The sequence below is a fragment of the Pseudomonas sp. RIT623 genome (assembly GCF_004519305.1).
Classification (GTDB): domain Bacteria; phylum Pseudomonadota; class Gammaproteobacteria; order Pseudomonadales; family Pseudomonadaceae; genus Aquipseudomonas.
This window is the reverse complement of record NZ_SOZA01000001.1, coordinates 223105-279935: the sequence shown is the minus strand read 5'-3', so window position 1 is coordinate 279935 and position 56831 is coordinate 223105. Positions and strand designations below refer to the sequence as shown.

Sequence of the window (56831 nt, the reverse complement as noted above, 5' to 3'; positions counted from 1 at the left end):
TGCAGAAAGCCCTGGCCAAGCAAGGCATGACCTTCAAGCTCGGCAGCAAGGTGACCCAGGCCACGGCCGCGGCCGACGGCGTCACACTGACCCTGGAACCCGCCGCCGGTGGTACCGCCGAAACCCTGCAGGCCGACTACGTGCTGGTAGCCATCGGCCGCCGCCCCTACACCCAGGGCCTGAACCTGGAAAGCGCCGGGCTGGAAGCCGACAAGCGCGGCATGCTCGCCAACGACCATCACCGCAGCGCGGTGCCGGGCATCTGGGTGATCGGCGACGTCACCTCCGGCCCGATGCTGGCACACAAGGCCGAAGACGAAGCGGTGTCGTGCATCGAGCGCATCGCCGGCAAGGCCCATGAGGTCAACTACAACCTCATCCCGGGCGTCATCTATACCCGCCCGGAACTGGCCAGCGTCGGCAAGACCGAAGAGCAGCTCAAGGCCGAAGGCCGTGCCTACAAGGTCGGCAAGTTCCCCTTCAGCGCCAACAGCCGGGCGAAGATCAACCACGAGACCGAAGGCTTCGCCAAGGTCATCGCCGATGCCACGACCGATGAAGTGCTGGGCGTGCACCTGGTCGGTCCGAGCGTGAGCGAGATGATCGGCGAGTTCTGCGTGGCCATGGAGTTCTCGGCCTCGGCCGAAGACATCGCCCTCACCTGCCACCCGCACCCGACCCGCTCCGAGGCCTTGCGCCAGGCAGCGATGAATGTGGATGGCAAGGCGATGCAGATCTGATCCAAGGTCTCGCACTGCAGTGTAGGAGCCGGCCTTGCCGGCGAACACCGGCGCAGCCGGTGGCCATCTACCGTGGTGCTTGTTTCGCCAGCAAGGCCGGCCCCTACCGGATGGATAGGCGTCGACCTTGCTAGCGGCCCCGTCAGCCGTGAGCTTGCTGTTTACCCACAGCCTCACGGAAGCGCGACGCCAGGAACGGCGTGATATCCAGCGGCAACGCCTCATTGTGGACAACTTTATCGAGCAACACCCCGGTAATTGCCGAGGTGAGGATGCCGGTACGGAAATGTCCACAGGCGTTGAAATACCCTTGAATATTATCCACAGGCCCGAGAATCGGCAGCTCGTCCGGTGACCCAGGCCGCAGACCGGCCCAGGTGCGCTTGAGGTTCACCTGCGCCAGCTGTGGCACGCAGCGGATCGCCCCCTGCACCAACCCGTTGATCTCCGGGAAGGTGTTGGTGACATCGAAGCCCTTCTCCTCGGTGGTACTGCCGATCAGGATCTCACCGTTGTCCTTCTGCGCCATGTAGCAATCGCTGGTGGTGATGCAGCCATCGAGCAGCTTGGGCAAGCGCTCGGTCAGCACGATCTGGCCTTTCACCGGTTTTACCGGGATGCTCTGCCCGGTGGCCCACTCGCTCAGTTCCGCCGCCCAGGCGCCAGCGGCATTGATCAGTGTCTGGCAGTGGAACTCGCCGGCCTCGGCGGTGCGCACGCCTTTGATCCGCGACCCCTCATGCAGCACGCCGGTGATGTTCACGTTGGGATAGAGGTCGACACCGTTCTGCCGCGCCGCCTCCATGTAGGCATCGCCCAGGCGGAACGGGCTGACCTGGTGATCGCAGAGGAACTCCAGCGCGCCATTGGCCTTGAGGGTCACCGCCGGCTCCGACGCGCGCAACGCATCACGGTCGAGCCAGCGCACCTGGTCGGCCAGGTGCGGGATCTGCTTGACGATATGCTCGGCGTACAGCTGGTCCTCTTCGTCCTGGATGATGTACTTGAGGCCGGTGCGCTCGAACTTGAAGTCCATGCCGTGGCGCTCTATCAGCTCCTGGTGCAGCTGTGGATAAATCGCGTTGGACTGCAAGGCGAAGTCGAAGAAGCATTCCGGCAGGATGTGCGGGGTGCTCGAGTCGACCACCACCGCCGCGCCGTTGGCCTCGCGCTTGTTGCGCGAAGACATCATGCGAAAGAAGATCACTCCGCAACCCAGCCCCACCGATTCGCCGATCGCCCACAGCCCGCCGGCCGAGGCTCGGGTGGCATTGCCCGGGCGCTTGCAGTCGATCAGGGCGATCTTCAGGTTGCCGCGCTTGGACAGTTGGTAGGCGCAGGACGCGCCGATCACGCCACCGCCGGCAATGATGATGTCGTAGGTCTTGTTCATGCTCAGGCCTCCGTGCCCAGTTGTTCGAATGCGGAAAACGGAATCGGGTCGACCGGGAAACGCGGACGCAGCCAACCCACATCCTTGCGCCCGGTGCTGCTGCGCAGGCGATCGCTGCAGTAGCCGACGCACATGCGGCCCTGGCAGTCGCCCATGCTCACCCGAGTGCGCATCTTCAGGCTGGCCATGTCCTCGACGCCCTGCTCCAGGGCCAGGTCGATCTGCTCACGGGTGACGTGCTCGCACCGGCAGATCACCGTGTCGGCTTGCGGCAGCTCGACCTGCGCGGCGCCGCGGGCGGTGTAGCGCTCCACCCCGGAGCGGAAGCGCTTGATCGCCGCCAGCTTGCCCAGGTAGCGCTCACGCAATTCGATGGCCTGCTCGGCGTCGAGCTTGCCCATTTGCTGGAGCATCGACACCGCGGCGATTCGCCCGGTGAGCATCGCCGCCTCGCCTCCGCGAATCCCGGCCATGTCGCCAGCCAGGTGGATGTTCGGCCGGCTGCTCTGCTGCCAGACGTTGCACTCGGCGCGCAGGTAGCCGTCTTCGCTGAAGCCATGTTCCAGGCCCAACTGCTGGCTAAGCTGGGTTCGCGGAATGAAACCGTAGCCGACCGCCAGGGTACGCACCTGCTCGCGCTGGACGCGGGACATGTCTGGTTTCCAGTCCTGGGTGTAGGGCGCGACGCTGACCTCTTGCAGTTCATCCTCGCCAGTGGCGCCCACCACGCCCCAGCCGTAGTGCATGGGGATGCCGTTGAGCTTCATGTAGGCAAGCATGCTCAGGCCATCGAGGAACAGCTGCGGCTTGTTCATCAGCGCCAGGCTTTCCTTGGCGATACGGTTGAACGAGCAGGCTTCGTACACCCCCGCGACCTTGGCGCCAGCGGCGTGCAACTGGCAGGCCACCAACGGCAGCAGCGGCCCGGTACCGGCGATCAAGGTGCTGCCCAGCGGCTTGACCACGCCGCTCTTGATCTGCAGCTGCAGGCCACCGAGCAGGATCACCCCAGGCAGGGTCCAGCCGGGGAACGGCACGTTGCGCTCGTGGCAACCGGCGGCCAGCAGCAGGTGCGAGTATTCGATCTCGTGCAGGCGCTCGTCGGCGTCGAGCACCATCAGGCGCTGATCGTCACCACCGACCACCCGGTGGTTCAAACGCAGGTCGACATGCGCGGCACTCGCCGCGAAATCTTCGTGCAGTTTATTCAGTGCCTTGGTGTAGCGTGGCCCGAGGTAGCCCAGGTCGACACCGGCGCGCAGCGGGCCGCGATAGACCACGCCACCGGGACGGGAAGCCTCGTCGAACAGCAGGCAGTCCACACCATGGTCGGCCAACTCGATGGCCGCGCCCATGCCGGCCGAACCACCGCCAACGATCACTGGACGAAGGCTCATGAATGGGCCTCCTCTTGCACGCGGTTCACCTCGGTCTCGATACGCATGCCGGGCCGCACCACGGTCTGGCAGGCGCGCCGCTTGGGGCGGCCATCGATCTGGACCAGGCAGCAATGGCAGACGCCCATGCCACAGTAGGCACCGCTAAGCTGGCCGTGATCATTGCGCGCTACCTGGCGCAGGCCAACGGCGTTGAGCACGCTGAGTACGGTTTCGCCGGCACTGGCGACCGCGGGCAGGCCATTGACCAGGAGGGTCATTTCATTGCCTTCCAATGGCTGGATATCGTGCTTTCGTTGCAGCGTCTGCATTTCCTGTCGTCCTTGATGACTGATGGGTCGGGGGACGTTAGGGCAAACACCGGGGGAAAACATTGATCCATGCCTGATACGGCGTACAGAATTTTCCTAGAACGACGAGCTTGCGATGAACATCACGGTGCTCGTCAGTTCGCGCAGGCTAGCTTGTCAGGCTGCAACTCGACGTGGAACAACTCGCCTCCTTCGTCCCCGACATAGAGATGTTTCTGGCGGAACTTGAACCTGTGCATCGCTTCGAGCATTTTCGGCTCCTTGCAGGCCAGTTGTTCCAGTTGCTGGCCGGCTCGCTTCTGCATCTTCGCACGGCGTTCCCACGGCAGCTTGGCGCTCAGTCCGACCCGATATACATAGAGGAACGTATCCCCCCAAACGAACTCGACCCGCTCAAGCTGGGTAACTGCATCGATCTGCCTGGGCAGCGTGCTGTTCACCTGCAACACCTGTTCTATCCATTGCGACTGCTGCTTGGCTCGTTGTTCCTCGGCCTTGAGCGCGAAATAGCGTCCGACCACCATGATTACCAGCGTCGCGCCTATCGACAGGTAGAATTTGCGCAGGCTACGCGGCCTTTTTGGCGCCAGTTTCATCAACATCTTTATTGCTCATCCTGAGAAAGAAAAACCCCCGGCTGACCGGGGGTTGTGATTTATACGGCACAACCACTGCCGCAGCGTTACTCCACCGTAACCGACTTGGCCAGGTTGCGCGGCTGGTCGACGTCGGTGCCCTTGAGCACGGCAACGTAGTACGACAGCAGCTGCAGCGGGATGGTGTAGAGGATCGGCGCCAGCGCATCGTTGATGTGCGGAACGTTGATCACGTGGGTGCCCTCGCCGTTGCTCATGCCAGCCTGCTCGTCGGCGAATACCACCAGTTCACCACCGCGGGCGCGGACTTCCTGCAGGTTCGACTTGAGCTTTTCCAGCAGCTCGTTGTTCGGCGCCACGGTGACCACCGGCATGTCGCTGTCTACCAGCGCCAGCGGGCCATGCTTGAGCTCACCGGCCGGGTAGGCTTCGGCATGGATATAGGAGATTTCCTTGAGCTTGAGCGCACCTTCCATCGCCACCGGGTATTGCGCGCCGCGGCCGAGGAACAGGGTGTGGTGCTTGTCGGCGAACAGCTCGGCGGTCTTCTCGACCACAGCGTCCATGGCCAGGGCTTCACCCAGGCGAGTCGGCAGGCGGCGCAATTCGTCCACCAGCTCGGCTTCGACGCCGGCGGCCAAGGTGCCGCGCACCTGGCCAAGGGCCAGGGTCAGCAGCATCAGGGAAACCAGCTGGGTGGTGAAGGCCTTGGTCGAGGCCACGCCAATCTCCGGGCCGGCCAGGGTCAGCAGGGTCAGGTCGGATTCTCGCACCAGCGAGCTTATGCCGACGTTGCAGATCGCCAGGCTGCCAAGGAAGCCAAGCTCCTTGGCATTGCGCAGGGCCGCCAGGGTATCGGCGGTTTCGCCCGACTGGGAAATGGAGACGAACAGGGTGTCCGGCTGCACCACCACCTTGCGGTAGCGGAATTCACTGGCCACTTCCACCTGGCACGGGATGCCGGCCAGGCTTTCGAGCCAGTAACGGGCGACCATGCCGGCGTGGTAGCTGGTGCCGCAGGCGACGATCTGCACGTTGCGCACCTTGGCGAACAGCTCGGCGGCATTTGGGCCGAAGGCCTGGACCATCACGTGATCCTTGCCCAAGCGGCCTTCGAGGGTGCGTTGCACCACGCTCGGCTGTTCGTGGATCTCCTTGAGCATGAAATGGCGGTACACACCCTTGTCAGCGGCTTCGGCGCCTTCGTGGTACTGCACGGTCTCGCGCTGTACCGGGCGACCGGCCTGGTCCCAGATGCTGACCTGCTCACGGCGGATCTCGGCGATGTCGCCTTCTTCCAGGTACATGAAGCGGTCGGTGACCTGGCGCAGGGCCAACTGGTCGGAGGCCAGGAAGTTCTCACCCAGGCCCAGGCCGATCACCAACGGGCTGCCGCTACGGGCGGCGACCAGGCGGTCTGGCTGGCTGGCGCTGATCACCGCCAGGCCGTAGGCGCCGTGCAGGCGCTTGACCGCGGCCTTGAGCGCGTCGGCCAGGTCCGGGATGCTCTTGAGCAGGTGATGGATCAGGTGGACGATCACCTCGGTGTCGGTCTGCGAACTGAACACGTAGCCCAGGCCCTTGAGCTCTTCACGCAGCGCTTCGTGGTTCTCGATGATGCCGTTGTGCACCACCGCTACTTCCTGGGCGGAAAAATGCGGGTGGGCATTGCCCTCGGTCGGTGCGCCATGGGTCGCCCAGCGGGTGTGGGCGATGCCCAGTTGCCCAGCCAGTGGCTCGGCGGCCACGGCGGCCTCCAGCTCGCTGACCTTGCCGATGCGGCGACGACGCTCAAGCCCGCCCTGCGCGGTCAGCACGGCCAGGCCGGCGCTGTCATAACCGCGGTATTCCAGGCGCTTGAGGCCTTCGATGAGGATGGCTGTGATATTACGCTCGGCTACGGCACCGACGATTCCACACATAGGTTGTTGCTCCTAGCTGATAGCGGCACAGATAAGGTTGATACCGCGGGCTTGAATCCGCTCGCGTGCCTCGACGGGCAGGCGGTCATCGGTAATCAGGGTATTGACGCTGCCCCAGGGCAGCTCGAGGTTGGGGATCTTGCGGCCGACCTTGTCCGACTCGACCATGACGATCACCTCGCGGGCCACTTCGGCCATGACCCGACTCAACCCCAGCAGTTCGTTGAAGGTGGTGGTGCCACGCTCCAGGTCGATGCCATCGGCACCGATGAACAGTTGATCGAAGTCGTATGAGCGTAGTACCTGCTCGGCGACCTGGCCCTGGAACGACTCCGAGTGCGGGTCCCAGGTGCCGCCGGTCATCAGCAGCACCGGCTCGTGCTCTTGTTCGCTGATGGCCCGGGCCACATTGAGCGAGTTGGTCATCACCACCAGCCCTGGCTGGCGCCCGAGCTGCGGGATCATCGCTGCCGTGGTGCTGCCACTGTCGATGATGATGCGCGCGTGTTCGCGAATGCGCCCCACCGCCGCGCGGGCGATGGCCTGCTTGTACAGGGACACTGGCTGGACGTTGTCGCCGAGCAGCTCCTGGGGCATGGTCACCGCGCCGCCATAGCGGCGCAGCAGCAAGCCGTTGGCTTCCAGCGCTGCGAGGTCCTTGCGAATGGTCACTTCGGAAGTTTCGAAACGCTTGGCCAGGGCATCGACGCTCACCTCGCCCTGCTCGTTGAGCAAGGCCAGGATGTTGTGGCGGCGCTGGGGGGTATTACGTTTCGACATTTCGGCCTTAAGTTTCGATTCGAAAGATAAGTAGTGCAATCAAAGCCTAAGATGAACAATTCGTCAAGTTTCTCTGCACTGACACGGTCCCTGTAGGAGCGGCCTTGTGCCGCGAAAGGGCCGCGTAGCGGCCCCGGCAATTTCTGCCTTGGCGCTAAGATCCTGGGGCCGCTACGCGCCCCCTCGCGACACAAGGCCGCTCCTACAGGGACCGCGATACGGCAGCCAATAAAAAGCCGGCTTATTCACATAAGCCGGCTTTCGATCGAAAGTTCTGTGGATAACTCAGCTCTTCTTGATCTTCTCCGGCCGCTTCCAGCCTTCGATGTTGCGCTGGCGCGCACGGGCCACGCCCAATTGGCCGGCTTCCACCGTCTGGGTGATGGTCGAGCCCGCCGCGGTAGTGGCCCCCGCCTGGATTTCCACAGGTGCCACCAGCGAATTGTTGGAGCCGATGAACACGTCCTCGCCCATCACCGTGCGGAACTTGTTGGCGCCGTCGTAGTTGCAAGTGATGGTGCCAGCACCGATGTTGGTGCGTGCACCGACCTCGGCATCGCCCAGGTAGGTCAGGTGACCGGCCTTGGCGCCCTCGCCCAGATGCGCGTTCTTCAGCTCGACGAAGTTACCCACATGGGCACGGGCCTCCAGCACGCTACCCGGACGCAGGCGCGCGAACGGACCGGCATCGCTGCCCTCGCCCATCACCGCGCCTTCGATATGGCTGTTGGCCTTGATCACCACGCCCTTGCGCAAGGTGCTGTCCTTGATCACGCAGTTGGGGCCGATCTGCACGTCGTCCTCGATGACCACCCGGCCTTCGAGGATCACGTTGATATCGATGAGCACATCGCGGCCCACGATCACTTCGCCGCGCACATCGAAGCGCGCCGGATCACGCAGGGTCACGCCCTGGGCCATGAGACGGCGGCCTTCGCGCAGCTGGTAATGGCGCTCAAGCTCGGCCAACTGGCGACGGTCATTGGCGCCTTGCACTTCCATCGGGTCGTGGGGCTGTTCGGTGGCGACCACCAGGCCGTCGGCCACGGCCATGGCGATCACATCGGTCAGGTAGTACTCGCCCTGGGTATTGTTGTTGGACAAGCGTCCCATCCAGTCGGCCAGGCGCGCCGCTGGCATGGCGAGGATGCCGGTGTTGCCTTCCTTGATCGCCTTCTGCGCCTCGCTGGCGTCCTTGTGCTCGACGATCGCCGTGACCTGGCCCTGCGCATCTCGAACGATCCGGCCATAACCGCTGGGGTCAGCCAGGTTAACGGTCAACAGGCCCAACTGGCTGGCGCTGACCTTGGCCAGCAGGCGCTGCAGGGTTTGCACCTCGATCAACGGCACATCGCCGTACAGCACCAGCACGGTGTCGGCGGTAATGGCAGGCAGCGCCTGGGCCACGGCATGGCCGGTGCCCAGCTGCTTGTCCTGCATGACGAAATTCAGGTCGTCCGCAGCCAGGCGCTCGCGCACCAGCTCGGCGCCATGGCCAATGACCACGTGAATGCCCTTGGGCTGCAGTTGGCGCGCGCTGTGGATAACATGGCCGAGCATGGAGTTGCCGGCTATCGGGTGCAGCACCTTGGGCAGCGCCGAACGCATGCGGGTGCCTTGACCGGCGGCGAGGATGACGATATCGAGGGACATTGACTGGCTACCAATCCTGGGCGGTCAGGGACCTGACCAAAAAGGAAATTTTTAGAAAAAGAAAAAGGGTAGCCGAGGCTACCCTTTAACTCAATCGCGGCGAAAGTAAGCGGCCAGGGCCGAATTACTTGCCTTTGCGCAATTGCTGGACAGTACGCAGCTGAGCTGCAGCCTCGGCCAGACGCGCGGCAGCAGCACCGTAGTCGAAGTCCGAGCTTTTCGCATTCAGAGCATTCTCAGCAGCCTTGAGGGCTTCCTGAGCCTGAGCTTCGTCCAGGTCGGCAGCGCGCTGCACGGTGTCGGCAAGAACCTTGACCATGTTCGGCTGCACTTCGAGGAAACCACCGGAGATGTAGAACACCTCACGATCGCCACCTTGCTTGGTCAGCGTGATCGGACCAGGCTTGAGATTGGTGATCAGCGGCGCGTGGCCTGGAGCGATACCAAGATCGCCCAGGTTGCCGTGCGCTACTACCATCTCGACCAGGCCGGAAAAGATCTCTCCTTCCGCGCTGACGATATCGCAATGGACTGTCATAGCCATCTGCTTGCCTCAACCTGATTAGCGCCCCTTGCGGGGCGCCGGGATTACAGTTTCTTGGCTTTCTCGATCGCTTCGTCGATGCTGCCGACCATGTAGAACGCTTGTTCTGGCAGGTGGTCGTAGTCACCTTTGAGGATGCCGCTGAAGCCAGCGATGGTGTCCTTGAGCGAAACGTACTTGCCTGGCGAGCCGGTGAAGACTTCGGCCACGAAGAACGGCTGCGACAGGAAGCGCTGGATCTTACGAGCGCGGGCAACCAGTTGCTTGTCGGCTTCGGACAGTTCGTCCATACCCAGGATCGCGATGATGTCCTTCAGCTCTTTGTAGCGCTGCAGAACATACTGAACGCCACGAGCGGTCTCGTAGTGCTCGGTGCCGATCACGTTCGGGTCCAGCTGGCGCGAAGTCGAGTCCAGTGGGTCGACCGCTGGGTAGATACCCAGGGAAGCGATATCACGGGACAGAACGACGGTGGCGTCCAAGTGGGCGAAGGTGGTCGCTGGCGACGGGTCGGTCAGGTCGTCCGCAGGTACGTATACGGCCTGGACGGAGGTGATCGAACCTTCCTTGGTCGAAGTGATGCGCTCTTGCAGAACACCCATCTCTTCGGCCAGGGTCGGCTGGTAACCTACTGCCGAAGGCATACGGCCCAGCAGTGCGGATACTTCGGTACCGGCCAGGGTGTAACGATAGATGTTGTCGACGAACAGCAGAACGTCGTTACCTTCGTCACGGAACTTCTCAGCCATGGTCAGGCCGGTCAGCGCTACGCGCAGACGGTTTCCTGGTGGCTCGTTCATCTGACCGTAGACCAGCGCTACCTTGTCGAGAACGTTGGAGTCCTTCATCTCGTGGTAGAAGTCGTTACCCTCACGAGTACGCTCACCCACACCAGCGAACACGGAATAACCGCTGTGTTCCATGGCGATGTTACGGATCAGTTCCATCATGTTGACGGTCTTGCCGACGCCGGCACCACCGAACAGACCAACCTTACCACCCTTGGCGAACGGGCAGACCAGGTCGATAACCTTGATGCCGGTTTCCAGCAGGTCGTTGCCGCCTGCCTGGTCCGAGAACGAAGGCGCTGGCTGGTGGATACCGCGACGCTCTTCTTCGCCGATCGGGCCGGCTTCGTCGATCGGGTTGCCCAGGACGTCCATGATACGGCCCAGGGTTGCCTTGCCGACAGGTACCGAGATGGCAGCCTTGGTGTCGACGACATCCAGACCGCGCTTCAGACCTTCGGTCGAGCCCATCGCAATGGTACGAACCACGCCGTCGCCCAGCTGCTGCTGAACTTCCAGGGTGGTTTCCGCGCCTTGTACTTTCAGCGCGTTGTAAACACTCGGCACGGCATCACGTGGGAATTCCACGTCGATGACGGCGCCGATGATTTGAACGATACGTCCGCTACTCATAGCTGGATCCTCTGAATTTTTGAACCGTTAAACCGCGGCAGCGCCGCCGACGATTTCCGAGATCTCCTGGGTGATCGCAGCCTGACGCGCCTTGTTGTAGATCAACTGAAGCTCTTTGATCAAATCACCGGCGTTGTCTGTGGCGTTCTTCATGGCGATCATCCGGGCCGCTTGTTCAGCAGCGTTGTTCTCGACCACCGCCTGGTACACCTGCGACTCCACGTAACGCACCATCAAGCCGTCCAGCAGCTCTTTTGCGTCGGGTTCGTACAGGTAGTCCCAGTGGTGCTTGAGTTCCTGATCCGGGGTTGCCACCAACGGTACCAACTGCTCTACCGTCGGTTTTTGGGTCATGGTGTTGATGAACTTGTTCGAAACCACCGAGAGGCGATCGATGCGGCCGTCCAGGTAGGCGTCCAGCATCACTTTGACGGAGCCGATCAGATCGTTGATCGATGGCTCTTCGCCCAGGTGGCTGATCGCGGCTACGACGTTACCGCCAAAGATGCGGAAGAAAGTCGCACCCTTGCTGCCGATCACGCACAGGTCGATTTCCACGCCCTGTTCGCGGTTTTCGTTCATGTCCTTGACCAGGGCCTTGAACAGGTTGGTATTCAAGCCACCGCACAGACCACGGTCACTGCTCACCACGATATAACCGGCGCGCTTTACAGGGCGCTCGATCATGAACGGGTGGCGGTATTCCGGGTTGGCGTTGGCCAGATGACCGATCACCTGGCGGATACGCTCCGCGTAAGGACGGCTAGCAGCCATGCGCATTTGTGCCTTGCGCATCTTGCTGACCGCCACTTTCTCCATGGCGCTGGTAATTTTTTGCGTGCTTTTGATGCTCGCAATCTTACTGCGAATCTCTTTTGCGCCTGCCATGTATCACCTATCAGGTTAGCAAGCGGGGGCCGGAGCCCCCGCTGCGGCTTACCAGGTCTGGGTGGCCTTGAACTTCTCGATACCGGCTTTCATGCCAGCGTCGATTTCGTCGTTGAAGTCACCCTTCACGTTGATCTTGGCCATCAGTTCGGCGTGATCACGGTTGAAGTAGGCAATCAGCGCTTGCTCGAAGCTGCCAACCTTGGAGACTTCTACGTCGGTCAGGAAACCACGCTCAGCGGCGTACAGCGACAGGGCCATGTCGGCGATCGACATTGGCGCGTACTGCTTCTGTTTCATCAGCTCGGTAACGCGCTGACCATGCTCCAGCTGCTTGCGGGTAGCCTCGTCCAGGTCCGAAGCGAACTGGGCGAAGGCCGCCAGTTCACGGTACTGGGCCAGGGCGGTACGGATACCACCGGACAGCTTCTTGATGATCTTGGTCTGGGCGGCACCACCAACACGGGATACCGACACACCGGCGTTAACGGCAGGACGGATGCCTGCGTTGAACATGGCCGATTCCAGGAAGATCTGACCGTCGGTGATCGAGATCACGTTGGTCGGAACGAACGCGGAAACGTCGCCAGCCTGGGTTTCGATGATCGGCAGAGCGGTCAGCGAGCCAGTCTTGCCGGTTACGGCACCGTTGGTGAACTTCTCGACGTACTCTTCGGAAACGCGCGATGCACGCTCCAGCAGACGGGAGTGGAGATAGAACACGTCGCCTGGGTACGCTTCACGTCCTGGTGGACGGCGCAGCAGCAGGGAGATCTGACGGTAGGCAACGGCCTGCTTGGACAGGTCATCGTAAACGATCAGCGCGTCTTCACCGCGGTCACGGAAGAACTCGCCCATGGTGCAGCCGGCGTAAGGCGCCAGGAACTGCAGTGCGGCGGATTCCGAAGCACTGGCAACGACCACGATGGTGTTGGCCAGGGCGCCGGCTTCTTCCAGCTTGCGAACGATGTTGGCAACGGTGGAACGCTTCTGGCCGACTGCAACATAAACACAGAAAATACCGGAGTCTTTCTGGTTGATGATGGCGTCGATGGCCATGGCGGTCTTGCCGATCTGACGGTCACCGATGATCAGCTCGCGCTGGCCACGGCCGACAGGGATCATGGCGTCGACGGACTTGTAGCCAGTCTGTACAGGCTGGTCTACCGACTTACGCCAGATCACGCCTGGAGCTACTTTCTCGACCGCGTCGGTCTGGGTGTTGCCCAGAGGACCTTTGCCGTCGATCGGGTTACCCAGTGCGTCGACGACGCGACCCAGCAGTTCCTTACCAACCGGAACTTCCAGGATGCGGCCGGTGCACTTGGCGCTCATGCCTTCGGCGAGGGTGTCATAGGCACCCAGGATCACTGCACCTACGGAGTCTTGCTCCAGGTTCAGGGCCATGCCGAATACGCTGCCCGGGAACTCGATCATTTCGCCGTACATGACGTCGGCCAGACCGTGGATCCGCACGATGCCGTCGGAAACCGAAACGACGGTACCTTCGTTACGGGCTTGGGAGCCGACATCGAGGTTGTCGATGCGGCCCTTGATGATTTCACTAATTTCGGAAGGATTGAGTTGCTGCATTGCTCTGCTGCCCCTTCAAACTCAAGATTTCAAGGCTTCGGCCAGTTTCGCGATCTTGCCGCGAACCGAACCGTCGATTACCAGGTCGCCAGCGCGGATGACGACGCCGCCGATCAGGCTGGCATCCTCCGACGCGTGCAGGCGCACTTCCTGGCCTAACCGTGCACTGAGAACCTTGGCGAGTTTGTCTTGCTGTTCTTGGTTCAACGCAAAAGCACTGGTGACTTCCACGTCCACGGACTTCTCTTGCTCGGCCTTGTACAGGTCGAACAGAGTCGAAATCTCCGGCAGAAGCAGGAGACGTTCGTTTTCCGCGGCAACATGAATGAAATTCTGTGCCTTGGCGTCAAACTTGTCACCGCACACTTCAATGAATGCGGCGGCCTTTTCTGCGCTAGTCAGTTGCGGGGCCTTGAGCAGGCGCTGCATGGTGTCGTCTTGCGACACCGCAGCAGCCAGGCCGAGCATGGCTGACCAATTGGCCAGTTGCTGATGGGCCTGGGCATGCTCGAAGGCAGCCTTAGCGTAAGGTCGGGCCAACGTGGTCAGTTCTGCCATGATCGCCCTCGCTTAAATTTCAGCGGCCAGTTTGTTAACCAGCTCCGCATGCGCGTTTTGATCGATTGTGGCGCCAAGGATCTTTTCAGCACCGCCAACGGCCAGGGCACCCACTTGGGCACGCAGGGCGTCTTTGACGCTGTTCAGTTCCTGTTCGATCTCGGCTTGAGCCTGAGCCTTCACACGGTCAGCTTCGACGCGGGCCTGTTCACGGGCTTCCTCGACAAGCTGAGCAGCGCGCTTCTTGCTTTGCTCAATGATTTCGGCTGCCTGTGCCTTCGCTTCACGCAGTTGCTGACCCGCTTTCTCTTGGGCCAGCTCCAGGTCGCGAGCTGCGCGGTTGGCAGCGTCCAAGCCGTCGGCAATCTTCTTTTGGCGCTCTTGCAGAGCAGTGATGACCGGAGGCCATACGTACTTCATGCAGAAGAGTACAAAAATCAGGAAAGCAACGGATTGGCCAATCAGGGTTGCATTAATGTTCACGCCAACACCTCGCTCGGTCTTTGTTCATCACAGCAATCAACTCGTAAAAAACGAGTGATTAGCCGGCGATCTGACCAACGAAGGGGTTTGCGAAGGTGAAGAACAGAGCGATACCAACACCGATCATGGTCACGGCGTCGAGCAGGCCGGCAACGATGAACATTTTGACCTGCAGCATCGGAACCATTTCTGGCTGGCGAGCAGCGCCTTCCAGGAATTTGCCGCCCAGCAGGCCGAAACCAATGGCGGTACCCAGAGCACCCAGGCCGATCAGCAGAGCAACAGCGATAGCGGTCAGACCAACTACAGTTTCCATCTTTCCTCCCGACTTTTACGTCGTATTGGTTAGGTTTTTAGTTTGAAGCGGTAAAACAAATCGTTTGGTACAGCATGCCCTTGCGGACTTTTTAAGCCCTCCCCCCAAACCGGCGGGGAAGGCTATCAGACACGCCAGGCGGTCTTAATGGTTATCTTCGTGGGCCATCGACAGGTAGACGATGGTCAGCATCATGAAGATGAAAGCTTGCAGGGTGATGATCAGGATGTGGAACACTGCCCACGCCCACTGCAGCACGATACCCAGGCCGCTGAGCCACAGGATACCGGCGCCGAACATCACCGCGATCAGGATGAACACCAGCTCGCCGGCGTACATGTTGCCGAACAGACGCAGTGCCAGCGAGATCGGCTTGGCGATCAGGGTGACGAATTCGAGCAGGAAGTTGACCGGAATCAGCAGGATCTGCACGAAGATGTTCTTGCTGCCGAACGGGTGCAGGGTCAGCTCGCCGATGAAGCCGCCCAGGCCCTTGACCTTGATGCTGTAGAAGATGATCAGGGCGAATACGCTGAAGGCCATGGCCAGGGTCGCGTTCGGGTCGGTGGTCGACACGGCGCGGAACGGAATGTGCGGATCACCGGAGATCAGGATGGCCAGCTGCGGAATCCAGTCGACCGGTACCAGGTCGATGGCGTTCATCAGGAACACCCAGACGAAGATGGTCAGCGCCAGTGGGGCGATCACCGGGCTGCGGCCGTGGAAGGAGTCCTTCACGCTGCCGTTGACGAAGTCCACCAGCACTTCCACGAAGTTCTGCAGACCGCTCGGTTGCCCGGAAGTCGCCTTCTTGGCCGCCATGCGGAAGATGAACAGGAAGATCAGACCCAGCGCAACGGACCAGCCCAGGGTGTCCAGGTGGAACGCCCAGAAGCCCATTGCCTTGGCTTCTGCAGCCGAATGGGCGAAGCCCCAGCTGCCGTCTGGTAGTTGACCGTAGGTCAGGTTCTGCAAGTGGTGCTGGATATAACCCGAAGCGGTTTCTTCTGCCATGGTTGCCTCAAACGCCCTAAGGTCTCGAAAGTCTTTTATTCATCAGCAGGGGCGCGAACCAGCTGACCAAAAGGGTCAGCACGAAGACGCCGAATACTGCCAACGGCGCCAATGGCTTCACTCCTGCGAAGGTCAGTGCAAACAGCACTGCCGTCAAAATCATCTTGCCTGCCTCGCCTGCGTAGAACGACTTGACGATGGCCTGCGCCGCCCGGGCTCCGCTGAAGCGAAATGCCTTCCAGGCGAAATACACATTGGGCAGCCAGGCAATCAAACCTCCGCAAAGGCCTGAATATCCACTGACCGCCCCTTTCCACTGCCACAACACCAAGGTTGCCAGCAGCAGCACAACAAATTGAGCCAGCAGAACCGGGAAAACCGCCCAGCGATGGAAAGGCAGGCGGTTTGGCGTGCGGATTTCCATCACAACTGCTCCTCGAAAGTCGACCGCCTCGTCAGCAATGACTTGGCATAATTTGTGCCGACAAAATGCGCGCAGAGTATAGGGGTGGATTAACCCCTATTCAACTCTTCGGTAGTGATTTCCGACTGCGCGCTACAACGGGAATTGTTTCAGCGGATGTGAGCAAGCACGCCTTGCAACTCGTCGAGCGAGTTATAGCGGATAACCAACTGGCCCTTGCCCTTGTTGCCATGGCGGATTTGCACCGCGGAGCCCAGCCGCTCTGCCAGACGCTGCTCGAGGCGCGCGATGTCCGGATCAGGTTTGCTCGATTCGACCGGCTCAGGTTTACCGTTGAGCCACTGGCGCACCAGTGCCTCGGTCTGGCGCACGGTAAGGCCGCGTGCGACAACATGACGCGCCCCTTCTTCCTGGCGATCTTCGCCGAGGCCGAGCAAGGCGCGGGCGTGGCCCATCTCCAGGTCGCCGTGGGCGAGCATGGTCTTGATCGCCTCGGGCAGCGAAATCAGGCGCAGCAAGTTGGCCACGGTCACCCGCGACTTGCCGACGGCATCGGCCACTTGCTGCTGGGTCAACTCGAACTCTTGCTGCAGGCGCTGCAAGGCCAGGGCTTCTTCCAGCGGGTTGAGGTCCTCGCGCTGGATGTTCTCGATCAGCGCCATGGCGATGGCGGCTTCGTCGGGCACTTCGCGGACCATGGCCGGCACGGTGTCCAGGCCGGCCTGCTGGGTGGCGCGCCAGCGCCGTTCACCGGCGATGATCTCGTAGCGGTTGTCGCCGATCGGGCGGACCACGATTGGTTGCATGACGCCATGCAGACGGATCGAATGCGCCAGTTCCTCGAGCGCCTCGGGGTCCATGTCGCGACGCGGCTGGTACTTGCCGCGCTGGATCAGCTCGACTGGCAGTTGTTGCAGTTCCTTCTGGTCGATCTTGACAGCCTGCGCTTCCAGCGCGCTGACGGAAGGACCACTGAGCAGTGCATCCAACCCACGTCCGAGACCGCGTTTCTTGATGGCCATGCGGATTCCTTAAGTTGTTTGTGCAGTGCGTGATGGACGGCGCTGACGACGTACCAGTTCCCCGGCCAGGGCCAGGTAGGCCAGGGCGCCGCGGGACTGCTTGTCGTAGGCCAGTGCCGGCATGCCGAAGCTCGGCGCCTCGGCCAGGCGGATGTTGCGCGGTATCACCGTGTCGTACAGCTGGTCGCCGAAGTGCTCCTTGAGCTGTGCCGAAACATCGTTGTTCAGGCTCAGGCGCGGGTCGTACATGGTCCGCAGCAGGCCCTCGATCTTCAGCTCCGGGTTCAGCCGGGCGGCGATGCGCTTGATGTTATCCACAAGGTCGCTCAAGCCTTCCAGTGCGTAGTACTCGCACTGCATGGGGATGATCACGCCATCGGAGGCGACCAGGGCATTGAGCGTCAGCATCGACAGCGACGGCGGGCAGTCGATGAGGATGTAGTCGTAATTCTCGCGGATCGGCGCCAGCGCGTTGCGCAGGCGGCTCTCCTTCATCTGCATCTCGAGCAGCACTACCTCGGCGGCGGTAAGGTCGCGGTTGGCCGGCAGCAGTTGGAAGCCGCCATGCTCGGAATAGTGCATGGCCTGGGCCAGGTCGCATTCCCCGATCAGCAGGTCGTACACCGAATGCTCGAGCTCGTGTTTATCCACACCGCTGCCCATGGTGGCGTTGCCCTGTGGATCGAGGTCGATCAGCAGCACGCGACGCTTGGTCGCGGCCAGCGATGCGGCGAGATTGATGCAGGTGGTGGTCTTGCCCACACCACCCTTCTGGTTCGCGATTGCGAATACCTTAGCCATTGTTGCGTGTGTTCCCAGTCATGCCTTGCGGCGCAGTATCAGCAGATGGCGCTGGCCCTGGCAACCTGGAACGGTCAGGGCCTGCTCGCTTTCCACTGTGAAGTCTGCGGGCAATGCTACCAGTTCATCGGCAGGATGCAGCCCCTTCATTGCAAGCCATTGCGTGCGGGCGTCACCCAGGTGGCGGGTCCAGTTGGTGAAATTCTCCATGCTGCTGAAGGCCCGGGAGATGATCCCGCAGAACGGCTGCTCGGGTTGGACCTCTTCCACCCGGCTGTGGATAACCGTCAGGTTGTCCAGTTTCAGCTCCATCTTCACCTGGGTGAGGAAGCGCGTCTTCTTGCCGTTGCTGTCGAGCACCGTCACCTGCTTGTGCGGGTGCAGGATGGCCAGCGGGATGCCCGGCATGCCGCCGCCACTACCGACATCCAGCCAGCGCAGGGTGTCGTTGTGGATAAACGGCATGACGCTGAGGCTGTCGAGCAGATGGCGCGAAACCATCTCGTTCGGGTCGCGCACCGCGGTCAGGTTGTAGGCCTTGTTCCATTTGATCAACAGGGCCAGGTAGCCCAACAGCAACTGATGCTGCTGCGCGCTCAGCTCGACACCAAGCTGGCGCGCACCTGTGGACAACTCTTCGGCATGTTGCGGGGTGACCAGGGAACTCAAGCGCTTTGCTCCAATTCGCGGCCTGCGCCGCGTTTTTTCAAGTGAATCAGCAACAGGGAAATCGCCGCCGGGGTAACGCCCGGGATACGCGACGCCTGGCCCAGGGTCTCGGGACGGGTCTGCTCGAGTTTGCCCTGGATCTCCTTGGACAGGCCGGAAATCGTGGTGTAGTCGATATCCACAGGCAGGCGGGTGTCCTCGCTGGCCCGCAGACGGGCGATCTCTTCCTGCTGACGGTCGATGTAGCCGGCGTACTTGGTCTTGATCTCGACCTGCTCGGCGACCTGTGGATCGATTACCTCGCCACCAGTCGCTTCGATCAGCCCAGCGTAGTCGACCTCCGGACGGGCCAACAGGTTCAGCAGGCTGTACTCATGGGCCAACGGCGTGCCGAACTTATCCACAATGGCCTGGCCCTGCGGGGTGCCTGGACGCACCCAGGTGCTCTTCAGGCGTTGTTCTTCCCGCTCGATGCCTTCGCGCTTGGCGCAGAACGCCGCCCAGCGGGCGTCGTCGATCAGGCCCAGCTCGCGGCCCTTTTCGGTCAGGCGCAGGTCGGCGTTGTCCTCGCGCAGGATCAACCGGTACTCGGCGCGCGAGGTGAACATGCGGTACGGCTCCTGGGTACCCAGGGTGATCAGGTCGTCGACCAGTACCCCGATGTACGCCTCGTCGCGGCGTGGACACCAGCTTTCGCGGCCCTGCGCGCGCAACGCCGCGTTGGTCCCGGCCAGCAGGCCCTGGGCGCCGGCTTCTTCGTAGCCGGTGGTGCCGTTGATCTGGCCGGCGAAGAACAAGCCGCCGATGACCTTGGTCTCGAGGCTGTACTTGAGGTCGCGCGGGTCGAAGTAGTCGTACTCGATGGCATAGCCCGGGCGCACGATGTGGGCGTTTTCCATGCCGCGGATCGAGCGGACGATCTCCAACTGCACGTCGAACGGCAGCGAAGTCGAAATGCCGTTGGGGTACAGCTCGTGGGTGGTCAGGCCTTCCGGCTCGATGAACACCTGGTGGCTTTCCTTGTCGGCGAAGCGGTGGATCTTGTCCTCGATCGACGGGCAGTAGCGTGGGCCGATGCCTTCGATCACCCCGGAGTACATCGGCGAACGGTCGAGGTTCGACGCGATGATCTCGTGGGTGCGGGCATTGGTGTGGGTGATCCAGCAGCTCACCTGGCGTGGGTGCATCTGCGCGTCGCCCATGAACGACATCACCGGGATAGGGGTATCGCCGGGTTGCTCGGTCATCACCGAGAAGTCCACCGAACGGCCATCGATACGCGGCGGTGTGCCGGTTTTCAGGCGGCCGACGCGCAGCGGCAATTCACGCATGCGGCTGGCCAGGGCGTTGGCGGGTGGATCGCCGGCGCGACCACCGGAGTAGTTCTGCAAACCGATGTGGATAAGCCCGCCGAGGAAGGTGCCACTGGTCAACACCACGGAGTCGGCGAAGAAGCGCAGACCCATTTGCGTGACCACGCCCTTGACCTGGTCCTGCTCGACGATCAGGTCATCGCAGGACTGCTGGAATATCCACAGGTTCGGCTGGTTTTCCAGGATTTCCCGTACCACCGCCTTGTAGATGGCGCGGTCGGCCTGCGCGCGAGTAGCGCGCACCGCCGGGCCCTTGCGGTTGTTCAGGATGCGGAACTGGATGCCGCTCTTGTCGGTGGCCAGGGCCATGGCGCCGCCGAGCGCATCGATTTCCTTGACCAGGTGGCTCTTGCCGATGCCACCGATGGCCGGGTTGCAACTCATGTGACCGAGGGTTTCCACGTTGTGGGTCAGCAGCAGGGTTTTCACACCCATGCGTGCGGACGCAAGCGCAGCCTCGGTACCGGCATGGCCGCCGCCGATGACGATCACTTCAAAACGGGAAGGGAAATCCACCACGCACCTCGTGCCTGTTTTTGCAAATAGAGAAGGGAAGCGGACCAGTATAGGGGCTTAGTCCCCTTCGATAAACCTTCTGAGCAAAATTTGACCAGGCTGTGGATGAGTGGCAGGTAAAAGAAAACAAAGAGGAAAAATTTAAAAAAGCTTTGTTTTTATGTTTATTCTTAGAGGCCTATCCACATGTGGATAAGTAGCTATAGCCCAGGAATAGCAAAGCTTTCATGATTTCATAACCCTGTGTCGGAAGGGGCCTGAGGGGTATGGATAACCGCGTGTAAGCTGTGGATGAAAGTGATGGTTACCCACAGGTGGGTTTGTCCTCAGAAAAAAAGCCTGGTTATCAACCGAGCTGAAGATGAGTTTTCCACAAAGCTTATGCGCTTGCCATTGCACCTGTTGATGGCGTTCGCTGCTGTAAAAAGGGTCGCGCTCTGCAGCAAGGCCCGAGTGGCAGGCAAAAAAAAGCCGCGCCCGAATGGGCGCGGCCTTGTCCACTGAGCTGTGGATTACTTGCCGATGCAGAAACTCGAGAAGATCCGCCCCAGCAGGTCATCCGAGCTGAACGCCCCGGTAATTTCCCCCAACGCCTGCTGTGCCTGGCGCAGATCTTCCGCCAACAGCTCACCCGCACCGGCCAGGGTCAACTGTGCCCGGCCATGCTCAAGGTGGTCGCTGGCCTGGCGCAGTGCCTCCAAGTGGCGCCGACGGGCGCTGAAGCTGCTCTCGGCGGTCTGTTCATAGCCCATGCATGCCTTGAGGTGGTCGCGCAGCAGCTCCAGGCCCATGTCGCTATCTCGGGCACTCAGGGTAATGGTCACATGACCGTCGTCGCTCTGCTCCATTCCCACCAGCTCGCCGCTGAGGTCAGCCTTGTTACGGATCAGCGTGACCTTGGCCACGTCCGGCCGCTGGTCAAGGAACTCCGGCCACAAGGCGAACGGATCACTGGCCTCTGGGGCTGTGGAGTCCACCACCAACAGCACGCGATCGGCTTCGCCGATGGCTTTGAGCGCCCGCTCCACGCCAATCTTTTCCACATGGTCGTCGGTGTCGCGCAAACCTGCAGTGTCGACCACGTGCAGTGGCATGCCGTCGATGTGGATATGTTCGCGCAAGATATCCCGGGTAGTGCCGGCGATATCGGTGACGATTGCCGCCTCTCGCCCGGCCAGCTGGTTGAGCAGGCTCGATTTGCCGGCATTCGGCCGACCGGCGATGACCACGGTCATGCCGTCGCGCAGCAAGGCGCCCTGTCCGGCTTCACGCTGCACACTGGACAGTTCGTTGCGTACCTCATCGAGCATGCGCAGTACATGGCCATCGGCGAGAAAGTCGATTTCTTCCTCGGGGAAGTCGATAGCCGCCTCGACGTAGATACGCAGGGCGATCAGTGCCTCAGTCAGGCTGTGTACACGCTTGGAGAACGCGCCTTGCAACGAGCGCAGGGCATTGCGCGCGGCCTGGGTCGAGCTGGCTTCGATCAGGTCGGCGATGGCCTCGGCCTGAGCCAGGTCGAGCTTGTCGTTGAGGAATGCACGCTCGCTGAACTCGCCCGGGCGCGCCAACCGGCAACCCAGCTGCAGGCAGCGCTGCAACAGCATGTCCATGACCACCGGGCCGCCGTGTCCCTGTAGCTCGAGCACGTCCTCACCGGTGAACGAGTTCGGCCCAGGGAAGAACAGCGCGATGCCTTCGTCCAGCACCAGGCCGTCGGTATCGCGAAACGGGCCATAGTGGGCATGCCGCGGGGTCAAGGTGCGGCCGGTGAGGGCCAGCCCGGCCTGGCTGGCCAAGGGCCCGGACAAGCGGACGATGCCGACCCCGCCACGGCCCTGGGCGGTGGCGATGGCGGCAATGGTTTCACGCACAGTGTTCATGCTCGAAAGCCTCTACAACGAATTCGTCAGATAGCAAAAACGCCCCACTAGGGGGCGTTTTTATTCACAGGCAAACCGGGTTGCCCGTCAAGCGGCAGCTTTCTTGGTTGCCGCTTCGATGCTACGGGTGATGTACCACTGCTGCGCGATCGACAGGCAGTTGTTCACAACCCAGTACAGCACCAGGCCAGCCGGGAACCACAGGAAGAAGAAGGTGAAGATGATCGGCATCATTTTCATCACCTTCGCCTGCATCGGATCCGGCGGCGTTGGGTTCAGGCGCTGCTGGATGAACATGGTGGCGCCCATGATGATCGGCAGGATGAAGAACGGATCCTTGATCGACAGGTCGGTGATCCACAGCATCCATGGGGCCTGGCGCATCTCTACGCTTTCCAGCAGCACCCAGTACAGGGCCAGGAATACCGGCATCTGCACCAGGATCGGCAGGCAGCCGCCCAGCGGGTTGATCTTCTCTTTCTTGTACAGCTCCATCATCGCCTGGGACATCTTCTGGCGATCGTCACCGAAGCGTTCCTTGAGCTGGGCCAGCTTCGGCGCCACGGCACGCATGCGCGCCATCGAGCGGTAGCTGGCGGCCGAGAGCGGGAAGAACAGGCCCTTGATCAGCATGGTCAGGACGATGATCGACCAGCCCCAGTTACCCAACAGGCTGTGGATATGTTGCAGCAGCCAGAAGATCGGCTGGGCGATGAACCACAGGAAGCCGTAGTCGACGGTCAGTTCCAGGCCTGGGGACAACTCCTTGAGCTTGGACTGGATCTTCGGGCCGGCGTACAGCATGGCGCTGGTTTCGACCTTGCCGCCGGCCGGCACGTTCAGGGCCGGGCCGGTGTAGCCGATGATGTAGTTGCCCTGGCTATCCTTGCGGGTCTGGACTGCGTTGTTATCAGACTTGCTCGGGATCCAGGCGGTGACGAAGTAGTGCTGCAGCCAGGCGACCCAGCCGCCGGACACATTTTCTTGCAAACCGCCCTTGTCCATGTCCTTCATCGACACTTTCTTGTACGGCTCGGAAGCTGTCCACAGGGCCGCGCCCAGGTAAGTGGCGGTGCCGGTAGCGGTGCTCGACGACGGATCAGAGCTGGCGTCACGCTTGAGCTGGGCAAACATGTTGCCGCTCCAGGCCTGGGCGCTCTGGTTGTCGATCAGGTAGCTGACGGTCAGGTCGTACTCGCCGCGCTTGAGGCTGAAGCGCTTGATGTAGTTGATGCCGTTTTCGCTGAACTTCAGGTCGACCACCAGTTGGTTCTGACCGTCGGCCAGCTGGTAGCTCTTCTGTTCGGTGGCATACAGCGGACGGCCGCTGGCGCGGTCCGGGCCGTTGTTGCCGATCAGGCCGCTCTGGGCCAGGTAGACACGCTCGCCGCCGTTGTCGAACAACTGGAACGGAATTTCAGGATGGTCCTGACGGCGTGGGTACTGGGGCAGGGTCAGCTGGACGATATCGCCGCCAACCGGGTCGATAGCCAGGTTCAGGACATCGGTCTTGACCTGGATCAGGTCCTTGCTGACCGCAACGGGCGCTGGCGCCACGCCAGTGTTGCCGGCTTGGGCATCGACGCTCGGCAAATCGGCGTTGGCGCCGTTGTTGCTGGCGGGCACGCTGTCCGGCAGGGACGCATTGGCATTGCTGGCGGCAGCATGCTGAGTCGGCAATGCAGCCTGGCCGTAGTCCTGGTTCCACTTGAGGACCATGACATAGGACACGATTGCCAGGGCGACGATCAGGATCGTGCGTTTAATATCCATGATTACTCGGCTATCGAAGAAGTTCGGGAGGAAGGAGCTGGTGGAACGGGATCGAAACCGCCGTCGTTCCACGGATGACAACGCCCCAGGCGACGAACGGCCAGCCACCCACCACGCAAGAGGCCATGGTTTTCGATGGCTTCATAGGCGTAACAGGAACAGCTGGGATAGAAACGACAGTGACTGGCCATCAGTGGACTGATGGCGTAACGATAAAACTGGATCGGAACGAGTGCCAGTTTACGCATCGTGACTGTCTACCCCTGCGGTATCGGCATTGACCGCTGGAGAGGGCCGACTGCGAACCAGTCGCTTCCAGAGCTTGCCAAAGTGTTGGTGCAATTCTGGGTTTTCCACTTCGCCCAACCCCTTGCGCGCGACGATCACGATATCCAGACCAGCCAACAACTGCTGGTTCAGGCGGAACGAATCGCGCATCAGGCGTTTCAGGCGATTGCGTTGAACGGCGAGCTTGACGCTCTTCTTGCCGATCACCAGGCCGAGGCGTGGGTGATCGAGGCCGTTCTCGCGGGCAAGGATAAGCAGGTTTTTCCCTGGAACCTTGCCGGTTGGGGAGTCGAAGACCGCTTTGAAATGCCGGGGTGTAAGCAGTCGCTTTTCCCGACTGAAGTCCTGACTCACCACCTGTGCCGGAAAATCAAATGGCCAGACGCTTACGGCCTTTGGCACGACGACGCGACAGTACGGCGCGGCCGTTCTTGGTAGCCATACGGGCACGGAAACCGTGGGTGCGGGCGCGCTTGATGGTGCTTGGTTGGAAAGTACGTTTCATGGCGTGTTACCTGGGTTGGTCGACAACGGGCCGGAAGGGCCCCCTTTTTAAGAGATCGGCGATTCTAGAGAAAGCAAGGCAATAGGTCAATTTCCAACCAGCCTTTCCTTATGGAAGGTCGAATGGACCAACTCCGTGCAATGGGCACCGGGTCATCGGAACACGCAGGTTATTGAAAAAAACAAAGAGGCATATAAAAAGCTTTTCTGAAGATCTTAAAGAGTTTAGCTGCACAACCTTCTGTGGATAACCTAGTACAGCCCAATATCCATGGTATGTACAGAGTTTCACAACCTTGTCGGTAACGGGTGCTCTGGCTGTGCTGGGCATGGGTACAACCTGTGCAGCAAAAGCCTGTTTATCCACAGCTGCTTTATCCACAGGGTTGGGCTCAGGGTTGTGCATAGCCCTCAGGTGCGTTTATCCACAGGGCTTATTCACATGGCGGAGCCGGTATTCCCGTCAGATTTTGGCGTCTTTACCCTGCCTGTGGAGGTCGCTACGTGTGGATAAGTTACCCTGTGCCCGGTACAATGGCGGTTTGTTTTTGCCTCATCCGGCTTTCAACTCAGGGGATATCCGTGTCAGTGGAACTTTGGCAGCAGTGCGTGGAGCTTCTGCGCGATGAACTGCCTGCCCAGCAATTCAACACCTGGATCCGTCCGCTACAGGTCGAAGCCGAAGGCGACGAGTTGCGCGTCTATGCGCCCAACCGCTTCGTTCTCGATTGGGTCAATGAAAAGTACCTTGGCCGTTTGCTTGAGCTGCTTGGCGAAAAAGGCAGCGGTATTGCGCCTGCCCTTTCCTTATTAATAGGCAGCCGCCGCAGCTCGGCGGCACGTGCCGCCCCCAATGCTCCGGTCAGCGCCGCGGTTGCCGCGCAACAGGCACAGCAGAGCGCCCAGGTCGCGCGCCCGGTCGAGCCGGTCAGCGCGCCTGTGGCCGAGCCGGCACAGGTAGCCGAAACCATCGAGGAACCGACTTCTCGCGACAGTTTCGATAGCATGGCCGAAACTGCGCCAACGCCGGTCACCGGCGGGCGTAGCGAGCAGCGCACGGTGCAGGTCGAGGGCGCGCTCAAGCACACCAGCTACCTGAACCGCACCTTCACCTTCGAAACCTTCGTCGAGGGTAAGTCCAACCAGCTGGCTCGCGCCGCAGCCTGGCAGGTGGCCGACAACCCCAAGCACGGCTACAACCCGCTGTTCCTTTATGGCGGTGTCGGCCTGGGTAAGACCCACTTGATGCACGCTGTGGGTAACCATCTGCTGAAGAAGAACCCGAACGCCAAGGTGGTGTACCTGCATTCGGAGCGCTTCGTCGCCGACATGGTCAAGGCCTTGCAGCTCAACGCCATCAATGAATTCAAGCGCTTCTACCGTTCGGTCGATGCGCTGCTGATCGACGATATCCAGTTCTTCGCCCGCAAAGAGCGTTCCCAGGAAGAGTTTTTCCACACCTTCAACGCCCTGCTCGAAGGCGGCCAACAGGTGATCCTCACCAGTGACCGCTATCCGAAGGAAATCGAAGGCCTGGAAGAACGCCTGAAGTCGCGCTTCGGTTGGGGGCTGACCGTGGCGGTCGAGCCGCCCGAGCTGGAAACTCGCGTGGCGATCCTGATGAAGAAGGCCGACCAGGCCAAGGTCGAACTGCCGCATGATGCCGCGTTCTTCATCGCCCAGCGCATCCGCTCCAACGTGCGTGAGCTGGAAGGCGCCCTGAAGCGGGTGATCGCCCATTCGCACTTCATGGGTCGTGACATCACCATCGAGCTGATCCGCGAGTCGCTCAAGGACTTGCTGGCGCTGCAAGACAAACTGGTCAGTGTGGATAACATCCAGCGCACCGTGGCCGAGTACTACAAGATCAAGATCGCCGATCTGCTGTCCAAGCGCCGTTCGCGTTCGGTGGCGCGCCCGCGCCAGGTGGCCATGGCGTTGTCCAAGGAGCTGACCAACCATAGCTTGCCGGAAATCGGCGACATGTTTGGCGGCCGCGACCATACCACCGTGCTGCACGCCTGCCGCAAGATCAACGAATTGAAGGAATCCGACGCGGACATCCGCGAGGACTACAAGAACCTGCTGCGTACGCTGACGACCTGATGGCCGTCTGCGCAGCTTATTGAAGGCAAGGGACTAGACCATGCATTTCACCATTCAACGCGAAGCCCTGTTGAAACCCCTGCAACTGGTCGCCGGCGTCGTCGAGCGCCGCCAGACCTTGCCGGTACTGTCCAACGTGCTGCTGGTCGTGCAAGGCCAGCAACTGTCGTTGACCGGTACCGACCTGGAAGTCGAACTGGTTGGCCGCGTCCAGCTGGAAGAGCCTGCGGAGCCAGGCGAGATCACCGTCCCAGCGCGCAAGCTGATGGACATCTGCAAGAGCCTGCCCAGCGACGTGCTGATCGACATCAAGGTCGACGAGCAGAAACTGCTGGTCAAGGCCGGTCGCAGCCGTTTCACCCTGTCGACCCTGCCGGCCAACGACTTCCCGACCGTGGAAGAAGGCCCAGGCTCGCTGACCTGCAACCTGGAACAGAGCAAGCTGCGTCGCCTCATCGAGCGCACCAGCTTCGCCATGGCCCAGCAGGACGTGCGTTACTACCTCAACGGCATGCTGCTGGAGGTGTCCACCGACACCCTGCGCGCCGTTGCCACCGACGGTCACCGTCTGGCCCTGTGTGCCATGCAGGCGCCGATTGGCCAGGCTGATCGTCACCAGGTCATCGTGCCACGCAAGGGTATCCTCGAATTGGCGCGTCTGCTCACCGACCCGGAAGGCATGGTCAGCATCGTCTTGGGCCAGCACCACATCCGTGCGACCACCGGTGAATTCACCTTCACCTCCAAGCTGGTCGATGGCAAGTTCCCGGACTACGAGCGCGTCCTGCCCAAGGGCGGTGACAAGCTGGTGATCGGTGATCGCCAGGCCCTGCGCGAAGCGTTCAGCCGTACCGCGATCCTGTCCAACGAGAAGTACCGTGGTATTCGCCTGCAATTGGCCGCCGGCCAGCTGAAAATCCAGGCCAACAACCCGGAGCAGGAAGAAGCGGAAGAAGAGATCAGCGTCGACTACAACGGCAGCTCGCTGGAGATCGGTTTCAACGTCAGCTATCTGCTGGACGTGCTGGGTGTCATGACCACCGAACAGGTTCGCCTGATTCTGTCTGACTCCAACAGCAGTGCCTTGCTGCAGGAAGCGGGCAATGACGACTCGTCCTACGTTGTCATGCCGATGCGTCTGTAACCTAAGCAGGCGACATGTCCCTTCGACGTCTTTCGGTCACCGCGGTGCGCAACCTGCACCCGGTGACCCTCTCACCCTCCCCCCGCATCAATATCCTTTACGGCGCCAACGGCAGTGGCAAGACCAGCGTGCTCGAAGCCGTGCACTTGCTTGGGCTGGCGCGCTCGTTCCGCAGTACCCGGTTGAACCCGGTCATTCAATACGAGCAACCGACCTGCACAGTGTTCGGCCAAGTCGAACTGGCCGAAGGTGGCACCAGCAACCTTGGGGTTTCGCGGGAGCGGCAAGGTGATTTCACCATTCGCATTGATGGACAGAATGCGCGCAGTGCCGCGCAACTGGCCGAAATGCTACCACTGCAACTGATCAACCCGGACAGTTTCAGGTTGCTCGAAGGCGCGCCGAAGGTGCGTCGTCAGTTCCTCGATTGGGGTGTGTTCCACGTGGAACCGCGCTTCATGGCCACCTGGCAGCGCCTGCAGAAGGCCTTGCGGCAGCGGAACTCATGGCTGCGGCATGGTACACTGGACGCCGTTTCGCAAGCCGCCTGGGATCGGGAGCTTTGCCTCGCCAGTGCGGAAATAGATGAATACCGTCGCAACTACATCAAGGCCTTGAAGCCCGTCTTCGAGCAGACCCTGAGCGAGCTGGTCGAACTGGATGGGCTGACCCTGAGCTATTACCGCGGCTGGGACAAGGACCGGGAACTTAACGAAGTCCTCGCCACCTCCCTGTTTCGCGATCAGCAGATGGGCCATACCCAGGCCGGTCCCCAGCGCGCCGATCTACGCTTGCGATTGGGCGCGAACAACGCGGCTGACATTCTCTCGCGGGGCCAGCAAAAGCTGGTTGTGTGTGCCCTGCGAATTGCCCAAGGGCATCTGGTCAGCCAGGTTCGCCGCGGCCAGTGTATTTATCTGGTGGATGACTTGCCGTCCGAACTGGACGAGCAGCATCGCCGTGCCCTGTGCCGCTTGCTTGAAGAATTGAACTGCCAGGTGTTCATCACCTGTGTAGACCACGAATTTCTGAGGGAAGGCTGGCAGACGGAAACGCCAGTCGCCTTGTTCCACGTGGAACAAGGCCGTATCACCCAGACCCACGACCATCGGGAGTGAAGGCATGAGCGAAAATCAAACGTACGACTCCTCCAGCATCAAGGTGCTGAAAGGGCTGGATGCCGTACGCAAACGTCCCGGCATGTACATTGGCGACACCGATGACGGCAGCGGCCTGCACCACATGGTGTTCGAGGTGGTCGACAACTCGATCGACGAAGCCCTGGCCGGGCACTGCGATGACATCACCGTCATCATTCACCCGGACGAATCCATCAGCGTCCGTGACAACGGCCGTGGTATTCCGGTCGACGTGCATAAAGAAGAAGGCGTTTCCGCAGCCGAGGTCATCATGACCGTGCTGCACGCCGGCGGTAAATTCGACGACAACTCCTACAAGGTATCCGGCGGTCTGCACGGTGTAGGTGTGTCGGTGGTGAACGCGCTGTCCGAGAAACTGGTGCTCACCGTTCGCCGTAGCGGCAAGATCTGGGAACAGACCTATGTGCACGGTGTGCCACAAGCGCCAATGGCAGTGGTGGGTGATAGCGAAACCACCGGTACCCACATCCACTTCAAGCCTTCGGCCGAGACCTTCAAGAATATCCACTTCAGCTGGGACATCCTCGCCAAGCGTATTCGCGAACTGTCGTTCCTGAACTCCGGCGTTGGCATCCTGTTGAAGGACGAGCGCTCCGGCAAGGAAGAGTTCTTCCGTTACGAAGGGGGCCTGCGCGCATTCGTCGAGTACCTCAACACCAACAAGACCCCGGTGAACTCCCAAGTCTTCCACTTCAATGTCCAGCGTGACGATGGCGTGGGTGTTGAAGTTGCTCTGCAGTGGAACGACAGCTTCAACGAAAACCTGCTGTGCTTCACCAACAACATTCCGCAGCGCGACGGTGGTACCCACCTGGTAGGCTTCCGTTCCTCGCTGACCCGTAGCCTGAACAGCTACATCGAGCAGGAAGGCCTGGCCAAGAAGAACAAGGTTGCCACCACCGGTGACGACGCCCGTGAAGGTCTGACCGCGATCATTTCGGTCAAGGTGCCGGATCCGAAGTTCAGCTCGCAGACCAAGGACAAACTGGTTTCCTCGGAGGTGAAGACCGCCGTGGAGCAGGAGATGAACAAGTACTTCGCCGACTTCCTGTTGGAGAACCCCAACGAAGCCAAGGCCGTGGTCGGCAAGATGATCGATGCCGCTCGTGCCCGTGAAGCTGCGCGCAAGGCCCGTGAAATGACCCGCCGCAAAGGCGCGCTGGACATCGCCGGCCTGCCGGGTAAGCTGGCCGACTGCCAGGAGAAGGACCCTGCCCTTTCCGAACTTTACCTGGTGGAGGGTGACTCCGCAGGTGGTTCGGCTAAGCAAGGCCGTAACCGTCGTACCCAGGCGATCCTGCCGCTGAAGGGCAAGATCCTCAACGTCGAGAAGGCGCGCTTCGACAAGATGATCTCCTCGCAGGAGGTCGGTACGTTGATCACCGCCCTGGGCTGTGGCATCGGTCGCGAAGAGTACAACATCGACAAGCTGCGTTATCACAACATCATCATCATGACCGATGCTGACGTCGACGGTTCGCACATTCGTACCCTGCTGCTGACCTTCTTCTTCCGTCAGTTGCCAGAGCTGGTCGAGCGTGGCTACATCTATATCGCCCAGCCACCGCTGTACAAGGTGAAGAAAGGCAAGCAGGAGCAGTACATCAAGGACGACGAGGCCATGGAAGAATACATGACCCAGTCGGCCCTCGAAGATGCCAGCCTGCACCTGGACGAGTCGGCGCCAGCGGTATCCGGTGTTCAGCTCGAGGCATTGGTCAACGAGTTCCGCAACGTGATGAAAACGCTCAAGCGCCTGTCGCGCCTGTATCCGCAGGAGCTGACCGAGCACTTCATCTACATGCCGGAAGTCACCCAGGAGCAACTGGCCAACCAGGTAGACATGCAAGCCTGGCTGGACAAGTTCCAGGAGCGTCTGAACAGCAGCCAGAAGTCTGGCCTGAGCTACGTGACCCGCCTGCGCGAAGACAAGGAACGCAATATCTGGCTGCCTGAAGTGGAAATCACCTCCCATGGCTTGGCCAGCTACGTCACCTTCAACCGCGAGTTCTTCGGCAGCAACGATTACCGTTCCGTGGTCGTCCTCGGTGCCAAGCTCGGCACCCTGCTGGGTGAAGGCGCTTACGTGCAGCGTGGTGAACGTCGCAAGGCGGTTACCGAGTTCAAGGAAGGCCTGGACTGGCTGATGAACGAGAGCACCAAGCGTCACACTATCCAGCGATACAAAGGACTGGGTGAGATGAACCCGGACCAGCTGTGGGAAACCACCATGGACCCAACCGTGCGCCGCATGCTCAAGGTGACCATCGAAGATGCCATCGCCGCCGACCAGCTGTTCAACACCCTGATGGGTGATGCGGTTGAGCCACGTCGCGACTTCATTGAAAGCAACGCGCTGTCGGTGTCCAACCTGGACTTCTGATCAGTTGCAGGCGGAACAAAAAAACCAATCCTTTCGGATTGGTTTTTTTTCATCTGCAAGAATGTTCCACGTGGAACTACGATAAACCAAGTGCTTTCAATCGACGGTAAAGCGTGCGTTCGCTGATGCCCAAATGCTCGGCCAGGTCGCTGCGTGAGCCTTTGAAGGTTTCCAGGGCATGGGCCAGGTCGGCCATTTCGCTGATGCCACGGCTGCGTGCGCCGGACGCTTTGGCCACAGAATAGACATCTTCGGGAAGATGCTCGGGTCGGATCAAACCGTCATCGGCGAACAACCGGGCGCGCTCGAGGATGTTGCGCAGCTCACGGATGTTACCTGGGAATTTGTGCAGACCAAGCCGTTCGAGCGCTTCGCTCGACACCTTGGGCGACTGCTTGCCCGCCATGCGCTGTAACAGGCTCTCACAGAGCAACGGCAAATCCTCCACTCGTTCGCGCAATGATGGCAGCCGAATCGGAAACCCGCTGATACGGTAATACAGGTCTTCACGGAAGGTCCCTGCGCTGGCCATCTCTTTCAATGGCTTGTGCGTCGCCGACACCAGACGGAAATCCGAATGAACAGTGCGGGTGCTGCCCACCGGGCGGAAGCTGCCGGACTCGATCAGGCGCAGCAACTTCACCTGCATGGCCAGTGGCACCTCGCCGATTTCGTCGAGGAACAACGTGCCACCGTGAGCGGCCTCGGCCAGGCCTATCTTGCGCTGGGTCGCACCGGTGAAGGCACCCTTCTCGTAGCCGAACAGCTCGCTCTCGAACAACGACTCGGTCAGCCCGGTACAGTCCACCACCACCAGGGGACCGTTGGCTCGGGGGCTACCCAGGTGCAAGGCGCGGGCGAACAGTTCCTTGCCGGTGCCCGACTCACCTTGCAGCAGTACCGGGATCTGCGCCGGAGCGGCTCGCTGCAAACTGGCCACCGCGGTCTTGAACGCGGGAGCCCGCCCGACCAGGCCTTGCTCCTTTGGTTGGGCGGACGCCAGGGTGACGCTGGTCAGGCGTTCGACAAAGGCCACCACCCTGCCCTGGTCATCGAGGATTGGCCGCAGCTCCACGTCCACATGCTCCGGACCACGCGGCGTGTGATGGATGTGCAGTACGCGCTCGGGCAACTTGCTGTCCAGTGACTTGCGCAGCGGGCAGTGTTCGCCTGCCTGGTCGCAAGGTACGGCATAGTGGTGCGAAACCCGATGACATTTCTCGCCGATGGGCGCATGGGCCTCGCTACCGAACTGGCGGCGATAAGCGGCGTTGGCGGCGAGGATGTTGTAGTCGGTATCGAGCACGATGCTGGGCAGCACATCGTGTTCGAGGTAGGACACCAGCGCGAGGATGGCAGGATGGGAAGCGGCTAGCATGACAGCACCAGATGAAGGACCTGGCGAGGGTAGCAAGGACTGCCAAACACTGCCATTGGCTGACAGTCGACTGCCAGCAACTGTCACCCTCGGCTGGCAGACCGGGGGCTGCTGCGCAGCCCAAAGCGGCACAAGGCCGCCCCTACAGGGGGCAGCGGTCATCGGAAAGGCATGGCATGCATCTTGATAAAGCATCCTCCACTGCCTATGCCTTCAAGGAGGCCCGGTGGATAACTGGAGAGTGCAATGATCATCGGCAACAACCTTCACGTCGAAGAGTTCTTCGACAAAGCGACCTCGACCATCAGCTACCTGGTCATGGATGGCGAGACCCGCCAGTGCGCGCTGATCGACAGCGTGCTGGATTACGACCCCAAGTCTGGACGTACCCGCACCGATTCGGCAGACACGCTGATCGCCCGGATCGAGGCGCTGGGTGCCAAGGTGCAATGGATTCTGGATACCCACGTGCACGCCGACCATCTGTCCGCAGCGGCCTATCTCAAGGAAAAACTGGGCGGCAGCATTGGCATCGGCGCGCAGATTACCCAGGTGCAGAAAGTTTTCGGCACCCTGTTCAACGCCGAGCCAGGCTTCGCCCGCGATGGCAGCCAGTTCGATGTGCTGCTGGTTGATGAAGAAGGCTTTCGCATCGGCAACCTGCATGCCCGTGCCCTGCACACCCCTGGGCATACCCCGGCGTGCATGAGTTACATGGTCGAGGACGCGGGCGAGACCGCCGTGTTCGTCGGCGATACTTTGTTCACTCCGGACTATGGCACTGCCCGCTGCGATTTCCCCGGCGCCAGCGCGCGAACCCTATACCGCTCGATCCGTCGTCTGCTGGCCTTCCCCGACCAGACCCGGCTGTTCATGTGCCACGACTACCTGCCCGGTGGCCGCGAACTTCGGTACATGACCACCGTAGCCGAACAGCGCGCCGACAACATTCATATCCATGAAGGCGTCAGCGAAGACAGTTTCGTCGAGATGCGCGAAGCCCGCGACAAGACCCTCGACATGCCCGTGCTGATCCTGCCCTCGGTGCAGATCAACATGCGCAGCGGACAGTTCCCCGAGCCCGAAGCGAACGGCGTGAGCTACCTGAAAATTCCGCTGAACAAGTTGTAAGCCACGCTGCACCCATAACGAGATTCAAAGGAACACTTGTCATGCCTGCCCTGCTGCCCCCTACCGATACCTCCCGTGCCGACCACCATAAGGTGGTGATCGTCGGCGCCGGTGCCGCTGGCATCGCCACCGCCTCCAGCCTGATCGCCCGCGACCCTTCGCTGGACATAGCCCTGGTCGATCCTGCCGAGGTGCACTACTACCAACCCGGCTGGACCATGGTCGGTGCCGGCGTGTTCAAGGCGCCGAGCACCGCCCACACCATGGCTGCCACCCTGCCCCGCGGCGTGCGCTGGATCAAGGCGCGGGTCGAGGGCTTCGACCCGCAAGGGCAATTGGTCATCCTCGACGATGGCCGCGCCGTCAGCTATGAACAACTGGTGGTCTGCCCAGGATTGAAGCTGGATTGGCAGGCTATCGAAGGCCTGAGCGAAACCCTCGGGCGCAATGGCGTCACCTCCAACTATCGCTACGACCTGGCGCCCTATACCTGGCAACTGGTACAGAACCTCAAGCAAGGCCGGGCCCTGTTCACCCAGCCGCCGATGCCGATCAAGTGCGCCGGTGCGCCGCAGAAGGCGTTGTACCTGTCCTGCGACCACTGGTTGCGCCACGGCCATCTCGGCAACGTGGGCGCCAGCTTCTTCAATGCCGGTGCCGTGCTGTTCGGGGTGGCCGACTATGTGCCGGCGCTGATGAGCTACATCGACAAGTACGGCGTGGACCTGAACTACCAGCATCGCCTGACGGCGGTGGATGGTCCGAACAAGCGCGCCACGTTCATCCGTACCCTCCCCGACGGCAGCAGCGAGACCCGCGTCGAAACCTTCGACATGCTGCACGTGGTGCCGCCACAGGTCGCGCCGGACTTCATCCGCCAGAGCCCGCTGGCCGATGCCGGCGGCTGGGTGGACGTCGACCCGCATACCCTGCGCCACCGCCATTTCGGCAATATCCACGCCTTGGGTGACGTGGCCAATACCAGCAATGCCAAGACTGCCGCCGCCGCCCGCAAGCAGGCGCCGGTGGTGGCCAACAATGTGCTGGTGGCGCTCGGCCGTCTGTCGACCTTGGCTCAGTACGATGGCTACGGCTCCTGCCCGTTGACCGTGGAGCGCGGCAAGATCGTCCTGGCCGAGTTCACCTACGGCGGCAAGGTCGCGCCGAGCTTCCCGCGTTGGTTGCTCGATGGCCGCAAGCCCACCCGCCTGGCCTGGTTGCTGAAGGCGCAGATCCTGCCGCCGCTGTACTGGAAAGCCATGCTCAAGGGCCGTGAATGGTTGGCCAAGCCACAGCCGTTGCTAGTCGAGGCGTCGCAGTGATCGAACAGCAACTGCTGGGCGCCGGTCTCGGCGCGATCATTGGCGCGGTGCTGGCGTTGACCGGTGCCGGTGGTGGGATCCTTGCCGTGCCGCTGTTGGTGTTCGGGCTTGGCCTGAGCATGGTCGAGGCGGCGCCGATCGGTTTGCTGGCCGTAGGCCTGGCGGCTGCGGTCGGCGCCGTGCTCGGCCTGCGCCAAGGCTTGGTGCGCTACCGGGCGGCGCTGTTCATTGCGCTGATCGGAATCGCCTGTGCACCGTTTGGGCTGATGTTGGCGCACCAGTTACCCAACACACCATTGGCGCTGGTCTTCGCCGTTGTACTGGTCTATGCCTGCCTGCGCATCTGGCGCAAGGCCGCGCGTGAGTTGCGTGGGCAGCTGCCTTGCGGTGAGCGGCAGATCATGCCCTGCGTGCTCAACCCTGTGCAGGGTCGCCTGCGCTGGACCCTGCCCTGCGCTCGGGCGCTGGCATTCACCGGGATGCTCTCGGGTTTGTTGTCGGGGTTGCTGGGCGTGGGGGGGGGCTTCGTCATCATCCCGGCCTTGAACCGTTATACCAACCTGGACATGAAAAGCATCGTCGCCACCTCGCTGGCGGTGATCGCCCTGGTGTCCACCGGCAGCGTGGTCAGTGCCAGCGTGGCTGGGGTCATGCACTGGTGGGTCGGCGCGCCGTTCGCCGTGGGCGCGGTGCTCGGTCTGTTGCTGGCCAGGCCCTTGGCCAGCAAGCTTGCCGGTCCACGCCTGCAGCAGTTGTTCGCGGTCGCAGGTTGCTGCGCTGCCGTGTTGCTGGCCGGCAAGGCGCTACTGGGCTAGCAGCTGGTCCTGCTCGGTGGCGCACAGCGCCAGCAAATAGTCCCAGACCACCCGCAGGCGTACTGACTTGTGCAGTTCGCGGCGGGTGCAGATCCAGTAGCTGCGCTGGATGGTTTCGCTGGGTAGCACGCGCACCAGCTTCGGGTCGTGCCCGGCCATGTAGTTGGGCAGCACGGCGATGCCCAGCCCGGCCTGGGCGGCATGCTGCTGGGCGATCACACTGGTGCTGCGGAACACCACGTTGGGCGCTCGACAGAAGCTGTTGAGCAACAGCAACTCCTGGCTGAACAGCAGATCGTCGACATAGCCGATCCAGCTGTGCCGGGCCAGATCCTCGCGGCTGTGCAGTGGTGGTGCGCGGTCCAGGTAGTCCTGGCTGGCGTACAGGGCCAGGCGATAGTCGGTGAGCTTGCGGGTGATCAGCATGTCGGCGTTGGGGCGTTCCAGGTGGATGCTGATCTCTGCTTCGCGGTTCAGGATGCTGACGAAACGCGGCACCGCCACCAGTTCCACTTCGAGCCCCGGGTAGCGCTGGAACAAGGCGTTCATGCGCGGGGTGAAGAACATGATGCCGATGCCCTCGGTCACTCCCAGGCGGATTTTGCCCAGCGGGGTGATGGCCTGGGTGATCTCTTCCTGCGCCAGCAGGGCGACGTTTTCCATGGCTTCGGCGTGCTTGAGCAGGGCTTGGCCAGAAGGCGTGAGTTCGTAGCCTTGGGCATGCTGGACGAACAGCGCGGTGCCCAGCTGTTTTTCGATGCTCTCGATATGTCGAGCCACGGTGCTGTGGGTGGTGTTGAGGCGCTTGGCGGCGGTCAGCAGACGGCCGCTGCGCTGCAACTCGAGGAAAAACCGCAGATCGTTCCAGTCGAACATGGGCGTCCTTGGATGTGCTGGCTGTCGAAGCCATCGCGGGGCAAGCCCGCTCCCACAATCGGATAGTCGCTGTGCTAAAACGCACAACGGCTGCGCGAAATCTCGTGTTTCCTCGGCGAAATTAATCAATAAGATGGGTCGGGACAAGAATAATAATCAGGCGCGAGGTTGCACATGCCATCAGCCGATTCTGTCTACGACTATGTGGTCGTGGGTGCCGGTCCCGCCGGTTGCCTGCTGGCCAACCGCTTGTCCGCCGACCCTGCCTGCCGCGTCCTGTTGCTCGAGGCCGGTGGCCGCGACAACTACCCGTGGATTCACGTCCCGGTCGGTTACCTCTACTGCATCGGCAACCCACGCACCGACTGGTGCTTCAAGACCGAGGCCCAGCCCGGCCTGAACGGGCGTGCCTTGGGTTATCCACGGGGCAAGGTGCTGGGCGGCTGCTCATCGATCAACGGCATGATCTATATGCGTGGCCAGGCCGCCGATTACGATCGCTGGGCCGAGCAAGGCAACGACGGCTGGGCCTGGAAGGATGTACTACCGCTGTTCAAGGCCAGCGAAAACCACTTTGCCGGCGCCAGCGACAGCCACGGCGCCGATGGCGAGTGGCGGGTCGAGCAGCAGCGCTACAGCTGGCCGATCCTAGATGCTTTCCGCGATGCCGCCGAGCAGAGCGGCATAGCCAAGGTCGCTGACTTCAACACCGGTGACAACGCAGGGTGTGGATACTTTCAGGTCAACCAGCGCAGCGGTGTGCGCTGGAACTCGGCCAAGGCATTTCTCAGGCCCATTCTCAAGCGCCCGAACCTGACCGTGCTGACCGGCGTGCAGGTCGACCAGGTGTTGCTTGGCAACACCCGCGCCCGGGCTGTTAGGGCGCTATGGCAAGGTGCATGGCATGAGTTCGCGGCACGCCGCGAGATTATTCTTTGCGCAGGTTCGGTCGGTTCGCCCGGCATCCTGCAGCGCTCGGGGATCGGCCCACGCAATCTGCTCGCAGGGCTGGGCATCGCCGTGCGCCACGACATGCCTGGTGTCGGCGGCAACCTGCAGGACCATCTGCAGCTGCGGTTGATCTACCAGATCCAGAACACGCGTACCCTCAACCAGATGGCCAACAGCCTGTGGGGCAAGCTGGGCATGGGCCTGCGCTATGCCTACGACCGCAGTGGACCACTGGCCATGGCGCCAAGTCAGTTGGGCGCCTTCGCCCATTCGAGCCCAGAGCAAGAAACCGCCAATCTTCAGTATCACGTCCAGCCCTTGTCGCTGGAGCGCTTCGGCGAGCCGCTGCACCGGTTCCCGGCCTTCACCGCGTCGGTATGCAACCTGCGCCCGGCTAGCCGTGGACGGATCGATATCCGCTCGGCGGACATGAACGCCGCGCCGCTGATCGACCCCAACTACCTCAGCGCCCCCGAGGACCTGCGCGTGGCCGCCGACGCCATCCGCCTTACCCGGCGCATCGTCCAGACCCCTGCCCTGGCCGCTTTCGAACCCCGCGAGTACCTGCCAGGCCCTGCCCTGCAGAGCGAACAAGACCTGCACCAGGCCGCCGGCCTGATCGGCACCACCATCTTCCACCCGGTAGGTACCTGCCGCATGGGCAGTGGCACGCTCGATGTTGTGGATAACCAGCTGCGCGTGCACGGCATTCCGGGCCTGCGCGTGGCGGATGCCTCGATCATGCCGCAGATCGTCTCCGGCAATACCTGTTCACCCACGTTGATGATTGCCGAAAAGGCGGCACAACTGATCCTCAAGGAGGCCAACACCCAGACCAACCTCAGCGACAGCAACGCGATACCGACGCCCTGACCCGGGTGTGTGCAACACCGGCGACCCGCGGTCAGAGGTCGCCGACAGTGGAACAACAAGAATAATCACTGTGGCCCACGGGCCGAGGACAGCAACGATGTCGGACTACATCCAGGAGCAAGGCGCGACGGTCACCCGCGACAGCCGCCGTGAGGAACGCAAGATCATTTTCGCGTCATCCCTCGGGACGGTGTTCGAGTGGTATGACTTTTTTCTCTATGGCGCGCTGGCCGCGGTCATCAGCAAGCAGTTCTTCGCTGGGGTCAATGACACCACTGCCTTCATCTTCGCCCTGATGGCCTTCGCTGCCGGCTTCCTGGTGCGCCCATTCGGCGCGCTGGTGTTCGGTCGGCTGGGCGACATGATCGGGCGCAAGTACACCTTCCTGGTGACCATCGTACTGATGGGCTTGTCGACCTTCGCGGTCGGCCTGCTGCCCACCTACGCCAGCATCGGTATCGCCGCGCCGATCATCCTCGTCGTACTGCGCATGCTTCAGGGCCTGGCCCTGGGCGGAGAGTACGGCGGCGCCGCCACCTATGTGGCCGAGCACGCGCCACCTGGCAAGCGCGGTTTCCACACCGGTTTTATCCAGTCCACCGCCACCCTGGGCTTACTGTTGTCGCTGACCGTGGTGCTCGCCAGCCGTTACATCAGTGGCGATCAGTTCGAGACCTGGGGCTGGCGCCTGCCGTTCCTGCTGTCGATCTTCCTGCTGGCGATTTCCACCTGGATCCGCATGAGCATGCACGAGTCGCCGGCCTTCGTGAAAATGAAGGCCCAAGGCAAGGTGAGCAAGTCGCCGATCCGCGAGTCCTTCACCTCCTGGCCGAACCTCAAGGTGGTGCTCACGGCGTTGTTCAGCATCAACGCCGGGCAGGCAGTGACCTTCTACACCGCGCAGTTCTACGTGCTGTTCTTCATGACCCAGATGCTCAAGATGGATCCGGCCCAGGCCAATACCCTGCTGATCATCAGCGTGGTGATCGGCGCGCCGTTCTTCGTGTTCTTCGGCTGGCTGTCGGATCGCATCGGGCGCAAGCCGATCCTGATGGTCGGCCTGTTGCTGGCGACGGTGTGCTACTTCCCGATGTTCAAGGCCCTGAGCCACTACGCCAACCCGCAGATCGACGCGGCCAGCCGCCAGGCACCGATCGTGGTCAGCGCCGACCCGCAAGGCTGTACCTTCCAGTTCGACCCGGTAGGCAAGGCGCGTTTCGACAGCCCCTGCGACAAGGTCAAGACGTTCCTGGTCAAGCAGGGCCTGCCCTACAGTTCGGTGGATGCCACTGGCAGTGGGGTCAGCGTGAGCATTGGCGACAAGACCATCAGTGGCTTCGACGAGGCGGCCATGCGCAGTGCCATCGATGCTGCCGGCTACCCGGCCAAGGCGGACCCGGCCCACGTCAATCAGGTAATGGTGGTGGTGCTGATCGTCGCCATGATCCTGATTGCCACCATGACCTACGGGCCACTGGCGGCGGTGATGGTCGAACTGTTCCCCACGCGCATTCGCTACACCTCGATGTCCCTGCCCTACCATATCGGCAATGGCTGGTTCGGTGGCTTCTTGCCGACGGTGTCGTTCGCGCTGGTGGTGTACACCGGGGATATCTTCTACGGCCTTTGGTACCCGGTACTGATCACCGGGGTGAGCCTGGTGGTGGGGATCTTCTGCCTGAAAGAAACCAAGGATGTGGATATCGATAAGGTCTGAACCAACGGGTAGTAGCTTGCACGATCCCCGTAGGAGCCGGCTTGCCGGCGAACACCGGCGTAGCCGGTGCCAGGTACCGGGCTGTCTGGTTCACCGGCAAGCCGGCTCCTACGAAAAATCGTGCGAGGCCTTTGAGCAAGTGCGCTCCCACAAAAAAACCGGCGTAAAAGCCGGTTTTTTTATCGCGCGAAAAAACTTATGCACGATTTTTGAAAAAACGTCATACAGAGAAATAAGTTTCTATTTCAATCACTTAGCTATCAATCGAGACGTTTAATCCAAAAACTACTAACAACTTATCCACAGAACGTCAGGCGGGCTGCTGTTCTGGTTTTTCCGCCGCTGGCGGCAGCGAGCCCATGGCCCGTTGGGCCGCTTCGTTCCACGCCTGGGCACGGTCGTTCAGCTCGGCGATGGCCCGTGGCCCGGTGCCTTCGGGGTACATCGGCTCGCCAATCACCACCTCGATGGTGCCTGGGCGCTTGCCCCAGCCCTCACGCGGCCAGAACTTGCCGGCGTTGTGGGCGATCGGCAGCACGGGCAGCCCGGCGTTCACTGCCAACGCGGTACCGCCACGGGAGAACTTGCCGATCTGGCCATGGGGTACACGGGTGCCTTCGGGGAAGATCAACACCCAGGTGCCCTGCTTGAGTAACTCATCGCCTTGGCTGGCGACCTGGCGCAAGGCCTCCTTCGGGTTCTTCCGGTCGATAGCGATCGGCCGCAGCATGGCCATGGCCCAGCCAAAGAACGGCACATACAGCAGCTCGCGCTTGAGCACCTGGCTCAGTGGCGAGAAGTAGGCCGAGAGGAAGAACGTCTCCCAGGTGCTCTGGTGGTTCGACAGGATCACGCAAGGCACTTTCGGCACATTCTCAGCGCCAGTGATCTTGTAGTCGATGCCCAGGATCGTGCGCACCAAAAACAACGCGCAGCGGCACCAGTACACGTTGATGAACTTGTAGCGCTTGGGAAACGGCAGGAAAGGCGCGACGAAGAAGCTCAGCGAGCACCACAGCAGCGAACTGGTGCCCAACAGCAGGTAAAAAAGAAAGATTCTGATCGCCTGCAGGATCGACATAGTGGCATGTACCGTTGCGGGGCATGGCCCGCCTAATGAAAAGTGCGCCGGTCAAGGCGCACCCATTTAAATAAGTTCTCTGGCGATGGCTGCCAGATCGTCGAAAATCAGTGTAGTTTCCGCAACGCCCTTTTCCAGGGTCCGCTCGCCCTTGCCGGTTTTTACCAGCACGGGTTGTGCATCGACGGCCAGGGCCGCCTCCAGGTCACCTTTGCTGTCGCCGACGAACCACACGCCGGCCAGGGAAACCTGGTAGTGCTCGGCAATCGCCCGCAGCATGCCGGGCTTGGGCTTGCGGCAATCGCAGCCTTCGTCCGGGCCGTGCGGGCAATACACGATGAAACCGACCTCGCCACCCTGCTCGGCCACCAGCGCGCGCAGGCGCGCGTGCATGGCCTCGAGGGTTGCCAGCGAGTAGTAGCCACGGGCAATGCCGGACTGGTTGGTGGCCACGGCCACCGTCCAGCCCGCCTTGCTCAACTGCGCGATGGCCTCGATCGAGCCGGGAATGGGGATCCACTCCTCCAGCGACTTGATGTAGGCGTCGGAGTCATGGTTGATCACTCCGTCTCGATCAAGAATCAGCAGTTTCAACGGCTTACCCCAGCAGCGAGATATCGGCCACGCCCAGGAACAGACCGCGCAGGCGGCTGAGCAGGGCATAACGGTTGGCGCGTACCTTGGCGTCCTCGGCGTTCACCAGCACCGCCTCGAAGAAGGCGTCGACCGGGTCGCGCAGCGCGGCCAGGCGTGCCAGCGCTTCGTTGTACTGACGCGCGGCGGCCATCGGTTGCACGGCCTGGTCGGCCTGCTGGATGGCCGAGTACAGCGAGAACTCGTTGGCGTTGTCGAAGTACTTCGGTTCGACCTGCTCGGCGATGGCGCCTTCGGCCTTGCCCAGCAGGTTCGACACGCGCTTGTTCGCCGCAGCCAGGGCCTCGGCTTCCGGCAGCTTGCGGAACGCCTGCACGGCCTGCACGCGCTGGTCGAAGTCCAGCGCCGAGCCCGGCTTCAGGGCACGCACCGACAGGTAGGTGGCGACGTCGATACCTTCGTCTTCATAACGCGCACGCAGGCGGTCGAAGATGAACTCCAGCACCTGCTCGGCCAGGCCGGTGGCCTTGACCTTGGCACCGAACTGCTTGACCGCGAACTCGACCGCGGCGGTCAGATCCAGGTCCAGTTGTTTTTCGATCAGGATGCGCAGCACGCCCAGGGCGGCGCGGCGCAGGGCATACGGGTCCTTGCTGCCGGTGGGCAGCATGCCGATGCCGAAGATGCCGACCAGGGTGTCGAGCTTGTCGGCGATGGCCACGGCAGCACCGGTGAGGGTCTGCGGCAGCTCGGCACCGGCGCCACGCGGCATGTACTGCTCGTTCAGCGCCAGGGCGACGTCTTGCGGCTCGCCATCGTTGAGCGCGTAGTAGTAGCCGGCAATACCCTGCATCTCAGGGAATTCGCCGACCATTTCCGAGGCCAGGTCGCACTTGGACAACAGGCCAGCACGGCCGGCGTTGGCGGCGCTGCCGCCGATGTGCGGGGCAATGAACGCGGCCAGCTTGGAGACGCGCTCGGCCTTGTCGAACACGGTGCCCAGTTGCGCCTGGAACACCACGTTCTTCAGACGCTCGTTGAAGCTTTCCAGCGGCTGCTTCTTGTCTTGCTTGAAGAAGAACTCGGCGTCGGTCAGGCGCGGGCGCACGACCTTCTCGTTGCCTTCGACGATCTGTTTCGGATCGCGGCTTTCGACGTTGGCCACGGTGATGAAGCGCGGCAGCAGCTTGCCTTCGCTGTCCAGCAGGCAGAAGTATTTCTGGTTGTCCTGCATGGTGGTGATCAGGGCTTCCTGCGGCACCTCGAGGAAACGCTCCTCGAACGAGCACACCAGCGGCACTGGCCACTCGACCAGGGCGGTTACTTCGTCCAGCAGCGCCGGTGGCACGATGGCCGTGCCTTCCTGCTGCATGGCCAGCTCCGCGGTGCGCTTGCTGATCAGCTCCCGACGCTCGGCGAAGTCGGCCAGCACGTGGGCCTTGCGCAGGTCCTCGACGTAGTTGGCCGGGGTGGTGATGAGTACGTTTTCCGGGTGGTGGAAGCGGTGGCCACGGGATTCACGGCCGGCCTTCTGCGCGAGGATGGTGCAGTCGACCACCTGATCGCCCAGCAGCATCACCAGCCACTGGGTCGGACGCACGAACTCTTCGCGGCTGGCGCCCCAGTGCATGCGCTTGGGGATCGGCAGGTCGTTGAGCGAATCTTCGACGATGGTCGGCAGCAGGCTGCTGGTGGCCTTGCCGGGAATGTGCTGGGAGAAGCGCAGCTTCGGGCCGCTCTGGTCGATGTCCGACAGCTCCACGCCGCACTTCTTGGCGAAGCCCAGGGCCGCTTGGGTCGGTTGGCCTTCGGCGTTGAATGCGGCCTGCAGGGGCGGGCCGTCGATGTTGATGCTGCGATCCGGCTGCTGCACGTCCAGCTGGCGGATCAATACCGCCAGACGGCGCGGCGCGGCATAGACCTGCTTGCCGGTGTAGTTCAGGCCAGCGGCCTGCAGGCCTTTCTCGATGCCGGCGAGGAAGGCGTCGCCCAGCGAAGCGAGTGCCTTCGGCGGCAGCTCTTCGGTGCCCAGTTCAACCAGGAAATCTTGAGCACTCATTGTGCAGCCTCCAGCTTAGCCAACACTTCGTCACGCAGTTCGGGAGAGGCCATCGGGAAGCCCAGGCGTGCGCGGGCTTGCAGATAGCTTTGCGCCACGTCCCGGGCCAGGGTACGCACGCGCAGGATGTAGCGCTGGCGCTCGGTTACCGAGATGGCGCGGCGGGCATCCAGCAGGTTGAAGGTGTGCGAAGCCTTCAGGACCATTTCGTAGGTCGGCAGCGGCAGGTCGAGCTTGATCAGGCGGTTCGCTTCGCTTTCGTAGAAGTCGAACAGTTCGAACAGCTTCTCGACGTTGGCGTGCTCGAAGTTGTAGGTCGACTGCTCCACTTCGTTCTGGTGGAACACATCGCCGTAGGTGACCTTGCCGAACGGGCCGTCGGCCCATACCAGGTCGTAGACCGAGTCCACGCCTTGCAGGTACATGGCCAGGCGTTCCAGGCCATAGGTGATCTCACCGGTGACCGGGTAGCACTCGATGCCGCCGACCTGCTGGAAGTAGGTGAACTGGGTCACCTCCATGCCGTTCAGCCAGATTTCCCAGCCCAGGCCCCAGGCGCCGAGGGTCGGCGATTCCCAGTTGTCTTCGACGAAGCGGATATCGTGAACCAGCGGGTCCAGGCCGATGGCTTTCAGCGAGCCGAGGTACAGCTCCTGGAAGTTGGCCGGGTTCGGCTTGAGCACCACCTGGAACTGGTAGTAGTGCTGCAGGCGGTTTGGGTTTTCGCCATACCGCCCGTCGGCGGGGCGACGGCTGGGCTGCACATAGGCGGCGTTCCAGGTTTCTGGACCCACGGCGCGCAGGAAGGTCGCGGTGTGGAAAGTGCCGGCGCCTACTTCCATATCGTAGGGCTGAAGCACCACACAACCTTGCTCGGCCCAGTAGTTCTGCAGGGCGAGGATCAGGTCTTGGAAGGTACGCACGGCTGGCGTAGGCTGGCTCACGAAATTCACCTGTATCTGGGGATGCGGATGTAAAGAGCGGGAGTATAACCCGATTCGCCTCGCCCTCTACGTTATTGGAGCCTTATGCCACGCTGCTTTTGGTGTTCCGACGATCCGTTGTATCAGGCCTATCACGACCACGAGTGGGGAACGCCGCAGCGCGACCCGGCGTTGCTCTTCGAGATGCTTTTGCTCGAAGGGTTCCAGGCGGGGTTGTCGTGGATCACGGTATTGAAGAAACGCGAGCGCTATCGCCAGGTGCTGGAAGGTTTCGACCCGGTGAAACTGGCGTGTCTGAGCGACGAACGCATCGAAGAGCTGATGCAGGACGTCGGCATAATTCGCAACCGCCTCAAGCTCAAGGCCGTGCGCCGCAACGCCCAGGCCTGGCTGGCTGTGGATAACCCCGCCGAGTGGCTATGGTCGTTCGTCGGCGGCGCGCCGAAGATCAACCATTTCCAGGGGCGTGGCGACGTGCCAGCGGTCACCGACGAGGCCAAGGCGATGAGCAAGGCCTTGCAGAAGGCTGGCTTCACTTTCGTCGGGCCGACCATCTGCTACGCCTTCATGCAGGCCACCGGCATGGTCATGGACCACACCACCGACTGCGATCGCTATGCCGCGCTGGTGCGCTGACGGGGTACAATGCGCGCCTTGCTGAAATAAGGAATTCGCCTGTGGAAAAGTTCAAGGGCGCCCTGATGGTCGGGGTGCTGCGCCTGTTTGCCAAGCTGCCCTGGGGCGCCGTGCAGCGCGTCGGCGCCGGTATCGGCTGGCTGATGTGGAAAATCCCCAACGGCTCGCGCAATGTCGTGCGCATCAACCTGGCCAAATGCTTCCCGGAGATGGACCCGGCCGAGCGCGAGCAACTGGTCGGTCGCGCGCTCAAGGACATCGGCAAGTCGTTCGTCGAAAGCGCCTGCGCCTGGATCTGGCCGCCGCAGCGCTCGCTCGACCTGGTCAAGGAAGTGCACGGCCTGGAAGTACTGGAGCAGGCCCTGGCCTCGGGCAAGGGCGTGGTCGGCATCACCAGCCACCTGGGCAACTGGGAAGTGCTCAACCACTTCTATTGCAACCAGTGCAAACCGATCATCTTCTACCGCCCGCCCAAGCTGAAGGCTGTGGATGATTTGCTGCGCGAGCAGCGGGTGCAGATGGGCAACCGCGTGGCGCCTTCGACCAAGGAAGGCATCCTCAGCGTGATCAAGGAAGTGCGTCGGGGTGGTCAGGTGGGGATTCCCGCGGATCCGGAGCCGGCCGAGTCGGCAGGCGTGTTCGTGCCGTTCCTCGGCACCCAGGCGCTGACCAGCAAGTTCGTGCCGAACATGCTCGCCGGCGGCAAGGCGGTAGGTGTGTTCCTGCATGCCCTGCGCCTGCCCGATGGTTCGGGCTTCAAGGTATTCCTGGAGGCGGCGCCAGAGGCCATGTACAGCACCGATGTGAATGAGTCGGCGGCGGCCATGAGCAAGGTGGTCGAGCGTTATGTGCGCGAGTACCCGAGCCAGTACATGTGGAGCATGAAGCGCTTCAAGAAGCGCCCGGCAGGTGAGGCGCGCTGGTATTGAGAACCTGGGGGCGCTTCGCGCCCCTTTCGCGGCACAAGGCCGCTCCTACAGGGGATCGCGGTCAACTGTAGGAGCGGCCTTGTGCCGCGAAAGGGCTGCAAAGCAGCCCCGGCAATCTCAGATTTTGTTCAACTTCTTCAAGAACACCGTCATCTCTTTCTCGGCCTGCTTGTCGCCATGGGCCTGTGCCGCGACGATCCCCTCTTCCCAGGCCTTGCGCGCCCCAGCCAGATCGCCGCTGAGCTGATACGCCTTGCCCAGCAGCTTCCACGCCGCCGAGTACTTCGGATCCTGCTGCACACAAGCTGCCAGGTGCACCGCCGCTTCAGCGCCATTGCCCTCGTCCAGCCAGGCTTTGCCCAAGCCAAAGCGCAGCAGCGGGTTATCCACACCCTTGGCCAGCATCTTCTCCAGCGATTCACGCATGCCCTTCCCTCCTAGAAGAAACTCAAGCCCACGTGGAACAGCTTCTCCACGTCCCGAATATGCTTCTTGTCCACCACGAACAGGATCACATGGTCGCCCGACTCGATGACGGTGTCGTCGTGGGCGATCATCACTTCGTCCTCGCGGATGATCGCGCCGATGGTCGTGCCCGGTGGCAGGTTGATGTCCTCGATGGCCTTGCCCACCACCTTGCTCGACTTCGAGTCACCATGGGCCACCGCCTCGATGGCCTCGGCCGCGCCGCGGCGCAGGGAGTGCACGCTGACGATGTCGCCACGGCGCACATGGGCCAGCAGTGTACCGATGGTGGCCAACTGCGGGCTGATGGCGATGTCGATGTCGCCGCCCTGCACCAGGTCGACATAGGCCGGGTTGTTGATGATGGTCATCACCTTGCGCGCGCCCAGGCGCTTGGCCAGCAGCGACGCCATGATGTTGGCCTCGTCGTCGTTGGTCAGGGCCAGGAAGATGTCAGCGTCGGCGATGTTCTCCTCGAGCATCAGGTCCTTGTCCGAGGCGCTGCCCTGCAGCACCACGGTGCTTTCCAGGGTATCGGAGAGCTGGCGACAGCGAGCCGGGTTCATCTCGATGATCTTCACCTGGTAGCGGCTCTCGATGGCCTCGGCCAGGCGCTCACCGATCTGCCCGCCACCGGCGATGACCACGCGCTTGTTGCTCTCGTCGATGCGGCGCAGTTCGCCCATCACCGCGCGGATGTCCTTTTTCGCGGCAATGAAGAACACTTCGTCGTCGGCTTCGATCACCGTGTCACCCTGTGGGGTGATCGGCCGGTCGCGGCGGAAGATAGCCGCCACGCGGGTGTCGACGTTGGGCATGTGGGCGCGGATCTGGCGCAGTTGCTGGCCGACCAGCGGCCCGCCGTAGTAGGCGCGGACCGCCACCAGCTGGGCCTTGCCCTCGGCGAAGTCGATCACCTGCAGGGAGCCGGGGTGTTCGATCAGGCGCTTGATGTAGTTGGTCACCACTTGCTCGGGGCTGATCAGCACATCCACCGGAATATGGTCGTTGTCGAACAGTTCTTCGCGGGTCAGGTAGGCCGATTCGCGTACCCGGGCGATCTTGGTCGGGGTGTGGAACAACGAGTAGGCCACCTGGCAGGCGACCATGTTGGTCTCGTCGCTGTTGGTCACCGCCACCAGCATGTCGGCGTCGTCGGCACCGGCCTGGCGCAGCACCGTCGGTAGCGAGGCGCGGCCCTGCACGGTGCGGATGTCGAGGCGATCGCCGAGGTCGCGCAGGCGTTCGCCATCGGTGTCGACCACGGTGATGTCGTTGGCTTCGCTGGCCAGGTGCTCGGCCAGCGTGCCGCCGACCTGTCCTGCGCCGAGGATGATGATCTTCATCCGCTACTCCCTACCCTTGTTCTTATCCGCGCGAAGCGGCGATCTTGATCAGCTTGGCATAGTAGAAACCGTCATGGCCGCCTTCCTGGGCCAACAGCTGGCGGCCGTGGGGCTGGCGCAGGCCGGCTTCGGTGGCCAGGTCCAGCTCGCGGGCACCTGGGGTGCGGGCGAGGAAGGCGTCGATGACTTCGGTGTTCTCGGTCGGCAGGCTCGAGCAGGTGGCATACAGGAGCATGCCGCCCACCTCCAGCGTTGGCCACAGGGCATCGAGCAACTCGCCTTGCAGCGTGGCCAGGGCCGGGATGTCGTCGGCCTGGCGGGTCAGCTTGATATCCGGGTGGCGGCGGATCACGCCGGTGGCCGAGCACGGGGCGTCGAGCAGGATGCGCTGGAATGGCTTGCCATCCCACCAGCTGGCGGTGTCGCGGGCGTCGCAGGCGATCAGCTCGGCATCGAGCTTGAGGCGCTCGAGGTTCTCGCGCACGCGGGTCAGGCGCTTGGCCTCGAGGTCGATGGCGACCATGTGCGCCAAGCCCGGTTCGGCTTCAAGCAGGTGGCAGGTCTTGCCGCCCGGGGCGCAGCAGGCGTCGAGCACGCGCTGGCCGGGGGCCAGTTCCAGCAGGTCGGCGGACAGCTGCGCGGCTTCATCCTGCACGCTCACCCAGCCGTCGGCGAAGCCCGGCAGGCCGCGCACGTCGCAAGCCTCGGCCAGGACAATGCCGTCACGGCTGTACTGGCAGGCGCTGGCGCCGATACCGGCCTCGGCCAGCAGCGCGAGGTAAGCGTCGCGGCTGTGATGGCGGCGGTTGACCCGTAGGATCATCGGCGGGTGGGCGTTGTTGGCGGCGCAGATGGCCTCCCACTGCTCAGGCCAGAAGGCCTTGAGCGACTTCTGCAGCCAGCGCGGGTGGGCGGTGCGCACCACCGGGTCGCGCTCCATGTCGGCCAACAGTGCCTCCCCTTCACGCTGGGCGCGGCGCAGCACCGCGTTGAGCAGGCCCTTTGCCCAAGGCTTCTTGAGCTTGTCGGCACACCCGACGGTCTCGCCGATGGCTGCGTGGGCCGGCATGCGGCTGTAGAACAGCTGGTACAGGCCGACCAGCAGCAGCGCCTGCACATCGGCGTCGGCGGCCTTGAACGGCTTCTGCAACAGTTGCGCGGCCAGCAGGTCCAGGCGCGGCTGCCAGCGAGCGGTGCCGAAGGCCAGGTCCTGGGTCAGGCCACGGTCGCGCTCCTCGACCTTGTCCAGTTGCGCCGGCAGCGAGCTGTTCAGCGAAGCCTTGCCGCTGAGCACAGCGGCCAAGGCACGGGCGGCAGCCAGGCGTGGGTTCATTGGCCGAGCACCTTGCCACTGGCGAATTTCTCGCGGCGGCTGTTGAACAGGTCGGCGAAGTTGAGGGCCTTGCCACCCGGCAGTTGCAGGCGGGTCAGGCTCAGGGCCTGGTCACCGCAGGCGACCACCAGGCCATCTTTGCTGGCTGACAGGATTTCGCCGGGGGCGCCCTGGGCTGTGGACAAGTTGGCGGCCAGCACCTTCACGCTTTCGCCGTCCAGGGTGCTGTGGCACACCGGCCAGGGGTTGAAGGCGCGGATCAGGCGCTCAAGCTCCACGGCCGGGCGGCTCCAGTCGATGCGCGCTTCGTCCTTGTTCAGCTTGTGGGCGTAGGTGGCCAGGGCATCGTCCTGCACTTCACCTTGCAGGCTGCCATCCGCCAGGCCGGCAATGGCCTGCATCACGGCGCCCGGGCCCATGGCGGCGAGGCGGTCGTGCAGGGTACCGCCGGTGTCCTCGGCGCTGATCGGGGTGACCACCTTGAGCAGCATCGGGCCGGTGTCCAGGCCCGCTTCCATGCGCATCACGGTCACGCCGCTCTCGGCGTCACCGGCTTCAACGGCGCGCTGGATCGGCGCGGCGCCGCGCCAGCGTGGCAGCAAGGATGCGTGGCTGTTGATGCAACCCAGGCGCGGGATATCCAGCACCGCCTGGGGCAGGATCTGGCCGTAGGCGACCACCACCATCAGGTCCGGCTTCAGCGCGGCGAGTTCGGCCTGGGCATCGGCGTTGCGCAGGGTCTGCGGCTGGTACACCGGGATATCGTGGGCCACGGCCAGCGCCTTGACCGCGCTTGGCATCAGCTTCTGGCCACGCCCGGCCGGGCGGTCGGGCTGGGTGTAGACGGCCACGATCTGGTACGGGCTGTCGAGCAAAGCCTTGAGGTGTTCGGCGGCAAACTCTGGGGTGCCTGCGAAGACGATGCGCATGGAGTTCTCGCTTCTTGAAAAAGAAAAAGGCTTGCCGGAGCAAGCCTTCTGGAAGGTGGGGATCAGGCTTGCTGGCGGTGCTGCTTTTCCAGCTTCTTCTTGATCCGGTCACGTTTGAGCTGCGACAGGTAGTCGACGAACAGCTTGCCGTTGAGGTGATCGAACTCGTGCTGCACGCAGACCGCCAGCAGGCCCTCGCATTCCAGCTCGTAGGGCTTGCCATCGCGGTCCTGGGCCTTGACCCGCACGCGCAGGGGGCGGTCGACATTCTCGTAGAAACCCGGTACCGACAGGCAGCCTTCCTGGTACTGGCCCATGTCGTGGGTCAGTTCCTCGACAGTGGGGTTGATGAACACGCGCGGTTCGCTGCGGTCTTCGCTCAGGTCCATCACAACCACTTGCTGGTGCACGTTGACCTGGGTCGCGGCCAGGCCGATGCCAGGGGCTTCGTACATGGTTTCGAACATGTCGTCGATCAGCTGGCGCAGGGCGTCGTCGAACACCGTTACCGGTTTGGCAATGGTACGCAGGCGCGGATCGGGGAATTCGAGGATGTTCAAGATGGCCATAGGGTCAGGCAGTCACTGTGCGGTCGGTTGAAAACTGAGCACACATAATAAAGGGAATCGGGGCGTTCGGCACCTGGGAAAGCTCGACTAGGGTCTCTATGGGCTTGATAGCTGCCATTTCATGGACAGCTTTTCAAAGTATTACCCACAAAGTTATCCACAGGTTGGGCCACGCCCGTGGCCCTGTTCTGGTCAAGGAAGATCCCTATGAGCACAGTCCGTTCGTCGCCTTGTCCGCCAGCCGAACTGGAAGCGCGGTTGCGTCTGCATCGCCTTCCGGATATTGGTCTGCGGCGTTTCCATTGCCTCATCCAGGCGTTTGGCAGCGCTTCGTCGGCCCTGAGCGCGCCGGCCAGTGCCTGGCGTTCGCTGGGGTTGCCGGCAGCCAGTATAGACGCCCGACGCAATGCGCAAGTACGTGAAGGGGCTTTGGCTGCAATGGCTTGGCTAGAGCGTCCTGGCCAGCATTTGCTGATGTGGGACCGGCCTGGCTACCCGGCGTTGCTAGGCGAAATCGATGACCCGCCGCCGCTGTTGTTCGTCGCTGGCGACCCCGCTTTGCTGGAGCGCCCACAACTGGCGATCGTGGGCAGCAGGCGTGCTTCACCGCCGGCGCTGGATACCGCTGGGGCCTTTTCCCGTTGCCTGTCTCAGGCCGGCTTCGTCATCACCAGCGGCCTTGCCGTGGGCATCGACGGTGCCGCTCATCGGGGCGCGCTGAGGGTCGGCGGGCAGACTATCGCGGTGCTCGGCACAGGTTTGCAAAAACTTTATCCACAGCGCCACGGCGAGTTGGCCAGGGCGATTATCGACAGTGGCAGCGCCCTGGTTTCAGAGTACCCACTGGACGCCGGGCCGCTGGCCGGCAACTTCCCCCGCCGCAACCGCATCATCAGCGGCCTGTCGCTGGGCGTGCTGGTGGTCGAGGCCAGTCTTGCCAGCGGTTCGCTGATCACCGCGCGGCTGGCGGCCGAGCAAGGGCGAGAGGTGTATGCGATACCGGGGTCCATCCACCACCCCGGCGCCAAGGGTTGCCACCAGCTGATCCGCGACGGCGCGCTGCTAGTGGAAAGCGTGGAGCAGATCCTCGATAGTTTGCGCGGCTGGCAGAACCTGCCGCCTGCGGCTGTGGATAATCCCCGGCATCCGCTGTTGGCCCTGCTGCAGGCCGCGCCACATACCAGCGAGGGCCTGGCCCACAGCAGCGGCAAGCCGTTGGCCGAGGTGCTGGCCAGCCTCACCGAGCTGGAGCTCGAAGGCCGGGTGAGCAATGCAGGCGGGCGTTGGTTTGCCCGTTCCGGCTAAGTACACTGCGCGCACGGCGTTTATGCGGAGAGACGGAAAATGGTGAGCAGTTGGCGTGTGCAACAAGCCGCGCGCGAGGTGAAGGCGGGTGCGGTGATCGCCTATCCGACGGAAGCGGTCTGGGGCCTGGGCTGCGACCCGTGGAACGAGGACGCGGTGTATCGCCTGCTGGCGCTCAAGTCGCGACCTGTGGATAAAGGGCTGATTTTGGTCGCCGACAACATCCGCCAGTTCGACTTTCTGTTCGAAGACTTCCCCCAGGACTGGATCGACCGCATGGGGGCCACCTGGCCGGGGCCAAATACCTGGCTGGTGCCGCATCAGGACTTGTTGCCCGAGTGGGTGACCGGCCAGCACGACAGCGTGGCGCTGCGGGTCAGCGATCACCCACAGGTGCGTGAGCTGTGCGCGCTGGTGGGGCCGTTGATTTCCACGTCCTGCAACCCGGCCGGGCGACCGGCGGCCAAGAGCCGGTTGCGGGTGGAGCAGTATTTCCATGGGCAGGTTGACCTGGTGCTCGGTGGGGCGTTGGGTGGGCGCAAGAACCCTAGCGTGATTCGCAATCTGGTGACGGGCGAGGTTGTGCGTCCGGGTTGATTTCGCTGGCGAGGGCTTCGCCCTCGTTTCGCGACACAAGGCTGCTCCTACAGGCAATCGCGATCCCCTGTAGGAGCGGCCTTGTGCCGCGAAAGGGCCGCAAAACGGCCCCAGGACCTCAAGGCAACAGAACAGTCGAGCCGACCGTCCGCCGCGCCGACAACTCCGCTTGCGCCTTGGCCGCCTCGCTCAACGGATACCGCTGCTGGATATCCACCACCAACTTGCCACTGGCGATCATCGCGAACAGGTCATCGGCCATGGCCTGGGTGTTCTCGGCGTTGTTGGCGTAGCTCCCCAGCGTAGGTCGAGTCACATACAGAGACCCCTTCTGCGACAAAATTCCCAGGTTCACCCCGGTCACCGCACCGGAGGCATTGCCGAAGCTGACCATCAACCCACGCGGCTTCAGGCAATCCAGCGAAGTCAGCCAGGTATCCGCCCCCACGCCGTCATACACCACCGGGCATTTCTGGCCGCCGGTCAGTTCCAGCACGCGCTGGGCCACGTCTTCACGGCTGTAGTCGATGGTCGCCCAGGCCCCGAGTGCCTTGGCCCGCTCGGCCTTCTCGGCGGAGCTCACGGTACCGATCAACTTAGCCCCCAGTGCCTTGGCCCACTGGCACGCCAGCGATCCCACGCCACCGGCAGCAGCATGGAACAGCACGAAATCACCCGGTTGCACGGCGTAGGTTTGCTTCAACAGATACTGCGTGGTCAGCCCCTTGAGCATCACCGCCGCCGCCTGTTCGTAGCTGATCGCCTCAGGCAGCTTCACCAGGTTGGCCTCGGGCAGTGTGTGCACCTCGCTGTAGGCTCCCAGCGGCCCACCGGCATAGGCCACGCGGTCGCCGACCTTGATGCGCGTGACGCCTTCACCTACCGCCTCGACCACCCCAGCCGCCTCGGTGCCCAGCCCCGAAGGCAGGGATGGCGGCGGATACAGCCCGTTGCGGAAATAGGTATCGATGAAATTCAGCCCGATCGCCTGGTTGCGCACCCGCACCTGCTGCGAGCCGGGCGGTGCCGGCTCGAATTCCACTAATTGCAGGACTTCCGGGCCGCCATGCTGGCTGAACTGGATACGCTTGGCCATCACACACTCCTGTCGTCGCGGGTCGCAAAGGGTCTTCTATCGGACCCCTTTGCTTGATCGCCGTCAACTGCGACGCGGGCTTGGCCGGTGGTATGCTACGCGGCGAATTTTCCCGCTCCTTCCAGGTGACCCGATGACCAGCCGCACCGAGGCCGTAAAAGCCTACTTGCTCGACCTGCAAGACCGCATCTGCACTGCCCTTGAAAACGAAGACGGCGGCGCCCGCTTCGTCGAGGATGCCTGGGTGCGCGATGCCGGTGGTGGCGGGCGCACGCGGGTGATCGGCGAAGGCAAGGTGATCGAGAAGGGCGGGGTCAACTTCTCCCACGTATTCGGCGCCGGCCTGCCGCCGTCGGCCAGTGCCCACCGCCCGGAGCTGGCGGGCCGAGGCTTCGAGGCCCTGGGCGTGTCGCTGGTGATCCACCCGCACAACCCGCATGTGCCGACCTCCCACGCCAATGTGCGGTTCTTCATCGCCGAAAAAGAGGGCGAAGAGGCGGTGTGGTGGTTTGGCGGTGGCTTCGACCTGACCCCCTACTACGGCAACGAAGAAGACTGCGTGCACTGGCACCGCGTGGCCGAGCAGGCCTGTGCGCCGTTCGGCGCCGACGTGTACCCGCGCTACAAGGCCTGGTGCGACCGTTACTTCCACCTCAAGCACCGTGGCGAGCCGCGCGGCATCGGCGGCCTGTTCTTCGATGACCTGAACGAGTGGGACTTCGACACCTGCTTCGCCTTCATCCGCGCCATCGGTGACGCCTACGTCGAGGCTTACCTGCCGATCGTCCAGCGCCGCAAGGGCACCCCGTACACCCCCGCCCAGCGCGAGTTCCAGGAATACCGCCGTGGCCGCTACGTCGAGTTCAACCTGGTCTACGACCGTGGCACCCTGTTCGGCCTGCAGTCCGGTGGCCGCACCGAGTCGATCCTGATGTCGCTGCCACCGCAAGTACGCTGGGGCTACGACTGGAAAGCCGAGCCTGGCAGTGAAGAAGCGCGCCTGACCGAGTACTTCCTGCAGGATCGCGACTGGCTCGCTCAGTAACACTGTGGATAACCGAGGAGCTCCCATGGACCAGTACGTCGTATTCGGCAACCCCATCGGCCACAGCAAGTCGCCGCTGATCCACCGCCTGTTCGCCGACCAGACCGGCGAGGACCTGGAGTACGCCACCCTGCTGGCGCCGGTGGACGAGTTCAGTGACTGCGCCCGTGGCTTCTTCAAGCAAGGCAGCGGTGCCAACGTCACCGTGCCGTTCAAGGAGGAGGCCTACCGCCTGTGCGACAGCCTCACCCCGCGTGCCCAGCGTGCTGGCGCGGTAAACACCTTGAGCAAGCTGGCCGACGGTACGTTGCAAGGCGACAACACCGACGGCGCCGGACTGGTGCGTGACCTCACCGTCAACGCTGGGGTCGAGCTGGCCGGCAAGCGCATCCTCATCCTTGGTGCTGGTGGCGCGGTACGTGGCGTGCTGGAGCCGATCCTCGCGCACAAGCCGCAGTCGCTGGTGATCGCCAACCGCACGGTGGAGAAGGCCGAGCAGTTGGCCCGTGAGTTCGATGAGCTGGGGCCGGTGGTGGCCAGCGGTTTTGCCTGGTTGCAGGAGCCGGTGGACGTGATCATCAATGCCACCTCGGCGAGCCTGGCTGGCGAGCTGCCGCCGATTGCCGAAAGCTTGGTCGAAGCCGGGCGTACCGTTTGCTACGACATGATGTATGGCAAGGAACCGACGCCGTTCTGCCAGTGGGCGAGCAAGCTTGGCGCGGCCAAGGTGCTGGATGGGCTGGGGATGCTGGCGGAGCAGGCCGCCGAGGCGTTCTTCATCTGGCGCGGGGTTCGGCCTGAGACCGGGCCGGTGCTGGATGAGCTGCGCCGGCAGCTAGCTCGCGGCTGAATTCGAGATTTTGGGGCCGCTTTGCGGCCCTTTCGCGACACAAGGCCGCTCCTACAGGAAATCGCGTTCCTCTGTAGGAGCGGCCTTGTGCCGCGAAAGGGCTGCACAGCAGCCCCAGGACCTGAAGCTCATTCCTCAAACCGGATGGGGCACAGTTCAACCCCCTCCAGCTTCTGCAACTCCTCCACCACCTGCGGCCGTGCCCGCTGCAACGTCAGGCTCCCGCCACTACGCATCAGCCGTCGCGCCTCGCGGTGCAACATATCCACACCCGAGTAATCGATGAAGTTCACCTGCCGCGCATCGATCACCACATGCGGCCCCTGGCAGCGCTG

Annotated in this window: 54 protein-coding genes (2 of these 54 only partly in view); 16 read left to right on the top strand and 38 right to left on the bottom strand. The window is 62.4% G+C overall.

All coding sequences use genetic code 11. The annotated features are described in order from the left end of the window. Positions 1–740 carry the 3' portion of a dihydrolipoyl dehydrogenase gene (gene lpdA / locus E3U47_RS01320; RefSeq protein ID WP_134689128.1) on the top strand. 661 nt of this gene lie to the left of the window's left edge, so 740 of the gene's 1401 nt are visible here — the last part of the coding sequence; the start codon falls outside the window, past its left edge; the stop codon is at positions 738–740. A 142-nt stretch (positions 741–882) separates the two neighbouring features. Here lpdA and hcnC read toward each other — a convergent pair whose 3' ends face one another. The 25 genes from hcnC to rpmH form a co-directional block, all read right to left on the bottom strand. Beyond that, positions 883–2133, bottom strand: coding sequence for a cyanide-forming glycine dehydrogenase subunit HcnC (hcnC, locus tag E3U47_RS01315; protein WP_134689127.1), 1251 nt, complete (start codon positions 2131–2133; stop codon positions 883–885). Positions 2134–2135: 2 nt separating this feature from the next. Then, a complete protein-coding gene (gene hcnB / locus E3U47_RS01310) occupies positions 2136–3530 on the bottom strand; it encodes a cyanide-forming glycine dehydrogenase subunit HcnB (RefSeq protein WP_134689126.1) in 1395 nt (464 codons plus the stop codon). Beyond that, entirely contained in the window at positions 3527–3841 is a 315-nt protein-coding gene (hcnA, locus tag E3U47_RS01305) for a cyanide-forming glycine dehydrogenase subunit HcnA (RefSeq protein ID WP_134689125.1), read from the bottom strand. Before hcnA ends, hcnB begins: the two co-directional genes overlap by 4 nt. Positions 3842–3975: 134 nt before the next feature. Next, positions 3976–4443, bottom strand: coding sequence for a hypothetical protein (locus E3U47_RS01300; RefSeq protein WP_134689124.1), 468 nt, complete (start codon positions 4441–4443; stop codon positions 3976–3978). A gap of 80 nt (positions 4444–4523) precedes the next feature. Beyond that, positions 4524–6359 carry a glutamine--fructose-6-phosphate transaminase (isomerizing) gene (glmS, locus tag E3U47_RS01295; protein ID WP_134689123.1) on the bottom strand — a complete coding sequence of 612 codons (1836 nt, stop codon included), beginning with the start codon at positions 6357–6359 and terminating at the stop codon, positions 4524–4526. A 12-nt stretch (positions 6360–6371) separates the two neighbouring features. Continuing rightward, the gene (locus tag E3U47_RS01290) at positions 6372–7139 is read right to left on the bottom strand and encodes a DeoR/GlpR family DNA-binding transcription regulator (RefSeq protein ID WP_134689122.1); all 768 of its coding nucleotides are present in this window, start codon (positions 7137–7139) and stop codon (positions 6372–6374) included. Between the two features lie 285 nt (positions 7140–7424). Beyond that, positions 7425–8792 (bottom strand): bifunctional UDP-N-acetylglucosamine diphosphorylase/glucosamine-1-phosphate N-acetyltransferase GlmU, encoded by a 1368-nt coding sequence (gene glmU, locus E3U47_RS01285; protein WP_134689121.1) that lies wholly within the window; start codon positions 8790–8792, stop codon positions 7425–7427. A gap of 124 nt (positions 8793–8916) precedes the next feature. Next, positions 8917–9336 (bottom strand): F0F1 ATP synthase subunit epsilon, encoded by a 420-nt coding sequence (locus E3U47_RS01280; RefSeq protein ID WP_011536500.1) that lies wholly within the window; start codon positions 9334–9336, stop codon positions 8917–8919. Positions 9337–9380: 44 nt separating this feature from the next. Beyond that, entirely contained in the window at positions 9381–10757 is a 1377-nt protein-coding gene (gene atpD, locus E3U47_RS01275) for a F0F1 ATP synthase subunit beta (protein ID WP_028690019.1), read from the bottom strand. A 27-nt stretch (positions 10758–10784) separates the two neighbouring features. Continuing rightward, a complete protein-coding gene (gene atpG, locus E3U47_RS01270; protein ID WP_028690020.1) occupies positions 10785–11645 on the bottom strand; it encodes a F0F1 ATP synthase subunit gamma in 861 nt (286 codons plus the stop codon). A 48-nt stretch (positions 11646–11693) separates the two neighbouring features. Beyond that, positions 11694–13238: a F0F1 ATP synthase subunit alpha gene (gene atpA, locus E3U47_RS01265; protein ID WP_038707082.1), complete on the bottom strand. Its 1545-nt coding sequence runs from the start codon at positions 13236–13238 to the stop codon at positions 11694–11696. Between the two features lie 21 nt (positions 13239–13259). After that, positions 13260–13796: a F0F1 ATP synthase subunit delta gene (locus tag E3U47_RS01260; RefSeq protein ID WP_023628561.1), complete on the bottom strand. Its 537-nt coding sequence runs from the start codon at positions 13794–13796 to the stop codon at positions 13260–13262. A gap of 12 nt (positions 13797–13808) precedes the next feature. Further along, positions 13809–14279: a F0F1 ATP synthase subunit B gene (locus E3U47_RS01255; protein WP_023383136.1), complete on the bottom strand. Its 471-nt coding sequence runs from the start codon at positions 14277–14279 to the stop codon at positions 13809–13811. Positions 14280–14337: 58 nt separating this feature from the next. Then, positions 14338–14595 carry a F0F1 ATP synthase subunit C gene (atpE, locus tag E3U47_RS01250; protein ID WP_003097235.1) on the bottom strand — a complete coding sequence of 86 codons (258 nt, stop codon included), beginning with the start codon at positions 14593–14595 and terminating at the stop codon, positions 14338–14340. A gap of 144 nt (positions 14596–14739) precedes the next feature. Next, the gene (atpB, locus tag E3U47_RS01245) at positions 14740–15609 is read right to left on the bottom strand and encodes a F0F1 ATP synthase subunit A (protein WP_134689120.1); all 870 of its coding nucleotides are present in this window, start codon (positions 15607–15609) and stop codon (positions 14740–14742) included. A 16-nt stretch (positions 15610–15625) separates the two neighbouring features. Beyond that, positions 15626–16033, bottom strand: coding sequence for a F0F1 ATP synthase subunit I (locus E3U47_RS01240; protein WP_008092225.1), 408 nt, complete (start codon positions 16031–16033; stop codon positions 15626–15628). Between the two features lie 149 nt (positions 16034–16182). Continuing rightward, a complete protein-coding gene (locus E3U47_RS01235) occupies positions 16183–17055 on the bottom strand; it encodes a ParB/RepB/Spo0J family partition protein (RefSeq protein WP_134689119.1) in 873 nt (290 codons plus the stop codon). A gap of 9 nt (positions 17056–17064) precedes the next feature. Continuing rightward, positions 17065–17856 carry a ParA family protein gene (locus E3U47_RS01230; protein ID WP_134689118.1) on the bottom strand — a complete coding sequence of 264 codons (792 nt, stop codon included), beginning with the start codon at positions 17854–17856 and terminating at the stop codon, positions 17065–17067. Positions 17857–17874: 18 nt separating this feature from the next. Continuing rightward, positions 17875–18525: a 16S rRNA (guanine(527)-N(7))-methyltransferase RsmG gene (gene rsmG, locus E3U47_RS01225; RefSeq protein WP_134689117.1), complete on the bottom strand. Its 651-nt coding sequence runs from the start codon at positions 18523–18525 to the stop codon at positions 17875–17877. Then, positions 18522–20414 carry a tRNA uridine-5-carboxymethylaminomethyl(34) synthesis enzyme MnmG gene (gene mnmG / locus E3U47_RS01220; RefSeq protein WP_134689116.1) on the bottom strand — a complete coding sequence of 631 codons (1893 nt, stop codon included), beginning with the start codon at positions 20412–20414 and terminating at the stop codon, positions 18522–18524. The genes rsmG and mnmG overlap by 4 nt, the downstream gene beginning before the upstream one ends. A 512-nt stretch (positions 20415–20926) precedes the next feature. Further along, complete coding sequence (gene mnmE / locus E3U47_RS01215; protein ID WP_134689115.1) at positions 20927–22297, bottom strand: tRNA uridine-5-carboxymethylaminomethyl(34) synthesis GTPase MnmE; 1371 nt, start codon at positions 22295–22297, stop codon at positions 20927–20929. A gap of 87 nt (positions 22298–22384) precedes the next feature. Next, positions 22385–24070 carry a membrane protein insertase YidC gene (gene yidC / locus E3U47_RS01210; RefSeq protein ID WP_134689114.1) on the bottom strand — a complete coding sequence of 562 codons (1686 nt, stop codon included), beginning with the start codon at positions 24068–24070 and terminating at the stop codon, positions 22385–22387. A 2-nt stretch (positions 24071–24072) separates the two neighbouring features. Beyond that, on the bottom strand, positions 24073–24318 hold the full coding sequence (gene yidD, locus E3U47_RS01205) for a membrane protein insertion efficiency factor YidD (RefSeq protein WP_011536514.1): 246 nt from the start codon (positions 24316–24318) through the stop codon (positions 24073–24075). Next, positions 24311–24715 carry a ribonuclease P protein component gene (gene rnpA, locus E3U47_RS01200; protein ID WP_134689227.1) on the bottom strand — a complete coding sequence of 135 codons (405 nt, stop codon included), beginning with the start codon at positions 24713–24715 and terminating at the stop codon, positions 24311–24313. The genes yidD and rnpA overlap by 8 nt, the downstream gene beginning before the upstream one ends. A 13-nt stretch (positions 24716–24728) precedes the next feature. Next, on the bottom strand, positions 24729–24863 hold the full coding sequence (rpmH, locus tag E3U47_RS01195) for a 50S ribosomal protein L34 (RefSeq protein ID WP_003253163.1): 135 nt from the start codon (positions 24861–24863) through the stop codon (positions 24729–24731). A 581-nt stretch (positions 24864–25444) separates the two neighbouring features. Between rpmH and dnaA the strand changes: the two genes are divergently transcribed. From dnaA to gyrB, 4 genes are read left to right on the top strand one after another with little or no spacing between them, the layout of a single operon-like run. Beyond that, the gene (gene dnaA, locus E3U47_RS01190) at positions 25445–26968 is read left to right on the top strand and encodes a chromosomal replication initiator protein DnaA (protein ID WP_134689113.1); all 1524 of its coding nucleotides are present in this window, start codon (positions 25445–25447) and stop codon (positions 26966–26968) included. Positions 26969–27008: 40 nt separating this feature from the next. Next, on the top strand, positions 27009–28112 hold the full coding sequence (dnaN, locus tag E3U47_RS01185; protein WP_134689112.1) for a DNA polymerase III subunit beta: 1104 nt from the start codon (positions 27009–27011) through the stop codon (positions 28110–28112). Positions 28113–28126: 14 nt separating this feature from the next. Next, complete coding sequence (recF, locus tag E3U47_RS01180) at positions 28127–29230, top strand: DNA replication/repair protein RecF (protein ID WP_134689111.1); 1104 nt, start codon at positions 28127–28129, stop codon at positions 29228–29230. 4 nt (positions 29231–29234) lie between these two features. After that, positions 29235–31655, top strand: coding sequence for a DNA topoisomerase (ATP-hydrolyzing) subunit B (gyrB, locus tag E3U47_RS01175; RefSeq protein ID WP_134689110.1), 2421 nt, complete (start codon positions 29235–29237; stop codon positions 31653–31655). Positions 31656–31731: 76 nt separating this feature from the next. On the opposite strand, the gene E3U47_RS01170 is transcribed toward gyrB, so the two are convergent. Next, positions 31732–33033, bottom strand: coding sequence for a sigma-54-dependent Fis family transcriptional regulator (locus E3U47_RS01170; protein ID WP_134689109.1), 1302 nt, complete (start codon positions 33031–33033; stop codon positions 31732–31734). Between the two features lie 246 nt (positions 33034–33279). Here E3U47_RS01170 and E3U47_RS01165 point away from each other — a divergent pair, with 246 nt between their 5' ends. The 3 genes from E3U47_RS01165 to E3U47_RS01155 are packed head-to-tail and all read left to right on the top strand — an operon-like array spanning position 33280 to position 36301. After that, positions 33280–34164, top strand: coding sequence for an MBL fold metallo-hydrolase (locus E3U47_RS01165; protein WP_134689108.1), 885 nt, complete (start codon positions 33280–33282; stop codon positions 34162–34164). Between the two features lie 41 nt (positions 34165–34205). Beyond that, a complete protein-coding gene (locus tag E3U47_RS01160; protein ID WP_134689107.1) occupies positions 34206–35486 on the top strand; it encodes an FAD/NAD(P)-binding oxidoreductase in 1281 nt (426 codons plus the stop codon). Then, a complete protein-coding gene (locus E3U47_RS01155; protein WP_134689106.1) occupies positions 35483–36301 on the top strand; it encodes a sulfite exporter TauE/SafE family protein in 819 nt (272 codons plus the stop codon). The genes E3U47_RS01160 and E3U47_RS01155 overlap by 4 nt, the downstream gene beginning before the upstream one ends. On the opposite strand, the gene E3U47_RS01150 is transcribed toward E3U47_RS01155, so the two are convergent. Then, entirely contained in the window at positions 36290–37177 is an 888-nt protein-coding gene (locus E3U47_RS01150) for a LysR family transcriptional regulator (RefSeq protein ID WP_134689105.1), read from the bottom strand. The genes E3U47_RS01155 and E3U47_RS01150 overlap by 12 nt on opposite strands. A 174-nt stretch (positions 37178–37351) precedes the next feature. Between E3U47_RS01150 and E3U47_RS01145 the strand changes: the two genes are divergently transcribed. Beyond that, positions 37352–39001 (top strand): GMC family oxidoreductase, encoded by a 1650-nt coding sequence (locus tag E3U47_RS01145; RefSeq protein WP_134689104.1) that lies wholly within the window; start codon positions 37352–37354, stop codon positions 38999–39001. A gap of 97 nt (positions 39002–39098) precedes the next feature. Then, positions 39099–40718 (top strand): MFS transporter, encoded by a 1620-nt coding sequence (locus E3U47_RS01140; RefSeq protein ID WP_134689103.1) that lies wholly within the window; start codon positions 39099–39101, stop codon positions 40716–40718. Between the two features lie 310 nt (positions 40719–41028). Here E3U47_RS01140 and E3U47_RS01135 read toward each other — a convergent pair whose 3' ends face one another. The 4 genes from E3U47_RS01135 to glyQ form a co-directional block, all read right to left on the bottom strand. Then, the gene (locus E3U47_RS01135) at positions 41029–41799 is read right to left on the bottom strand and encodes a 1-acyl-sn-glycerol-3-phosphate acyltransferase (protein ID WP_134689102.1); all 771 of its coding nucleotides are present in this window, start codon (positions 41797–41799) and stop codon (positions 41029–41031) included. Between the two features lie 66 nt (positions 41800–41865). Further along, on the bottom strand, positions 41866–42393 hold the full coding sequence (gene gmhB, locus E3U47_RS01130) for a D-glycero-beta-D-manno-heptose 1,7-bisphosphate 7-phosphatase (protein WP_134689101.1): 528 nt from the start codon (positions 42391–42393) through the stop codon (positions 41866–41868). Between the two features lie 4 nt (positions 42394–42397). Next, complete coding sequence (glyS, locus tag E3U47_RS01125; RefSeq protein WP_134689100.1) at positions 42398–44452, bottom strand: glycine--tRNA ligase subunit beta; 2055 nt, start codon at positions 44450–44452, stop codon at positions 42398–42400. Next, positions 44449–45396, bottom strand: coding sequence for a glycine--tRNA ligase subunit alpha (gene glyQ, locus E3U47_RS01120; RefSeq protein WP_011531473.1), 948 nt, complete (start codon positions 45394–45396; stop codon positions 44449–44451). The genes glyS and glyQ overlap by 4 nt, the downstream gene beginning before the upstream one ends. A gap of 84 nt (positions 45397–45480) precedes the next feature. On the opposite strand from glyQ, the gene E3U47_RS01115 reads away from it, so the two are divergent. Both E3U47_RS01115 and E3U47_RS01110 read left to right on the top strand, forming a co-directional pair. Beyond that, on the top strand, positions 45481–46032 hold the full coding sequence (locus E3U47_RS01115; protein ID WP_134689099.1) for a DNA-3-methyladenine glycosylase I: 552 nt from the start codon (positions 45481–45483) through the stop codon (positions 46030–46032). Between the two features lie 41 nt (positions 46033–46073). Next, positions 46074–46961 (top strand): lysophospholipid acyltransferase, encoded by an 888-nt coding sequence (locus tag E3U47_RS01110; protein WP_023629851.1) that lies wholly within the window; start codon positions 46074–46076, stop codon positions 46959–46961. 117 nt (positions 46962–47078) lie between these two features. Here the strand turns inward: E3U47_RS01110 and E3U47_RS01105 are convergent, their stop codons facing one another. The 5 genes from E3U47_RS01105 to def form a co-directional block, all read right to left on the bottom strand. Continuing rightward, on the bottom strand, positions 47079–47387 hold the full coding sequence (locus E3U47_RS01105) for a tetratricopeptide repeat protein (protein WP_134689098.1): 309 nt from the start codon (positions 47385–47387) through the stop codon (positions 47079–47081). A gap of 11 nt (positions 47388–47398) precedes the next feature. Further along, positions 47399–48772 (bottom strand): Trk system potassium transporter TrkA, encoded by a 1374-nt coding sequence (gene trkA, locus E3U47_RS01100; protein ID WP_023629849.1) that lies wholly within the window; start codon positions 48770–48772, stop codon positions 47399–47401. A 22-nt stretch (positions 48773–48794) separates the two neighbouring features. After that, on the bottom strand, positions 48795–50105 hold the full coding sequence (gene rsmB, locus E3U47_RS01095; RefSeq protein ID WP_134689097.1) for a 16S rRNA (cytosine(967)-C(5))-methyltransferase RsmB: 1311 nt from the start codon (positions 50103–50105) through the stop codon (positions 48795–48797). Then, positions 50102–51034, bottom strand: a complete 933-nt coding sequence (fmt, locus tag E3U47_RS01090) for a methionyl-tRNA formyltransferase (RefSeq protein WP_134689096.1) — start codon at positions 51032–51034, stop codon at positions 50102–50104. Before fmt ends, rsmB begins: the two co-directional genes overlap by 4 nt. A gap of 62 nt (positions 51035–51096) precedes the next feature. After that, positions 51097–51603, bottom strand: a complete 507-nt coding sequence (gene def, locus E3U47_RS01085; RefSeq protein ID WP_003260000.1) for a peptide deformylase — start codon at positions 51601–51603, stop codon at positions 51097–51099. A 207-nt stretch (positions 51604–51810) separates the two neighbouring features. On the opposite strand from def, the gene dprA reads away from it, so the two are divergent. Both dprA and E3U47_RS01075 read left to right on the top strand, forming a co-directional pair. After that, positions 51811–52908, top strand: coding sequence for a DNA-processing protein DprA (gene dprA, locus E3U47_RS01080; protein WP_134689095.1), 1098 nt, complete (start codon positions 51811–51813; stop codon positions 52906–52908). A 39-nt stretch (positions 52909–52947) separates the two neighbouring features. After that, complete coding sequence (locus tag E3U47_RS01075; protein WP_134689094.1) at positions 52948–53505, top strand: L-threonylcarbamoyladenylate synthase; 558 nt, start codon at positions 52948–52950, stop codon at positions 53503–53505. Between the two features lie 118 nt (positions 53506–53623). Here the strand turns inward: E3U47_RS01075 and E3U47_RS01070 are convergent, their stop codons facing one another. Continuing rightward, complete coding sequence (locus tag E3U47_RS01070) at positions 53624–54601, bottom strand: NADPH:quinone reductase (RefSeq protein WP_134689093.1); 978 nt, start codon at positions 54599–54601, stop codon at positions 53624–53626. A gap of 133 nt (positions 54602–54734) precedes the next feature. On the opposite strand from E3U47_RS01070, the gene hemF reads away from it, so the two are divergent. Together hemF and aroE are read left to right on the top strand one after the other, a co-directional pair. Next, positions 54735–55646, top strand: coding sequence for an oxygen-dependent coproporphyrinogen oxidase (hemF, locus tag E3U47_RS01065; protein WP_134689092.1), 912 nt, complete (start codon positions 54735–54737; stop codon positions 55644–55646). A gap of 25 nt (positions 55647–55671) precedes the next feature. Then, entirely contained in the window at positions 55672–56496 is an 825-nt protein-coding gene (aroE, locus tag E3U47_RS01060) for a shikimate dehydrogenase (protein ID WP_134689091.1), read from the top strand. A gap of 128 nt (positions 56497–56624) precedes the next feature. Here aroE and E3U47_RS01055 read toward each other — a convergent pair whose 3' ends face one another. Continuing rightward, positions 56625–56831, bottom strand: the end of a protein-coding gene (locus E3U47_RS01055; RefSeq protein WP_134689090.1) for a SulP family inorganic anion transporter. 1359 nt of this gene lie beyond the right edge of the window; the window shows 207 of its 1566 coding nt (coding positions 1360–1566); its start codon lies beyond the right edge, outside the window; the stop codon is at positions 56625–56627.

What these genes read in the sequence shown, in the direction of transcription:
- hcnC (WP_134689127.1), bottom strand. Translation starts at nt 2,133, where the DNA reads ATGAACAAGACCTACGACATCATCATTGCCGGCGGTGGCGTGATCGGC.
- hcnB (WP_134689126.1), bottom strand. Translation starts at nt 3,530, where the DNA reads ATGAGCCTTCGTCCAGTGATCGTTGGCGGTGGTTCGGCCGGCATGGGC.
- hcnA (WP_134689125.1), bottom strand. Translation starts at nt 3,841, where the DNA reads ATGCAGACGCTGCAACGAAAGCACGATATCCAGCCATTGGAAGGCAAT.
- E3U47_RS01300 (WP_134689124.1), bottom strand. Translation starts at nt 4,443, where the DNA reads ATGTTGATGAAACTGGCGCCAAAAAGGCCGCGTAGCCTGCGCAAATTC.
- glmS (WP_134689123.1), bottom strand. Translation starts at nt 6,359, where the DNA reads ATGTGTGGAATCGTCGGTGCCGTAGCCGAGCGTAATATCACAGCCATC.
- E3U47_RS01290 (WP_134689122.1), bottom strand. Translation starts at nt 7,139, where the DNA reads ATGTCGAAACGTAATACCCCCCAGCGCCGCCACAACATCCTGGCCTTG.
- glmU (WP_134689121.1), bottom strand. Translation starts at nt 8,792, where the DNA reads ATGTCCCTCGATATCGTCATCCTCGCCGCCGGTCAAGGCACCCGCATG.
- E3U47_RS01280 (WP_011536500.1), bottom strand. Translation starts at nt 9,336, where the DNA reads ATGGCTATGACAGTCCATTGCGATATCGTCAGCGCGGAAGGAGAGATC.
- atpD (WP_028690019.1), bottom strand. Translation starts at nt 10,757, where the DNA reads ATGAGTAGCGGACGTATCGTTCAAATCATCGGCGCCGTCATCGACGTG.
- atpG (WP_028690020.1), bottom strand. Translation starts at nt 11,645, where the DNA reads ATGGCAGGCGCAAAAGAGATTCGCAGTAAGATTGCGAGCATCAAAAGC.
- atpA (WP_038707082.1), bottom strand. Translation starts at nt 13,238, where the DNA reads ATGCAGCAACTCAATCCTTCCGAAATTAGTGAAATCATCAAGGGCCGC.
- E3U47_RS01260 (WP_023628561.1), bottom strand. Translation starts at nt 13,796, where the DNA reads ATGGCAGAACTGACCACGTTGGCCCGACCTTACGCTAAGGCTGCCTTC.
- atpE (WP_003097235.1), bottom strand. Translation starts at nt 14,595, where the DNA reads ATGGAAACTGTAGTTGGTCTGACCGCTATCGCTGTTGCTCTGCTGATC.
- atpB (WP_134689120.1), bottom strand. Translation starts at nt 15,609, where the DNA reads ATGGCAGAAGAAACCGCTTCGGGTTATATCCAGCACCACTTGCAGAAC.
- E3U47_RS01240 (WP_008092225.1), bottom strand. Translation starts at nt 16,033, where the DNA reads ATGGAAATCCGCACGCCAAACCGCCTGCCTTTCCATCGCTGGGCGGTT.
- E3U47_RS01235 (WP_134689119.1), bottom strand. Translation starts at nt 17,055, where the DNA reads ATGGCCATCAAGAAACGCGGTCTCGGACGTGGGTTGGATGCACTGCTC.
- E3U47_RS01230 (WP_134689118.1), bottom strand. Translation starts at nt 17,856, where the DNA reads ATGGCTAAGGTATTCGCAATCGCGAACCAGAAGGGTGGTGTGGGCAAG.
- mnmE (WP_134689115.1), bottom strand. Translation starts at nt 22,297, where the DNA reads ATGAACACTGTGCGTGAAACCATTGCCGCCATCGCCACCGCCCAGGGC.
- yidC (WP_134689114.1), bottom strand. Translation starts at nt 24,070, where the DNA reads ATGGATATTAAACGCACGATCCTGATCGTCGCCCTGGCAATCGTGTCC.
- yidD (WP_011536514.1), bottom strand. Translation starts at nt 24,318, where the DNA reads ATGCGTAAACTGGCACTCGTTCCGATCCAGTTTTATCGTTACGCCATC.
- rpmH (WP_003253163.1), bottom strand. Translation starts at nt 24,863, where the DNA reads ATGAAACGTACTTTCCAACCAAGCACCATCAAGCGCGCCCGCACCCAC.
- dnaN (WP_134689112.1), top strand. Translation starts at nt 27,009, where the DNA reads ATGCATTTCACCATTCAACGCGAAGCCCTGTTGAAACCCCTGCAACTG.
- recF (WP_134689111.1), top strand. Translation starts at nt 28,127, where the DNA reads ATGTCCCTTCGACGTCTTTCGGTCACCGCGGTGCGCAACCTGCACCCG.
- gyrB (WP_134689110.1), top strand. Translation starts at nt 29,235, where the DNA reads ATGAGCGAAAATCAAACGTACGACTCCTCCAGCATCAAGGTGCTGAAA.
- E3U47_RS01170 (WP_134689109.1), bottom strand. Translation starts at nt 33,033, where the DNA reads ATGCTAGCCGCTTCCCATCCTGCCATCCTCGCGCTGGTGTCCTACCTC.
- E3U47_RS01165 (WP_134689108.1), top strand. Translation starts at nt 33,280, where the DNA reads ATGATCATCGGCAACAACCTTCACGTCGAAGAGTTCTTCGACAAAGCG.
- E3U47_RS01160 (WP_134689107.1), top strand. Translation starts at nt 34,206, where the DNA reads ATGCCTGCCCTGCTGCCCCCTACCGATACCTCCCGTGCCGACCACCAT.
- E3U47_RS01150 (WP_134689105.1), bottom strand. Translation starts at nt 37,177, where the DNA reads ATGTTCGACTGGAACGATCTGCGGTTTTTCCTCGAGTTGCAGCGCAGC.
- E3U47_RS01145 (WP_134689104.1), top strand. Translation starts at nt 37,352, where the DNA reads ATGCCATCAGCCGATTCTGTCTACGACTATGTGGTCGTGGGTGCCGGT.
- E3U47_RS01140 (WP_134689103.1), top strand. Translation starts at nt 39,099, where the DNA reads ATGTCGGACTACATCCAGGAGCAAGGCGCGACGGTCACCCGCGACAGC.
- E3U47_RS01135 (WP_134689102.1), bottom strand. Translation starts at nt 41,799, where the DNA reads ATGTCGATCCTGCAGGCGATCAGAATCTTTCTTTTTTACCTGCTGTTG.
- glyS (WP_134689100.1), bottom strand. Translation starts at nt 44,452, where the DNA reads ATGAGTGCTCAAGATTTCCTGGTTGAACTGGGCACCGAAGAGCTGCCG.
- E3U47_RS01115 (WP_134689099.1), top strand. Translation starts at nt 45,481, where the DNA reads ATGCCACGCTGCTTTTGGTGTTCCGACGATCCGTTGTATCAGGCCTAT.
- E3U47_RS01105 (WP_134689098.1), bottom strand. Translation starts at nt 47,387, where the DNA reads ATGCGTGAATCGCTGGAGAAGATGCTGGCCAAGGGTGTGGATAACCCG.
- trkA (WP_023629849.1), bottom strand. Translation starts at nt 48,772, where the DNA reads ATGAAGATCATCATCCTCGGCGCAGGACAGGTCGGCGGCACGCTGGCC.
- rsmB (WP_134689097.1), bottom strand. Translation starts at nt 50,105, where the DNA reads ATGAACCCACGCCTGGCTGCCGCCCGTGCCTTGGCCGCTGTGCTCAGC.
- fmt (WP_134689096.1), bottom strand. Translation starts at nt 51,034, where the DNA reads ATGCGCATCGTCTTCGCAGGCACCCCAGAGTTTGCCGCCGAACACCTC.
- def (WP_003260000.1), bottom strand. Translation starts at nt 51,603, where the DNA reads ATGGCCATCTTGAACATCCTCGAATTCCCCGATCCGCGCCTGCGTACC.
- dprA (WP_134689095.1), top strand. Translation starts at nt 51,811, where the DNA reads ATGAGCACAGTCCGTTCGTCGCCTTGTCCGCCAGCCGAACTGGAAGCG.
- E3U47_RS01075 (WP_134689094.1), top strand. Translation starts at nt 52,948, where the DNA reads ATGGTGAGCAGTTGGCGTGTGCAACAAGCCGCGCGCGAGGTGAAGGCG.
- E3U47_RS01070 (WP_134689093.1), bottom strand. Translation starts at nt 54,601, where the DNA reads ATGGCCAAGCGTATCCAGTTCAGCCAGCATGGCGGCCCGGAAGTCCTG.
- hemF (WP_134689092.1), top strand. Translation starts at nt 54,735, where the DNA reads ATGACCAGCCGCACCGAGGCCGTAAAAGCCTACTTGCTCGACCTGCAA.
- aroE (WP_134689091.1), top strand. Translation starts at nt 55,672, where the DNA reads ATGGACCAGTACGTCGTATTCGGCAACCCCATCGGCCACAGCAAGTCG.